Genomic DNA, 54,225 nt, shown 5'->3' on the forward strand with positions numbered 1-54,225 from the left:
CGGCCCTCGCCCAGCTGCCGGTCCAGGCCCAGCCCGACCACGCCAAGCTGCTGGCCAGCAGCGACCCCAAGCTCGCGGCCAACAAGCGTCTGGTCTATAACTTCTGGCGCGAAGTCTTCGAGGGCGGGCACATGGAGCTGGCGGACCGCTACCTGGCCGAGTCCTATATCCAGCACAACCCAGAGGTGCCCACCGGGCGCGCCGGCTTCGTCGACGTGTTCTCCAAGGTCGCCACACCCAAGCCCATCGAGGCCCGCGTCAAGGCGCCGCTGGTTGCCATCGTGGCCGAGCGCGATCTGGTGATCCTCAGCTTCGTCAGCGAGCTGCCCGACCCCAAGGACGCCACCAAGACCTACACGACCACCTGGTTCGACATGTTCCGCATCGAGAACGGCAAGATCGCCGAGCACTGGGACCCCGACACCAAGCACTGACACCCGCCCGGCAGCTGACTGCTCATCTATAGGGGTTTGCGCAGCCCCTGCCTGCCCGACGGCAGGCGACGATAGCCTCGCGACGGCCACCCAGGCCGCACCGAGGAGACATCGAGATGGGCATTCCTATCAAGCTGGCAGTAAACGGGCGGACGGTGAGCCGCGAGGTCGCGCCCGACCAGTTGCTGGTGCAATTTCTGCGCGAAGACCTGGCACTGACCGGCACCCATGTCGGCTGCGACACCGCCCAGTGCGGCGCCTGCACGGTGCACCTCAACGGCCGTGCCGTGAAGGCCTGCAGCATGCTGGCCGTGCAGGCCGATGGCGCCAGCCTCACCACCATCGAGGGCCTGGCGGCCACCGACGGCACGCTGCACCCGATGCAGGCGGCCTTCAAGGAATGCCACGGTCTGCAATGCGGCTTCTGTACGCCGGGCATGGTCATGAGCGCCATCGACCTCGTGCAGCACCACGACTGTTCCAGCGAGACCGCCATCCGTGAGGGGCTGGAGGGCAATCTCTGCCGCTGCACGGGCTATCAGAACATCGTGCGCGCCGTGCAGGTCGGTGCCCAAGCCATGAAGGGAGCCTGACCATGAATGCACCCAAGGAAGGCTTCATCGGCCAGAGCATCAAGCGCCGCGAGGACGCGCGCTTCCTGACCGGCCGCGGCCAGTACACCGACGACATCGTGCTGCCTCGCCAGACGTTCGGCGTGTTTGTGCGCAGCAACTATGCCCATGCGCGGCTCAGGCGCGTGGACACGGCCGCGGCGCTGGCCGCCGAGGGCGTGCTGGGCGTCTACACCGGCGAGCACTTCCGCGATGTCGGCGGCCTGCCCTGCGGCTGGCTCATCAACAGCATCGACGGCACGCCGATGAAGGAGCCCAAGCATCCCATCCTGGCGGACGGCAAGGTGCGCTACGTGGGCGATGCACTGGCCCTGGTCGTGGCCGAGACCCTGGCCGAGGCCAAGGCCGCGGCAGCGCTGGTCGAGGTGGATTACGACGAGTTGCCCGCCGTTGCCGACACGGCCACCGCGGCCGGCCACGCGGGCACGGTGCATGACGAAGCCGCGGACAACCGCTGCTACACCTGGGGCTGCGGCGACAAGGCCGCGACCGACGCGGCTTTTGTCAACGCGCCGCACATCACCAAGCTCCAGTTCCGCAACAACCGCCTCATCCCCAACGCCATCGAGCCACGCGCCGCCAACGCCAGCTACGACCCCAGCAGCGACCACTACACGCTGTACGTCGCCAACCAGAACCCGCATGTCGAGCGCCTCTTGATGTGCGCCTTCGTGCTGGGCATCCCCGAGCACAAGCTGCGCGTCGTGGCGCCCGATGTGGGCGGCGGCTTCGGCTCCAAGATCTTCCTGTACGCCGAGGAGACGGCGCTGGTCTGGGCCAGCAAGCAGCTGGGCCGGCCGATCAAGTGGACGGCCGAGCGCAGCGAAAGCTTTCTGTCCGACGCCCATGGCCGCGACCACGTGACGACGGCCGAGCTGGCGACCGACAGCAACGGCCGCTTCCTGGCCATGCGCGTGCACACGACGGCCAACCTCGGCGCCTACCTGTCGACCTTCGCCTCCTGCGTGCCGACCATCCTGTACGCGACGCTGCTGGCCGGCCAGTACACGACGCCGAAGATCTACGCCGAGGTCACCGGCGTGTTCACCAACACCGCGCCGGTGGACGCCTACCGCGGTGCCGGCCGGCCCGAGGCAACCTATGTCGTCGAGCGGCTGGTGGAAACGGCCGCGCACGAGCTCGGCATCGATCCCGCCGAGATCCGCCGCCGCAACTTCATCAAGGAGTTTCCCTACGCGACGCCAGTCGGTCTGACCTATGACATCGGCGACTACGACGCCACGCTCACACAAGTGCAGCAGCTCGCCGACGTGGCGGGCTTCGCGGCCCGCAAGGCCGTCAGCGAGGCCAAGGGGCTGAAGCGCGGCATCGGTTACTCGACCTATATCGAAGCCTGTGGTCTGGCGCCGTCCAACGTCGCCGGGGCGCTCGGCGCGCGCGCCGGCCTGTTCGAGGCCGCCGAGGTGCGCGTGCATCCAACCGGCAAGGTCACCGTCTTCACCGGCAGCCACTCGCATGGCCAGGGCCATGAGACGACCTTCGCGCAGGTCGTGGCCGACCGCCTCGGCATTCCGCTGGAAGACATCGACATCCAGCACGGCGACACCGGCAAGGTGCTGTTCGGCATGGGCACCTATGGCAGCCGGTCCCTCGCCGTGGGCGGCGCAGCCATCGTCAAGGCGGTGGACAAGGTCATCGCCAAGGGCAGGAAGATCGCCGCCCATCTGCTGGAGGCGGGCGAGGGCGACATCGAGTTCAAGGACGGCGAGTACCGCATCGCCGGCACCGACCGCGCCATCCCCTTCGCCCAGGTGTCGCTGACGGCCTACGTGCCGCACAACTACCCGCTCGACAAGCTGGAACCCGGCCTCAACGAGAACGCCTTCTACGACCCGAGCAACTTCACCTATCCGGCTGGCAGCTATGTCTGCGAGGTCGAGGTGGACCCGGCCACCGGCGTCGTGCGCATAGCCCGCTTCAGCGCGGTGGACGACTTCGGCAACATCGTCAATCCGATGATCGTCGAGGGTCAGGTCCATGGCGGCCTCGCGCAGGGCATCGGCCAGGCGCTGCTGGAGCATGGCGTCTACGACCCGGAATCGGGTCAGCTGCTCACCGGCAGCTACATGGACTACGCGATGCCGCGCGCCGACGACCTGCCGAGCTTCACCGTGCAGACAGCCAAGGGCACGCCCTGCACGCACAACCCGCTGGGCGTGAAAGGCTGCGGCGAGGCCGGCGCCATCGGCTCGCCGGCCGCCGTGATGAACGCGATCTGCGACGCCATCGGCGTCAAGGACCTGGCCATGCCGGCGACGCCGTGCACGGTCTGGACGGCGCTGCAATCGGCCAAGGCCTGAGGAGACAAAAGCGATGAACTACCAAGCTGCATCCTCCGTCGCCGCCGCCCGCCTGGGCGCGGAAGACAAATTCCTGGCCGGTGGCCAGTCCCTGCTCGGTGCCATCAAGCTGGGCCTGGCCGCGCCCGAGGGCCTGGTCGATGTGCGCCGCCTGCCCGAGTTGCAGGGCATCACGGTCGATGCCAAGACCGTGCGCATCGGCGCCGCGACGACGCACGCGACGGTCGCCGCCTCAAGCGACGTGCAGCGCGCCATCCCCGCGCTGGCCGACCTGGCCGGCCGCATCGGCGACCGCCAGGTGCGCAACGTCGGCACGCTGGGCGGCAGCCTGGCCAACAACGACCCCGCCGCCTGCTACCCCGCTGCCGTGCTGGCCTTAAGCGCCACCATCCACACCAGCAGCCGCCAGATCGCGGCCGACGACTTCTTCCAGGGCCTGTTCACGACGGCGCTGCAGGACGGCGAGCTGATCACCGCGGTCAGCTTCCCCATCCCGAAGGCGGCCGCCTGGCAGAAGTTCAAGCAGCCGGCCTCGCGCTTCTCGCTGGTGGGCGTGTTCGTGGCGCGCCTGGACGGCGGCGTGCGCGTGGCGGTCACCGGCGCTGGGCCGGGTGTGTTCCGCTGCAGCGAGCTGGAGACGGCGCTCGGCCGCGACTGGAGCGCGGCCGCGGCACGTGCGGTCAAGGTCAGCGCCGATGGGCTGAACAGCGATCTGCACGGCACGGCGGCCTATCGTGCGGCGCTGATCCCGGAGCTGGCCGCGCGGGCCATCGCAGCGGCTTAGCTCGCGGTCTTTTCGCTCTCCTGCGCCGCCACCACCGCCTCGCGCCACAGCCGCGAGGGAATGAAGGTGCGCAACTGCTCCATGGCCTTGTCGATCAGGGCCGGGTGCAGGCCATGGTCGAGATGGGGCAGCAGATCGGCCGTCACATCGGCACCGAGGTCGACCAGGGACTGGGCTGCGTCCACCAGGTGGCGGTAGGGGAAGCGCTGGTCCGCCAGCCCATGCAGCAGGTGCACGCAGACGTCCTGCGGCGCATGCTCCGGCCGGGCCAGGTAGCCGCCGGCAAAGGCCAGCACGCGGCCGACGAGTTCGGGTTCGGCCTGCACGGCCTCCAGCGCCAGCAACGCGCCGTCGCCAACACCGGCCAGCGCAACGCGCTGCCAGGGAAGATCCAGTTTGCGGGCCTCCAGGCGCAGGCGCTCGATCAGATGGGGCAGCGCGGCGCTGACGCCCTCGGCGCCGGGCGCAGCGTCCAGCCACCAGCGGCAGCGGCCCTCGGCGTCGCGCAGGGGCGGGTGCAGATTGAGCGTCAGCGCGTTGGGATATTGGGCATGCAGGGCCGCGGCCAGCGGTGCGAGGGTGTCGGGGCCATCGGGGGCGATGCCGCTGTCAGGGAGCAGGGCGAACAGCAGGCCGGGCGCTGTTGCATCTTGAGGGAGGCTCATGACGCCATTTTCGGTCCTGCCCGCTATCCTGCGCTGCTGTTTTGATGTTTCGCCCCACCCGGGCCCGCCTTGATGGAACTGAAAGTAAACGGCCAGGCCATGACGCTGCCAGGCATCGCCAGCGACCCGGCGATGCCGCTGCTGTGGGCGCTACGCGACGGCCTGAACCTGACCGGCACCAAGTTCGGCTGCGGCATCGCCGCCTGCGGCGCCTGCACGGTGCATGTCGACGGCGCAGCAACGCGTTCCTGCGTGACGCCGGTGGGCGCTGTGGCGGGCAAGTCCATCACGACCATCGAAGGGCTCATGGCCCCCACGCCTGCGGGTACGCAGGCTGCCCCCCGAGGGGGCGCCGCCGGCCTTGGGAGCGGCCCGGCGCCCGGCGAGGGAAGCAAGGACCGCCCTCACGCGCTGCAACTCGCCTGGCTGGCCGAGCAGGTGCCGCAATGCGGCTACTGCCAGAGCGGCATGCTGATGGCCGCCGCGGCGCTGCTGGCCAAGAACCAGGCCCCCAGCGACGCCGACATCGACGCGGCGATGACCAACCTCTGCCGCTGCGGCACCTACCCGCGCGTGCGCGCCGCGATCAAGCAAGCGGCCAGACAGATGAAGGCCAAGCCATGAGGCGGGCCGAGCGCTGGGCCGCTCCCGAGCCGGCCCGCATCCCCTCGGGGGCTGAGGCCCGACTTCGCCAGCCCGGTGGGCTGGCGATGCCTGCCGAAGAGCTGCGGCACCGACCGCAGCGCGGCCTGCAAGGCCGACCGATGTACCCATCGGGCGAGGGGCCGACATGAAGCGACGGACGCTGCTCTTGACCGGGGCTGGCGCGTTGGGGGCGCTGATCGTCGGCTGGGGCTTCATGCCGCCACGCTCACGCCTGGGCAACGCCCACACGCTGCCGCCGGTCGAAGGCGAGGTCGGGCTGAATGGCTGGATCAAGATCGCCGCCGATGGCACGGTGCTGCTGGCCATGAACCGCAGCGAGATGGGCCAGGGCGTGCATACCGCACTGGCGCAACTGGTGGCGGAAGAGCTCGACGTGCCGCTGCACACGGTGCGCCTGACGCCAGCCGGCCATGACGCCATCTACGGCAATATCGCCACCTCCCTGGGCAATATCCCTTTCGGCCCACGCGACCACGAGCGCCGCGCCTTCAGGTTCTCGTCCTGGGTCACGGCCAAGGTCGCACGCGAGCTCGGGTTGAACCTGACGGGTGGCTCCTCGACCGTCGCCGACGCCTGGGATGCACTGCGCCTGGCCGCCGCCACGGCGCGCGCCCAGTTGCTGGGCGCCGCGGCGCTGAAGCACAAGCTGCCGGTGGCCGAGCTGTCGGTCAAGGCCGGCGTCATCCACCATGCCAGCGGCGCGCTCAGCCACTATGGCGAGCTCGCCACCCAGGCGGCGCTGACGCCGCCTGGCGACGTGGCGCTGAAGCCGCGCAGCCAGTGGACGCAGATCGGCCAGGCCCTGCCGCGCCTGGACCTGGCCGCCAAGGTGGACGGCAGTGCGCGCTTCGGCCTGGACGTGCGCGAGCATGGCCAGGTCTTCGCCGCCATTCGCCACTGCCCCATGCTGGGCGGCGGCCTGGGGCCGGCCAACGTCGACGCGGTGCGTGCGCGGCCCGGCGTGCTGCGCGTCGTGGCCCTCGGCCCCATCGCGGGCTCCACGGCGGCCTATGCCGTCGTCGCCCGCACGACCTGGCATGCCCTGGAGGCCGCCAAGGCGCTTGACGTTCAATGGCAGCCGCCACCGAACGGCAGGCTGGATTCCAGGGCCATCCTCGCGTCGCTGGAGAGTGAGGCGCGCCGCGCTCACGAAGCCGGCGATGGCTTCGCCTTCCTGAAGCAGGGCGACGTGAAAGCCGCGCTGGCCGGGGCAACGACGAAGGTGGAGGCCGTCTACAGCGCGCCTCATCTCGCTCACGCCACCATGGAGCCGATGAACTGCACCGCCCAGGTGCTGGACGGCCACGTCAGCGTCTGGGCGCCGACCCAGGTGCCGGGCTTTGCGCGCGACGTCGCCGCGCGCGTGGCCGGCGTGGCGCCGGAAGCGGTGACGGTGCACGTGACCTATCTCGGCGGCGGTTTCGGCCGGCGGCTGGAGGTGGACTTCATAGCCCAGGCAGTGCGCGTCGCGCTGGAGATGGGCGGGCTGCCGGTGCAGCTGGTCTGGTCGCGCGAGGAGGACATGACGCACGACTTCTATCGCCCCGCCGAGGTGGCCGTGCTGCAGGGCGGGCTGGACGCCCAAGGCCGCCCTGTGGCGCTGGCCATCACCAATGCCGCGGACGCCCTGCTGCCGCGCTGGGCCGAGCGCGTCATGCCCGGGCTGGCGCCGACGCTGGACGTGCTGAACCGCAACGCCTTCCCCGATGGCCGCGCGCCGGCCGCCCTCTTCAAGCGCGGCGACGCGCCCGACAAGACGGCCTCCGAAGGATTCTTCGACCTGGCCTATGCCATCGCCAACACGCGCGTCGCCCACCAGGCCACGCACAGCGGCGTGCCGGTCGGCATGTGGCGCGCCGTGGGCCATTCCCACCACGCCTTCTTCAAGGAAAGCTTCATCGACGAGATGGCCCACGCCGCCAAGGCCGATCCGGTGGCCTTTCGCCTGGCGCTGCTGGAGGGCCTGCCGCGCCACCAGGCCGTGCTCCGGCGCGCGGCCGAGGCGGCCGGCTGGGGGCAGCCACTGCCAACGGGCGTGGCGCGTGGTGTGGCCGTGCACGAGAGCTTTGGCAGCGTCGTGGCCCAGGTCGTGGAAGTGACGCGGAACCAGGGGCCCAGCGTGAAGCGGGTCGTCTGCGCCGTCGACTGCGGCACTGTCGTCAACCCCAGCATCGTCGTGCGCCAGATGGAGAGCTGCATCGTCTTCGGGCTTACAGCCGCGCTGTGGGGACGCATCGACATCGTGGGCGGCGAGGTGCAGCAGAAGAGCTTCCCCGACCACCCGCTGATGACGCTGGCCCAATGCGCTGTCATCGAGACCCATCTGATGCCCAGCGACGGCCTGCCCAGCGGCGTCGGCGAGCCTGGCTTGCCGCCGGTTGCGCCAGCCCTGGCCAATGCCTGGTTCGCGCTGACGGGCGAGCGCCGGCGCAGCCTGCCGCTGCGGGCCTGAGGGCAGCCGACCCCTTGTTCACGGGGTGTCGACGCAGCTGACAGTCGTGCTCTCCGTCGCGCGAAGCGGCCGCTTGCCGCCCAGGAAGAATGGGCAATGGCGCGAAGTTTGCGTGCCATAGATCATTTCTTCTTTCGAGGGCGGCGCCATGAGAACTCTTCAGCATCTGCTTGCCACCGCCCTCCTCGCAGGCACCGCGTTTGCCCAGGCCGCACCCGTCTACTGGACCGACTGGCAAAGCAGCAATCCCAACGCCGCCGGCTTCGAGGGCTATGGCGTCATCACGACGACCACCGCCACGGTCAACGTGACCTATACCAACCGCCAGGGCATCGGTTTCTACGACACCGGCAGCGGTTTCGACTATTGGGCCTACGGCACGTCCTACACCAGCAGCGCCGTCGACAACCGGCCTACCGGCTCTGACCAGATCGCACTGGCGGCTGCCGGCTCACAGACGCTGCACTTCTCCCAGGCCATCGCCAATCCGGTGTTTGCCTTCATCAGCCTGAACGGCAACGGCTACGGCTTCGACCAGGACTTCGACATCCTCAGCGTCGGCTGCGGCTACTGGGGTTGCGGCAATGTCACCAAGAACGTCATCGACCACGGCGGCGGCGTGTTCGAGTACCAGCTTATCGGCAGCGGCGAGCCCCACGGCGCCATCCGCTTCAAGGGCAGCTTCGACACCGTCACCTGGAACAGCCTGACCAACGAGTACTGGAATGGCTTCACGGTTGGCGTGCAGGGTACGGCGGTCGAGGTCTTCGGCCTGCCCGAGCCCACGGGCCTGGCGCTGACCAGCCTGGCACTGGTCGTCGCGGTCGGCGTGCGCCGTCGCCGCAGCTGAACCCACAGTCCTCCATGAAAAACGGCGGCCCGCGGGCCGCCGTTTTGCTTTGGGCCCGCGGTATTCCGGGCAGAGCGCCGGGCCTGCCATTGGCCAGAGGCCAATGGCCTTCCGTAGGCACAAGCAGTCCGCAGGGACTGCTTGTGTCCGGCTCCAGTTCACCAAGCCGGCCCGTCTGACGATGTGCTTGCCGGTCGATCCGGCAAGCATCGCCGTCCTCCAGGGGGACCGGGCGAGGGGCTCACACTTTTATCGAGAACGGGTTGAAGTTGGTGCCGCGGTCGTAATGGTCTTCACCTTCGGCGCGCTTCAGGAAGGCGACGACCTTGGCCGTCAACGGGTACATGACGGCCTCCCAGATGGTCTTGAACAGGTACTGCGTGACGATGACGGCGAAAAGCTGGTCGTTGGGCCAGATGCCGTAGAAGGCGATCAGGAAGAAGACACCCGTGTCGACCAGTTGGCCCACCACCGTGGAGCCGACGATGCGTGCCCACAGCATGCGGCCCTGCGTCGCGATCTTCATCTTGGCCAGCACGAAGCTGTTGGCAAAGCTGCCGCAGGCAAAGGCGATCATCGAACCCGCGACGATGCGCCAGGTGTTGCCGAACACGGCGTCAAGATGCGGCTGGTAGGCCGCCATGAAGTCGTTCTGCGCCGGCGGCAGGTTGACGACGACAAAGGCCATGAAGGCCGAGAACACCAGGGCGCCAAAGCCGGCCCAGACGACGCGGCGGTCGCGGCCGTAGCCGTAGACCTCGGTCAGGATGTCGCCAAAGATATAGCTGATCGGGAAGAAGAACAGGTCGGCGCCGAAGGTGACCGTGCCGATGACCGGCAAGGTCAGCTGGGCCGCCTTGGCCGCACCGATCAGGTTGGAGCACAGCAGCACGCAGACAAAGGCCGCCATGATCAAGTCGTAGTACTTGAAGCTGCGGGGCGCTGATGGGGTCATGGGGCTCCTCCTGTTGGAGCCGGCATTGTCAGTGCGATAGGGCCTGTTAACGCTATGGCAAGGGGTGGCGAAGGCCATCCGCCAGGGGCCAATCAAGGCGCAGCGCGCCGCCCGCATTGATATGCGGGCCAGCGGTGCAACGCGGAGTGGCCCCTGGCGGATGGCCTTCCCTTTGGGTTGTGGCCAGCAAAGCCGCGCGCGGCGTTGCAAATCCTCGCCGGGCACCCGGCCCGGCTGCGGTTTGCGCCTTGCCCGTGGCTTCGCTGGTCACAACGCGACCCCTTGCCATAGCGTTAGCAGGCCCTCGTGAGACGCAGCAAGGTCTGATGCAGCTTGGGCGTGTCGATCGGCTTGGTCAGGAAGTCGTTCATGCCGGCGGCGAAGGCATCGTCGCGCTCCGAGATCAGGGCCGCCGCCGTCAGCGCAACGATGGGCAGCTCGGCGGCCGAGAAGTGCTTGCGCAGTTCGCGGGTGGCGTCGTGGCCGCCCATGACGGGCATCTGCACGTCCATCAGCACGATGTCGAAGGGCTTGCCGACGCTGGCCGCGGCCAGCACGGCCTCGATGGCCTGGCGGCCGTCGCTGGCCTGGGCGACCTCCATGCCCCATTGCTCCAGCTGAGCCACGGCGATCAGCATGTTGACCGGGTGGTCCTCGGCGATCAGCACGCGCCGGCCATGCAGGGCCTCATGGGTCGCGCTCTGCGCACGCGTCTCGCGCGGCTGGTGGGCCATGGGCGCCGGCGCGGCGGGCAGGGGCAGTTCGGCCCAGAAGGCCGAGCCCTCGCCCGGGGCGCTGTTGACGCCGACTTCGCCGCCCATCAGCATGGCGAGTTCGCGGCAGATGGACAGGCCCAGACCCGTGCCACCGAAGCGCCGCGTCGTCGACTCGTCGGCCTGGGTGAAGGGCTGGAAGAGCCGGCCCTGCTGTTCGTTCGCGATGCCGGGGCCGGTGTCGCGCACCTCGATGTGCACCCACTCGCCGGCGCTGCCGCGCGCGTTGGCGGGCAGGGCCTTGACGCTGACCGTGACGCCGCCGGTCTCGGTGAACTTCAGTGCATTGGTCAGGTAGTTGGACAGGATCTGGCGCGTGCGCAGCGGGTCGCCGAAGACCCAGCTCGGCAGGGCTGGGTCGATCTCGACGGCGAAGGTCAGGCCGCGCGCCTGGGCCAGCGTGAGGTAGGCCAGGCGGATGGAGGCGAGCAGCTCGCGCAGCGAGAACGGCTGGCTCTCCAGCGTCAGCCGCCCGGCCTCGATCTTGGACAGGTCCAGGATGTCGGAGATCAGCCCGGACAGGCTTTCGGCGCTGTCCATCATCTGGTTGAGGTAGTCGCGCCGCTGCTGGTCGGAGAGGTCGGGCTGCTGGGCCAGGCGGCCCAGGCCGAGCAGGCCGTTGAGCGGCGTGCGGATCTCATGGCTGGTGTTGGCCAGGAAGGCGCTCTTGGCGCGGCTGGCGGCCTGGGCCTCGTCCTTGGCGTGGGCGAGCTGCTGCTCGACGCGGCGGCGCTCGGTGACGTCCTCGATGATCCAGATCGTGCCGCCGCGGCTCGGGTGGGCCGGGTCGACGGCCTGGGCGAGCAGGCGGGCGAGGAAGGTGGAGCCATCGCGGCGGCGCATGATGCGCTCGGCCTCGACCTGCTGGCCGCCCGCGAGCTGCGGCCCGAGGTCGCGGCCAACGGCCTGCCACTCCTCGACGCCGGGCCAGACGACGCTGCCATGCTGGCCGATCAACGCGCCGCGCTCCCAGCCGAACATGGCCTCCACGCGCGGGTTGGCCAGCACGAACTGCTGGTCGCGCGTGAGGGCAATGCCGATGGAGGCGTTCTCCAGGATGGCGCCATGCACGAGGCGGGTGCGCTCGCTCTCGCTCACGTCGCGCGCATACAGCACGAGGTAGTTCTGGCCGTCCATCTCGAAAGGCGCGACCGACACCAGCATGGAGACGGCGCTGCCGTCCTTGCGGCGGAAGCTGATGGGCACGTTGTTGGCGAGGCCGTCGCGGCGGATGGCCTCGCGGATGGCGGTGCGGTCGGCGGCGTTGTGCCAGATGCCGATGTCCTCGGCCGTGCGGCCCAGCACCTCGGAATTGCTCCAGCCAGTCAGGCTTTCGAAGGCCTTGTTGACCATCGCATAGCGGCCGCTCTCGGCCTCGGTCAACGTGATGACGTCGGGGCTGGTGGCCACCAGGTGCGACAGCAGGCCCTCCGAGCGGCGCAGCGCGTCCTGGGCGCGGCTCTGCTCGGTCTGGTCGGTGAAGAAGGTCAGCGTGGCCGGGCCCGAGGCGGTCTCGACACGCACGCTGGTGGCCTGCACCAGGCGGCGGCGCCGCGACAGCGTGCGCAGCCGGTACTCGGCCATGGGCTGCATTGCGCCTGGGGCCATGCCCTCCAGCCGTGCGGCCTGCTGGCGGGCGGTCTCGTCGTCACCAGGCTCGTAATGGCTGAACAGGTCCTGCCCGATCATGCTGGAGCGCTGCGCGTAGCCGAACATCGCCATGGCCGCCGGATTGGCGTCGACGACGCGACCCCAGCGGTGCAGCACCAGCGGGCTGGGCGAGCGGCGAAACAACTCGCGGTAGCGCGTCTCGGTCGCCTGCACGGTCTGCTCGGCGGCCACTTCGCCCGTCACGTCACGGCCCACGCCCCAGTAGCCGCGGAAGTTGCCCTGCGCGTCAAAGCGCGGCTCGCCACTGATGGAGACCCAGCGCGCGCTGCCGTCGACACCGACGCGTCGCGCCACCATGCCATGGAAGGGCCGGTGCGATTCGAGATCGGCGCGGTGAGCGTCGAGCTCGTCATCGGACAGGCCCATGCCGTCGATTTCCCACGGGGTCTTGCCCAGGCGGGAATTGAGGTCCAGGCCCGAGGTGCCGGGCCTTTCCTCGGCGACATGGGTGAAGCGGAACTCGCGGTCCATCTCCCAGTACCAGTCCACGGCCATGCCCAGCAGGCCGCGGAAACGCGCCGTGCGCTCGTCGGCCTCGGCCAGCGAGCGCTTGACCATCCTCAACAGGCCCAGGCCGGCCACCAGGCCCGAGCCCAGCAGGCCGAACTGCACGATGACACGCAGCACGAGGCTGGACGCCCCCATGGGATGCGTGACCCAGCCCAGTGCCTCGCCGACGCCAAGGCCCGCCAGCGCGACGGCGCCCAGCAACGTCAGCACGGCGCCGGCAAAAAGGCCCAGCAATCCCGTGGCGAAGGCGACGACCAGACTCATCAGCGGCAGGCACAGCGACCACAGGCCCAGGTCGCGCGACACGGCAGCGGCCACCGGCAGGGCCAGTACCAGCGCCATCATGCCCAGCGTGATGAGAGGCTGTTCCTTGCGGCGCGGCGCGCGCGAGAGCACGACCAGGCGCAGCAGGGCCAGCACCGAAATCAGCAGCGCCAGCGCCACCGGCGGCCAGCCGTCCAGCCATTCACCGCGCTGGCGCGTGAGCCACAGCAGCGCGGCCACCGGCACGAAGACCGGGCCGCAAGCCATCAGGAACACCAGCGAGGCCTGCCAGCGCATGCTGGTTTGCAATCGTTCCCGCTGCTGCTCGGGCGGTTCGGCGTGCCCGACGAGGCTGCTGAGTTCTTCGCCGGTCCGCACCATGTTCAGACGAGCGACAGTCTGGTGGCTTCGGCCACGGCACGGGCGCGCTCGGCGAAATCGGCACCGCTGCTGGCGTAGAGGATGGCACGCGAAGAGTTCACGGCCAGCGGCGCACTGCGGCCCGCGGCCTGCACGACGGCCGCCGCATCGCCACCCTGTGCGCCAACGCCCGGCACCAGCAGCGGCAGGGTCGGCGCGAGCTCGCGCACACGGGCGATCTCGCCAGGGTAGGTGGCGCCCACGACCAGGCCGAGCTGGCCATTGCGGTTCCACTGCGTCTCGGCCAGATGGGCCAGATGCTCGAACAGGCGCGGCTGGCCGGGCACGTCGGCCAGCCGCTGCATCTGCCAGTCGTCGCCGCCCTTGTTGGAGGTGCGGCACAGCAGGATGGCGCCCTTGCCTTCATAGGCGAGGTAGGGTTCGACGGAATCGAAGCCCATGAAGGGCGACAGCGTGACGGCGTCGGCCCGGTAGCGCACGAAGGCCTCGCGGGCGTACTGCTCGGCGGTGGAGCCGATGTCGCCTCGCTTGGCGTCGAGGATGACAGGCACGCCGGGCGCGACCTCGTGGATATGCGAGATGAGGCGCTCGAGCTGCCCTTCGGCACCGTGGGCGGCGAAGTAGGCGATCTGCGGCTTGAAGGCACAGACGAGGTCCTTGGTCGCGTCGACGATTGCCGCGCAGAAGTCATAGAACTTCGACGCGTCGCCGGCCCAGGCGCCCGGCAGCTTGGACGGCTCGGGATCAAGGCCGACGCACAGGCGCGATTGGGGAGTCAGGGCTTGGAGCTGGGCGACGAAGGTCATCAGTAGGCTGAAATGGGGGTGGTGCGGGCAATGACGAATTCTGCAAAAGCTTCGGCCGGCAGCGGCCGGCTGAACAGATAGCCCTGCACGGCATGGCAGCCCTGGCGGCGCAGGAAGGCGAGCTGGCCTTCGGTCTCGACACCCTCGGCCAGGGTCTGCAGGCCCAGGGCGCCGGCCATGCGGATGACGGCGTCGACGATGGCGCGGTCTTCGGCGTCGTCGGTCAGGTCGCGCACGAAGGACTGGTCGATCTTGAGCTTGCTGACGCGGAACTTCTTCAGATAGCTCAGCGATGAGTAGCCGGTGCCGAAGTCGTCGATGGACAGATGCACGCCGCGGGCATGCAGTTCGTTCATGACGGTGATGGCGACGGTCGGGTTGTCCATGGCGGCGCCCTCCGTCAGCTCCAGCTCCAGGCGCCCGGCCGGCATGCCGACCTCGTCCAGCACGCGGCCAACGAGTTCGGGCAGGTCGTCATGGCGGAACTGCACGGCCGACAGGTTGACGGCCATCGTCAGCCCGGGCAGGCCGGCTGCATCCCAGCGGCGCAGCTGCGACAGCGCTTCGCGCAGCACCCATTCGCCGATCGGCAGGATCAGGCCTGAGGTCTCGGCCACGGGGATGAACTCGGCCGGCGAGACCCAGCCCAGCTCGGGATGGTTCCAGCGCAGCAGGGCTTCGGCGCCGACGATGGTGCTGTCGCCATCGGCATCCAGCGAGAACTGCGGCTGGTAATGCAGGCTAAGCTGGTTGCGTTCCTGGGCGCGGCGCAGCGCGTTCTCCAACTGCAGGGCACGGGCCGACTGGGCCTGCATTTCGCTGGTGAAGAAGCGGTAGGCGTTGCGGCCGTCCTTCTTGGCGCGGTACATGGCCGCGTCGGCGCATTTGCACAGCGTGTCGAAGTCGTCGCCGTCGGTCGGGAACATCGCGATGCCCATGGACGGCGTGACGGTCAGCTCCTGCTGCTCGACGTGAAAGGGCGCGCTGGCCAGCGCCATCAGCTTGGTGGCCAGGTGGGCGGCGCCAGCGATGTCGGTCAGCGGCAGCACCAGCACGAACTCATCGCCACCCATGCGGGCCACGGTGTCCTGCTCGCGCACCGCGCCACGCAGCCGTGAGGCGAGCTGGGTCAGCAGGCTGTCGCCGACGCGGTGGCCGAGGGAGTCGTTGACGTTCTTGAAGTGGTCCAGGTCCAGGAAAAGCACGGCCAGCGGCTCGTCGCCGCGGCGCGCGATGTCGATGGCCTGGCTGGCGCGGTCGGCCAGCAGGTGGCGGTTGGGCAGGCCGGTCAGGCCGTCGAACAGGGCCAGGCGCTCGGCGCGTGCCTCCGCCGCCTGCTGCTCGGCAATCTTGAGCTCCAGGGCTGCGACGGTCTGGCTGAGCTGCTCGGTGCGCTGCACCACCAGGGCCTCAAGCTGGGCCTTGGCCTGCACCAGCTCCAGCTCGGCCTGCTTGCGGGCGGTGATGTCCTGGGTGATCCAGATCGAGCCGCGCGACAGGTCGCTGCGGTCAATGGCCTTGCTGCGCACCTCGCAGTAGATGGAGGTACCGTCCTTGCGGGCGAGCAGCATCTCGGCGTGGAAGGCGTCGCCGCGCGCCAGCGGCGCGTAGCAGGCGTCGCCAGCGGCCTTCCAGTCCTCGTCGGTCAGGTACCAGGCGCGCGACAACTGGCCGTCGAGCTCGCCCGGCGCATAGCCGAACAGTTGCTCGAAGGCGCGGTTGCAGCGCGTCACGCGGCGGCCGCGCAGGAAGACGATGCCGACCATGGCGTGGTCGAAGATGAGCTGCTGCTCGGCGTGAAGGTCCTGCAGCGTGGCATCGGCCAGCTTGCGCTCGTGGATGTCATCGACGATCCAGATCGAGCCATCGGCCGGATCGTCGGCATGGATGAGGCGGCCCGTCAGATGGGCCCAGAACAGCTCGCCGTTCTGGCGCCGCATCAACTGCTCGTCGCGGAAGGTTTCGCCGGCGGCCAGCACCGGGTAGGCCCGGGCGCCCAGGCTGCGGGCGTCCTGCTCGCTCTCGTACAACTCCAGGCTGCTGGTGCCAACGGCCGCATCCGGGCTGTCAAAACCGAAGATCTCGGCGTAGCGCTGGTTGCAGCGCACCAGGGTGCGCGCCTTCACGAAGACGACGCCGACGCCTGCGTTGGCCAGGATGACATCCAGTTCGCGCAAAGCCTGGCTGAGCGCGGGGTTGTCGCTGGAGTCGGGCGCGAAGCTCATGAACGGGCTATACGGCGGCAGGGGTCCGGTGGGCGGGCAGGAATTGGAGCATGACCGGTTATTGTCTGACCTCATGCATATCCTGGATACCGAACGCCTGTCGCTGCGTGAATTCACACCGCTAGACGCGCCCTTCCTGCTCCGCCTGGTCAACGAACCGGGCTGGATCCGCAACATCAACAACCCCGGCGTGCGCACCGTCGATGACGCCCTGGCCTGGGCCGAGGGGCGGCTGTTCAAGGCCTACCGGGAGCTCGGCCACGGCTTCTGGGCCCTGGAGCGGCGCACCGACGGCGTGCTTGTGGGCATGTGCGGCCTGTTCAAGCGCCCCGCCCTGCCCGAGCCCGACCTCGGCTATGCGCTGCTGGCCGAGCATGAAGGCAATGGCTACGCGCTGGAGGCGGCGCAGGCCTGCGTGGCGCATGCGAAGGCGGCGCTGGGCTGGCCGGTGCTGATGGCCATCACGGCCGTTGACAACACGCCCAGCGTGGCCCTGCTGGGCAAGCTGGGCTTCATCGAGCAGGGCCAGGAACAGCTCGAGGGCTACAACGATCTCTCGAGGGTGTTCCGCTTGGCTCTCTAGTCAGTTGGGGACAGAGCTACTCGCTTGCGCTCGCTCGGTCTGTCCCGCAAAGCTTCCCTAATCAGTTGGGGACAGAGCTACTCGCTTGCGCTCGCTCGGTCTGTCCCGCAAAGCCATTAGATTCGCTTCGCCAGGTCTTGCGCCAGGCCGGTGTAGCTGCCCGGCGTCATCTTCAGCAGCCGCGCCTTCTCGGCCTTGGGCAGGTCCAGGCCTTCGATGAAGGCGCGGATGGATTCCTGCGTGATGGCCTTGCCGCGCGTCAGCTCCTTGAGCTGCTCGTAGGGGTTGGGCAGGCCGAAGCGGCGCATGACAGTCTGGATGGGCTCGGCCAGCACTTCCCAGGCGGCGTCGAGATCGTCGGCCAGGGCTGCCTCGTTCACTTCCAGCTTGCCCAGTCCCTTGGCCAGCGAGTCATAGCCCAGCAGTGCATAGCCCAGGCCGACGCCCATGTTGCGCAGCACGGTGGAGTCGGTCAGGTCGCGCTGCCAGCGGCTCACCGGCAGCTTCTGGCTCAGGTGCGTCAGCACCGCGCTGGCCAGGCCGAAGTTGCCTTCCGCATTCTCGAAGTCGATGGGGTTGACCTTGTGCGGCATCGTCGAGCTGCCGATCTCGCCGGCCTTGGTGCGCTGCTTGAAGTAGCCCAGAGAGATATAGCCCCACACATCGCGCGACCAGTCGATCAGGATGGTGTTGGCGCGCGTGAACGCGTCGAACAGCTCGGCCATGTAGTCGTGCGGCTCGATCTGGATCGTGTACGGGTTGAAGCTCAGCTTGAGCTGCTTCTCGATGACGCCCTTGCTGAAGGCTTCCCAGTCGTGCTTGGGCCAGGCCGACAGGTGGGCGTTGAAGTTGCCGACAGCGCCGTTCATCTTGGCCAGCGGCTTGACCGCGGCGATGCGGGCGCGCGCCGTGACCAGACGCGCCACCACGTTGGCGATCTCCTTGCCAACCGTCGTCGGGCTGGCCGTCTGGCCGTGCGTGCGGCTCAGCATCGGCACGGCCGCGAACTGGTGGGCCATGCCACGCAGCTTCTCGATGATGCCGTCCAGCGCAGGTAGCATGACCTCATCGCGCGCCGCCTTCAGCATCAGCGCGTGGCTGGTGTTGTTGATGTCCTCGCTGGTGCAGGCGAAGTGCACGAACTCGCCGGCCGCCTGCAACTCAGGCTGGCCTTCGAAGCTGCGCTTGATCCAGTACTCGACCGCCTTGACGTCGTGATTCGTCGTGCGCTCGATGGCCTTGATCTCTTCCGCATCGGCCTCGCTGAACTTCTTCACCAGCCGGCGCAGGCGCGAGCGGGCGCTGCTGGACAGCGGCTTGAACTCCTTGAAGCCGGCGTCCGACAGGGCGATGAACCACTCCACCTCGACCTGCACGCGGCGGTGCATCAGGCCGTACTCGGACAGCAGCGGGCGCAGGGCGGCCACCTTGGCGGCATAGCGGCCATCCAGCGGCGAGAGGGCGCTGATGGCGGAGTATTCGGACGTTGTCATGGCGGGCCGGCGGATCGTGGAAAACCCGCGATTCTAGTTTTTGGGGGCTGCGGGGCCTTCGGCCTTGAAGAAGGCGATGCGCTCGCTGTCGCCAGGGTGCGAGCTGAAGGCGATGGCCAGAGGGCTCTCGGCACCGCCATACTTTTCGCGGATGCGTTCGAAGAAGACAGCGATGCGCGCCGGGTCGACGCCGCCCCGGCGGGCCAGTTCGCGGGCAAAGGCGTCGGCCTCGCGCTCGTAGTCGCGTGAGTAGCCTTTGGTGACCAACGCGAGGGGCAGACCATTGAGCAGGCTGGAATAGTCGCCCAGCCACAGCGCCGTGACGGCGGCCGTGACGCCCGCGCGCAAGCCCATGCGCAGGCCGTGGCGGTGCCTGACATGGCCGGCCTCGTGGGCGAGGATGCTCAGCACCGCGTCGGGCTCGTCCTTCAGCAGTTCGAGGAGTTCGTCGGTCACGCACATTTGCTCGCCGGGCAGCGCAAAGGCATTGGGTCCCAGCGCAGGGGTGGTGCGCCGGAAATGCAGCTGCCAGTGCTCAGGCAGGTCGCGCATGCCGGTGGCGCGCGCCGTGGTCAGCATGCGCTCGAAGCGCTGGCGCCAGGCCTGCTGCTCTGCCTCGCTGAGCTGGGTGGGTCGCACCATCTGCCTGTCGATCAGCGCCATGGCCTGCTCGCCGATTGGCTGCTCGGCGCTGAGGGGCACGCGCTCGACGAGGCGGTCGCTGGCCCAGGGCAGGCCCCAGCGCCAACCAGCAGCGAGCAGCACCGTGAGCAAGCCCAGAGACATCAGCGCCAGATGCCAGCTGAGTTGCCAGCGCGCGACGAGGCCCGGCAGTTGGCCGACGCTGTCGGCCCAGGCGTCGAAGGCGGCGGCATCGGGGAAGCTGATCACACCCGCGCCGCGCAGCAGGATCTGCCTTTGGCCATGGCGCATCCGCTCGGGCCATTGCACCTGATCCAGCGGGGTGGCGCGGTCGCCGAAGCGCAGCGCGCCGTTGTGGAGGCTCACCTCGACGGGCTGGGCCATGCCGCATTGGCCGTCGAACCAACGACCGGTGATGAAAGTCGATGCGCTCATGTCAGAGCCCCACGTCCATGCCGAAGAAATCTCCCGCCACCTCGCCGCTGGCGTCGGTGCGCTCAGTCCCGGCAGGCGCCACCCATGCGGCCGGGTCCGTGCTGCTCTCGATGCTCACGGACTCCAGCCGTAGCCGCATGGTGGCGATGACGGCGAAGGGCCGGTACAGGCCCAGCGTGGCGACGATCAGCAGCCAGTTCTTCAGCGTCAGCCCCCTCAGGCCGGAGAGTTCGCTGCGAAAGCGCAGGGACGCGCTGTGGGTATTGCCCCAGACGAGGTTCTGGATGCGCGAGGCGTAGTAGGGCAGCACGACGCTGCCGACGAACAGGTAGAGCATCCCCGCCCAGGCAAGCCCGAAATAGGTGCTGCTACCCTTGGCGTCGATCTTGCCGGTGGTGGCCAGCCCCAGCAGGCTGCCCAGGACGAAAGTGCATATCGAGACGACCACCAGCATCAGCACCGCCAGCATGACGGACTTCAAGCCGACGAAGTAGACCGAGCGCGTGTGCAGCCGGATGCCACTGTGCTCGCCGGCGATGCGGTAGCCGCTGTTCTGGTAGCGCTTGATCAGCGCCGTGGACCAGGGCGCCGCCAGCAGGGCGGCCAACTGCAACGCCTGCCCGAGCCAGGCCAGGACGCCGCCGCCTGGGCCCTCACCCTTCAGGCTCCAGGCCAGCGCCAGCGCGGCAGGCAGGAACACCGGCAGGTAGGCGAGATAGGCTGCGCCCAGCGACCCCTCAAAGCCCATCCGCAAGCCACGCCAGCTGGTGTTGCCGAGGCGGAACTGCATCGATGCCCGCCACAGCGCCGGCCAGGCGGCACCCCCCAGCACGAAGGCCAGCAGCGCCGCGATGGGCGAGAACTCTCCGGCAAACGTGTAGACGAGCATCAGCACGGCCATCAGCACAAAGCCGCGGAACATCTTCCATGCGTCGCCGTGGAAGGCCAGCGCCTCGCCGTCGATCAAGGTGTTGGCGTAGAGGTAGCGGATGCGCCGCATCTTGGCGAACGGCAGGTAGAGCCCGCAGCTCAGCAGGATGAACAGCAGGTTGACGGCCCAGATGCGGAAGTACTCGCTGCCGGAGCCGGTGAAGCGGATCTCGAGAACACGCGGCGCGGGCTCGGTGTTGGGCGGGGGCAGATCGGCCGTCGTCGGGACGGCTGCGGCGGTGTGCATGGAAACTCCCTGGGTGAAGGCGCCGCCGTCTGCTGCAGCGGGCTGCCCGTGACTGTGGCATTGCCGGCGCGCGTCACGAGCTCCGCTCGCGACGTGATTGTTCACCGCTGACTGAAGAAGGCGATGCGCTCCTCGTCTGCGGGGTGGGACGAGATCGCGATGGCCAACGGGTTGTTGTCCACCGTTGCATGCTTCTTGGCCAGACGCTCGAAAAACACGGCCATGCGCGAGGTGTCCACGCCGCCGGCCCGGGCCAGCGTGCGGCCGTAGAGGTCAGCCTCGCGCTCGTTGTCGCGCGAGTAGGCGTTGCTCGCCAGCAAGGCCGGTGCCGCGGCAAGCAGCGTGGAGAAGTCACCCACGATGACCGAGGCGACGACGCCGACCGCACCCGCCCGCAGCATCAGCCGCAGGCCGTGACGGTGACGCACGTGACCCAGTTCGTGCGCCAGCACGGTCATCACGGCGTCAGGTTCGTCGGCCAGCAGTTCCAGCAACTCGTCGGTGATGACGATGTCGCCGCCGGGCAGCGCAAACGCATTCGGTCCCAGCGCCTTGCCCCCGTTGCGGAAATGGATCTCGAAGCGCTCCGGCACCGCCGGCCCACCGTCGACGCGGGCTCGCGCGATGGCCTTGGTCCAACGGTCTTGCCAGACCTGTTGCTGGGCCGTGCTGAGGGCGCTCGGCTTGAGCCAATCGCCGTCCAGACCGTTCAACAAATGCTCGCCCAGGGTCCGCTCAGCGGATTGGGGCAGCGCGTCGACGGCGGTGTCGACCGCCCACGGCAGTCCCCAGCGCCAACCCGCTGCCAGGCCCGCCGCCAGCAACACCAGCGCCAGCAGCGCCAGCAGCCAGCTCTGCTGCCACTGCACGATGGCGCTGTCACTGCGACCGGACGCGCTCGCCCAGGCATCAAAGGCCGCGGCATCGGCAAAGCTCAGCAGGCCGCCGCCAGGCAGCAGGATCTGGCGCTGGCCATGGCGCTGGCGTTCGGGCCAGGTCAGGCCTGACAGCGGCGCGCTCTGCTCACCGAAGTGCAGCGTCGCACCGTCCATCCAGACCTCAATGGGCCGCGCGCGGGCGCTGCGCCCATCAAACCAGTCCGCGGCGAGGCGGGGCGAAGCATCCATCACAGGCCCATGTCGATGCCGAAGAAGTCGCCGGCGATGTCGCCCGTCGCGTCGGCGTGGCCGGCATGGGCCGCGGCCACCCAGTCGGCCGGGTCTTCGTCGCAGCCGATGCTGACGGCCTCCAGGCGCAGCCGCGCCGTGGCGATCGCCGCGAAGGGCCGGTACAGGCCCAGGGTCAGTCCGGTCAGCAGCCAGTTCTTCAGCGTCAGGCCGAACAGGGACGAGAAGCTCAGCGTGCTGCGAAAGCGCAAGGCTTCGCTGCGCGTGCCGCTCCAGGCCAGGTTCTGCATGCGTGCGGCGCTGTAGGGCATGACGACCGCGAAATACAGCAGGTAAGCGAGCAGCACCCCAAAGCCCAGCGCGGCCATGCTGACGACACGACCCATGCTCTGCTGCATGGTGCTGCCCAGCGCGACGAACAACGCGATCAGCACGCCGGAACCGATCATGGGCAGCAACGAGACGCCGATGGTCTTCAGCCCGAGCAGATAGACCTTGGCCACCGACAGCTTGAGCCGGGCATGCTGTCCGGCGATGCGGTAGCCGTTGTGCTGGTAGCGCTTGAACAGGGTCAATGACCAAGGCATCAGGACCATCATGCCCAGCAGGCCGACGACGTTCAGCCACAGCGCGGGCGTCATCTCCTTGGCCGTGCCTGCGTCTGCGGAGGCCATCAGTGCGGTGCCGGCGACCATGGCGATGGCCGGCAGATAGCTGGGTGCGCAGGCCAGATAGGCCCCTTGCAGCGACCCCTCGAAGCGCAGGCGCAGGCCGCGCCAGCTGGTGTTGCCCAGGCGAAACTGCATCGAGGCCCGCCACAGGGCCGGCCAGACGGCGCACAGGATCAGGAAGGCGATGAAGGCCGCCAGCTGCGACAGCCGGCCCGCGCCGCTGTAGACACCCATCAACACGACCAGCAGCACGAAGCCGCGGAACATCTTCCACGGGTCGCCATGAAAGCTCAGCGCCTGGCCATCGACCAGGGTGTTGGCATAGAAGTAGCGGATGCGCCTGGCCTTGGCGAAGGGCAGGTACAGGCCCAGCGTGACGAGGATGAGCAGCAGGTTGACCGACCAGATGCGGAAATACTCGCTGCCCGAGCCGGTGAAGCGGATGTCGAGCACCCGCGGCGCAGCGGGCGGCGTGGCGACGGGGGCCGCATCGGCCGCGGCGTCGAGGTCTTGCATGGAATCTCCCTGTTAGCGGGCCGCTGTTCAGCGCGGCGTGCCGGCCGAGACTTTGGCGGTGGCCAGCGTGCCTGGCAACTCTGGTTTGTCAGGCCCCGTGATGTGATTTTTTACGGCTGCCTGAAGAAGGCGATGCGCTCTTCGTCGCCCGGGTGGCTTGAGAACGAAGCCGAAAAAGACCTGGACCGAGTCGTCGCGGTCGTGTCGGAATCAAGCATTCATCCTCCCTCGGATGTCCTTTGTCCCGGCTTCCGGGGACGGCGCCGGTGTCTGAGCGGCAGCACTGTGCAGGGCGCCCTCCCTGCTGGCAACCCCTGCTTGCGGTGGCTGTCGGCCCCAGCCGACAGGCCTTTTTCACGGGCAGTCCGCCAAGAAGCGCTCGCTAGAATCGTTTCGACTTGTGATCCCCTTGCCTGCCCTATGACGATGAAGTTGATCGGTTCTCTCGCCAGCCCTTACGTGCGCAAGGTTCGCATCGTGATGGCCGAGAAGAAGCTCGATTACCAGTTGGTGCTTGAAGACGTCTGGGGCAGCGACGCCATCCTGAAGATGAACCCGCTGGGCAAGGTGCCTTGCCTGGTCATGGAAGGCCAGGATTCGATCACCGGTGCCGTCTTCGACTCGCGCGTCATCGTCGAGTACGTGGACACGCTGTCACCCGTGGGCAAGCTGATCCCCGAGCGCGGCCGCGAGCGCTGTGAGGTGCGCACCTGGGAGGCCCTGGCCGACGGCATCGTCGATGCCGGCATCCTCGTGCGCCTGGAGCGCACCTGGGCGCACCGCCCCGCGGAGCAGCGCAGCCCGGCCTGGATTGACCGTCAGCTGACCAAGGTCAACGCCGCGTTGGCCGCGATGAGCCAGGGCCTGGGCGAGAAGGCCTGGTGCTCGGGCAACCATTTCTCGCTCGCCGACATCTCCGTCGGTTGCGCCCTGGGCTGGCTGGAATTCCGCTTCCCGGAGATCAACTGGCGCGAGGACTACCCCAATCTGGCTCGCCACATGGACAAGCTGTCCCAGCGCCAGAGCTTTGCGGACACCGTGCCTGCCTAGGCGATCAGCAGTTCCCGCGAACGCACATGCAGCAGACGCACCAGGCGCCAGATGCGGCGCTCGATTTCGGCAACGTCCAGCTTCCACAGCGTCGCGATCTCGGCCAGTAGCAGGCCTTGCGCCAGCAGCGTCAGCAGATGACGGCTGGCCTGGTCGATCTGGCGGCCGGCGGGGCTGGCATCCAGCGGCGCTGCGGCCTGGCGGGCCGTGACGATGGGGCTGCGCTCGATGCCGAAGGCCGCCAGGGCCTGGCGGGCCAGCTGAGGGTTGAACATGGAGCGGCGTTCATGCAGGCGAGTCAGCGCCTGGACGAGGCCGGCACCGCTGCCGTCGTCCACGTGATAGGCATTGGCGCCGGCACTCAGCGCGGCGAACAGCTGCAGGTCATCGGCCGTCGGCGTCAGCAGCAGCAGCTGGGGCCGCACCGGCAGGCGGCCGAGTTCATGGGCGACACGCATCGCATGGCTGTCGACCAGGCGCAGGTCGCTAGCGACGATGTCGGGCGCCAGCGCGGCGAGTTCGTCCAGCGCGTCGGCCAGCAGGGTGCTGCTGCCGGCCAGCTCCACGCCGTCGGCCTGCAGCAGCAGCGAGCGCGTGCGCTGCAGCGTGGGCTCGCTGAGACGGAGGAGATAGACGGTGGGCATGATGCGCGGATGTAACCGCTGCGCATTGTGCGCGTTTTGGTCGCCATCCCCCTAACTTGTAGGCGCCATCCCCCGCGGGCGCGGGCCCCTCGTCCAAGGAGGGGATCGCCAGGCGCCCGGCCCGAGATTCACGCGGCAGCGGTACGTTCGATGGCGCCCTGGGGCGCAAAGCTGTGGGCGCTGGCCAGCGGCCAGTAGATCCTGAAGGTGTTGTGCCTCATGTCGCCGCGCAGCAGCGAACCCGGCTCCACGAAAGGCAGCAGGTTGGCCAGCAACCTGACCTCGTGCTTGTCCAGGCGGTGCACGATGTGCTGGGCCGTGATTTCCTGCGGGTGGCACAGGCCGGCGGCCTCGACGAGTTCCTTCAGCGCCTTCAGCGTGCCCTGGTGAAAGTTGGCGACGCGCTGGGCCTTGTCGGGCACGACGATGGCGCGCTGGCGCACCGGGTCCTGCGTGGTCACGCCCGTCGGGCAATGGCCGGTGTGGCAGGCCTGGGCCTGGATGCAGCCCAGAGCGAACATGAAGCCGCGCCCGGCGTTGCACCAGTCGGCGCCCAGCGCCATCAGGCGCACCAGGTCGAAGGCGGTCGTGACCTTGCCGGCGCAGCCGATCTTGATCTTGTCGCGCAGGTTCAATCCGACCAGCGAGTTGTGCACGAGCAGCAGGCCCTCCTGAACCGGCGCGCCGACATGGTTGGTGAACTCCAGCGGCGCGGCGCCCGTGCCGCCTTCGGCGCCATCGACGACGATGAAGTCGGGCGTGATGCCGGTCTCCAGCATGGCCTTGCACACAGCGAACCACTCCCAGGGGTGGCCGATGCAAAGCTTGAAGCCGGTGGGCTTGCCGCCCGACAGCGTGCGCAGCCTGTCGATGAACTGCATCATCTCGATGGGTGTCGAGAAGGCGCTGTGCCGAGCCGGCGAGATACAGGCCACGCCCTCGGGAACGCCACGTGCGGCCGCAATCTCCGCCGTCACCTTCGGGCCGGGCAGCACGCCGCCGTGGCCGGGCTTGGCGCCCTGGCTGAGCTTGAGCTCGATCATCTTGACCTGCGGATCGCGGGCAGCGGCCTCGAAGCGCTCGGGGCTGAAGCTGCCATCGTCATTGCGGCAGCCGAAATAACCCGAACCAATCTCCCAGATCAGGTCGCCGCCATGCACGCGGTGGTGGGCGCTGATCGAGCCTTCGCCCGTGTCGTGGGCGAAGCCGCCGAGCTTCGCGCCCTTGTTCAGCGCCAGGATGGCGTTGGCGCTGAGCGCGCCGAAGCTCATCGCCGAGATGTTGAAGACGCTGGCCGAATAGGGCTGGGCCCGGCCCGCGCCAATGGTGATGCGGAAGTCGTGGCTGGTGAGATGGGTCGGCGCCAGGGAATGGTTGATCCATTCATAGCCGCGCGCGCTGACGTCCAGCTGGGTGCCGAAAGGGCGCTGGTCGGCCTCGCCCTTGGCGCGCTGGTAGACGATGGAGCGCTGGGCACGCGAGAACGGCGCGGCATCGTTGTCGCCCTCCAGGAAATACTGGCGGATCTCCGGGCGGATGAACTCCAGCAGGAAGCGCAGATGGCCGATGACGGGATAGTTGCGCAGAATGGAATGACGCGTCTGGCGGGTATCGCGCAGGCCGAGCAACGTCAGGCCCAGGAAGACGACGACCAGCACGCCGTCGACGAGCCCGCCCATCCAACCGATGGCGAAGAACAGCGCGAGCAGGCCGCACAACATCCACGTCAGATAGCGCAGCGGGAAATACTCGTTGATGCGTCGTGTCCAGCTGGGCCAGGCAAGCATGAGGGGTCCTTAAACCGTGACCGACGGATGCTAAGGCCGGAGGAGCCTGAGCGGCAGCGGGCGTGGCCCGCGTTGTGACTGGCAAGGGCGCAGGCTAGGCGCGAGGAGGCAGCGGGTGCGTACCCGCAACGACGAGCAACAACGCCTGCGCCCTTGCCAGTCACAACCCGGAGGGCCGAGCGATTTGCGGGGCCATGCGGCGTTACCGGCTCGTTGTGGGTCCCTACCCACGCCTCGCCGGCGCCTGGCCTGGCCCCGCAAATCGCCTCGGCGCGGGCCACGCCCGCTGCCGCTCAGGCTCCTGACCTCACAATTGCCCGCATCAACCCTCAAGGTAGCTGTCGATGAAGTCCTTTTTCTCCACGCTGGGCTGGCTGTTCTCCAAGGCCTGGTGGCTGCTTGACGGCACGCGCCGCGCACTGATGAATCTCTTCGTGCTGCTGCTCCTCGTCATCTTCGTCACCGCCGTGATGACGCGCGGTCCCAAGCCGCTGGCCGACAAGACGACGCTGGTGCTCAAGCTCGACGGCAGCCTCGTCGAACAGTTTTCCGGCAGCCCCCGCGAGCAGCTGGCCGCCCAGGCCCGCGGCCAGAGCGTGCCGCACCAGACACGGTTGCGCGACGTGCTCGCCGTGCTCGACCAGGCCGCCAAGGACGACAAGATCAGCGCCCTGCTGCTGGACGTCGAGGAGCTGCAAGGCGCAGGTCTGGCCGGCCTGCACGAGGTCGTCGGCGCGCTGCAGCGCTTCAAGCAAAGCGGCAAGCCGGTGCTGGCCTATGCCGACAGCTACAGCCAACGCGGCTACTTCCTCGCCGCCCAGGCCGGCGAGGTCTATCTGCATCCCATGGGCATGGTCGGCATCGAAGGCTTTGGCCGCTACCGCACCTACTACAAGGACGCGCTGGACCGCATCGGCGTGACGCCGCACGTCATCAAGGTCGGCACCTACAAGAACTTTGCCGAGACCTACACGGCCAATGGCCCCAGCCCCGCGACGCTGGAGTCCGAGGGCCTGGTCTATGGCGAGCTGTGGAGCGGCTTCACCGGCAGCATTGAGGCCGCACGCAAACTGGAGGCGGGCAGCATCGCCAAGGGCATCGCCGGACTGCCGCAACTGCTTGCCGCCACGCAGGGCGACACGGCCAGGCTGGCCCTGCAGGCCAAGCTGGTCGACGGCTTGAAGACGCGCGACGAGATGCGCGAACTGCTCATCGCCAAGGGCGCCAAGGACGAGGACAGCAAGAGCTTCCGCCAGATCTCGCTGAACCAGTACCTGGCCTATGTGAAGGACGCCGGCACGCCCAACAAGTTGCAGCCCGGCATTGGCATCGTCGTGGCCGAGGGCGAGATCGTCGATGGCGATGCCGGCCCGGGCCGCATCGGCGGCGACTCCACCGCCCGCCTGATCCGCAAGGCCCGCGAGGACGAGGCCATCAAGGCCATCGTGCTGCGCGTGAACTCGCCGGGCGGCAGCGCCTTCGCCTCCGAGATCCTGCGCCGCGAGCTGGAGCTGACCCGCAAGGCCGGCAAACCAGTCGTCGTGTCGATGGGCGACGTGGCGGCCTCGGGCGGCTACTGGATCTCCATGGCCAGCGACACCGTCATCGCCGACGCCGGCACCATCACCGGCAGCATCGGCGTGTTCGGCATGCTGCCCACGGCCGAAGGGCTGATGGACAAGCTGTCGCTGCACACCGGCGGCGTCACGACCACCTGGCTGGCCGGCGGCTACGACCCGCGCCGCCCGCTGGACCCGCGCCTGCAGGCCACCGTGCAGGCCAGCATCGACAACATCTATGGCCGCTTCACCAGCCTCGCGGCCCAGGCGCGCAAGAGCACGCCGGAGAAAATTGATGCCGTCGCGCAGGGCCGTATCTGGACGGGCTCGCAAGCCAAGGAGCGCGGCCTCGTCGACCGCCTGGGCAGCTTTGACGATGCCGTGCAGACGGCCGTCCAGTTGGCCAAGCTTGAGGTCAAGGAGGGCGAGAAGCCGCGCCTGGCTTATGTGGAGCGCGACCTCAGCCGCAGCGAGCGGCTGCTGGCGTCGCTGACCGACACACTGGCGCCGTCCATCGCCGCGGCCATCGGCAACTCGCTGGGCCTGGACGCCCTGCCCGCGCCGGTGCGCGAGGAGCTGGCGATGCTGAAGGATCTGTCGCAGTTCGCCGCCCGCGGCCAGTGGGACAAGGCCGCCGCCGTGCACTGCCTGTGCGGTGCTCCCTGACCTGCGAACCGATTAACTGGCCGGCGTCTGCCAGCCCCCGCTTCATGGCCAGTGGCGTTGGAACACTGCGGCGACCTCGGGATGCTGCTCCACGCGCAGCAACTGGGCGAAGAAGCTCGGCCGCTCGGCCTGCAGGAAGGGCCGCGACCCCGACCACTTGGACACCACCGTGGCCAGCAGCTCCAGCGCGCCGGGCACGCCGGCCTCGAAGCCGATCTCGAACTGGTCGGCAAACAGCCGCCAGTGCTCGTGCAGGCGGGCCCGCGTGCCGGCGCGGATCTGCGCCTTCATTGCGTCGTCGCAGGGCTCGCACCAGCGCTCGGGGTAGTCGATGACGCTGATGGCCGCATAGCAGTTGGCCGCCACATAGACCAGGCCTCGGATGGCGCGCGCCCGCGCGCTGGCGTCGGCGGGCAGCAGCAACCCCGGCGGCACCGTCAGGCCCAGGTGGATGAGGATGGCGGCGCTCTCCGTCAGCACCGTGCCGTCGGCCAGCACCAGCGTCGGAATCTGCCCCAGCGGATTCACGCGCAGCAGCTCATCGCGCCCGGGCCCGGGGTTCCACGAGGCTGCGTCCACGGTCGTGTAAGCCAGGCCGGCGCGCGCCAGCGCCGCCTCGATGACCGCCGAACCCGAACCCTTGGTGCCGTACAAGGTCAACATTGCCATGACTCCTTCATCGAGCGTGCTCTCGAGCATGCAAAATCGTCTCACATCATGAGCCCCGGCCCCTCACTTCCCCCTTCCCGGCATCCGGTCGTCAAGCCCAGCTTCGGCCGCGTCAGCGTCGGCGTGCATGGCCGCGTCATGGTGTCGATCGCCGAAGGACCTTTCGACGCACCGCTGATGGCAGCCGTCAAGCGCGCCGTCGCGCTGGCCGGCAAGCGCCTGCCGGCCGACCGCCGCTTCGGTGACCTGCTCGAGATCCGCGGCAGCCTGCAGATGGACGCCGATGCGCTGCAGGAGCTGCGCGCCAGCATCGATGCCTTCGGTTCGCGCGGCATCGTCTCCCTGTCCACCGTCTTCCTGGTGCGCCCCGGCATCCCCGGCATCGAGCGCCTGCCGGCGCTGATGGACATCTGGCGCGCCAGCCGCCCGGTGCGCCGCGCCGACAACTTCGAGTCCGCCTGGGCCCTGGTCAACGCCGACCTGGCCGCAGCCGGCCTGCCGACGCAAGAGCCGCCAGTGCGCCGATGACAGACGCGCCCGGCCTGCAATGGCCCCTCGACGCCAAAGGCAAGCGTGCCACCGGCGCGCCGGGCCAGCGCATCATCGCGGCCGCCCTGCGTGGGCTGGACGCAACCGCGGCCGATGCCGTCGCCGCCGAACACGACTGGCGCCACGCCTACCCCGCCCATTGGTGCGCCCTGGTGCAAGCTCAAGCGGCCCGGCCCGGGGGTGTCGTCGCCTCGGCACGCGCCGGCCTCGCCGCGGCCTGGCGCGAACTGCCCTTCATGCGCGCCGGCCAAGCCCACGCTCTGGCCGACGCAATGAACACGCCCCAGCGCCGCCTGCAAACGCTGCAACTGCGCGGCAGCGGCGATGCGGCACCCGCCCGCTGGACCGTGCCCCACCAGGGCCGCGAGCTGCATGGCGATACCCTCGCCCGCCAGATCGACCGCTGGGAGAAGGGCGGCATCTGCGAGGCCGCCCACGCGGGCGCGCTGCGCGACTGCCTGGCCCACCCCGAATGGTTCGACCTGTCCGACCAGCACCTCGTGCTGCTCGGTGCCGGCAGCGAGGCCGGGCCGCTGGCCTGGCTGGCGAAATGGCGCGCCAATCTCGTCGGCATCGACCTCGCCCGCGCCGCGACCTGGAAGCGCATCGCCGCCATCGTCGCCGCCGGCAATGCCACGCTGATCGCGCCCGTCGCGCCGGACCAGCCGCTGGACGCTGCCCACGCGGGTGCCGACCTGCTGGCCGACACGCCGGATATCGCCGCCTGGCTGGTGTCTCGGCAACAGCCGCTGTCCATTGCCAACCTCGCCTATCTGGACGGCGAGCGCCATGTGCGCGTGTCCCTGGCGATGGACGCCATCAGCGCAACGCTGTGCGCCGCCGACGCCCGCACCCAGCTCGCCTACATGGCCACGCCGACCGACGTCTTCGCCGTGCCTGAAGAACTCGCCACCTCCGTGATGCGCCGTTATGCCGAGCGTGGCCTCGTCAAGAAACTGGCCCAGTTCAGCGCACGGCTGTCCAGCGGCGGCCGCGGCTTTGCACCGCATATCGAGGGCCTGATCGACGCCGGCGACTTTGGTCATTGGGGCCTCGTCGATGCCCTCGTCGTCGAACAGGGCCCGAACTACGCGCTGGCCAAGCGGCTGCAGCAGTGGCGCGCCCTGGTGGCCCGCGCCGATGGGCATCGCGTCGCCTTCAATGTCGCGCCCAGCACCACGACGGCCTCGGTCGTCTCCAACCCCTTGCTCGCCGCGGGCTTTCGCGGCGCCAAGGCTTTTGGGGTCGAGGTCTTTGCGCCGGCGACGACGAATGCGCTGATGGCCGCGATGTGGGTGCACCAGCTGCGCACGGCGCCGCGCGACTTCGCCCACCCGCTCAAGCTGCTCGTGCACACCGCCAACCACGGCGGCCTGTGGCGCCTGCCCTACCGGCCGCGCTCGGTGCTGCCGATGGCGGCACTGCTGGGGTTCGTCAAGCGGCGTTAGCCGCTGCCCTGGGGTTCGTACGGCCCCTCATCTTCGGGGCCGGGTCGCCCCTGTCTGCGCCTAAAGTGGCATCGCCCCGGAGGCGCACCCGCGCACCCCGGCACCAGGGAGAAAAAATGCACACCATTGCCGCGATCGCCTGCGTCGTGGCCTGTCTGCCGAGCCAGCAGGCCCAGGCCAAGACCTACCAGCTCACCTTTACTGCAACGCATTTCACGTCGGTGCTGGCACCCGCCCCTGCGCCGCAGGATCCGGTGTCGGGCTCGATCATCTTCCAGGCTGATGCGCTGGGCCAACCGGTCACCAGCATCGGCGCCATCGACCTGAGCATCGCAGGTCACAGCTACAGCTTGGCAGACCTTGCCTTCGAGAACTGGCAAGGTGCGCCGTTTCCGCCGTCCTACACCTTTGGCGGCAAGGGCAACGGCGCCGGCGGCGTGGCGCCCGGCGTGAATGACTTCTTCATCACGTTGAGCGGAGTCAGCGGCTACCACGACATCAGCTTCCTCTACTCGGTCGCAGGCACTGCCCAAAGCTCCTGGATCGCTTACAACTACTCAGACCGTTTTGCCAGCGACATCATTTCGAGCATCGTCGAGATTCCCACCGCTGTACCTGAGCCGTCACAAGCGCTGCTGCTCGTCGCCGGCATGGCGCTGTTTGCCGGCCGGCTGCGAGCCCATCGCAAAACCTGATCGATTGCGCGAAGCGCGTCAGCCGCCTGCGCTGATCACGTTCGCATCGAACAACTCCAGCTCCGGCGGCTCGGACGCCATCGTTGCCAGCGCCCTGCCGAACTCGCGCGAGGCCGACACACGGAAGTGGGCTTGCAGGGCCGCCATGTCGCTCCACTGCTCGACGAAGACGAGGCGCAACGGGTTTTCGGTGTCGCGATGCACCGCGTGCGCAATGCAACCGGGTTCGGCGCGCGAGCGCTCGACGTGTTGATGGCTGAGCTTCAGCACCTCGTCGAAATGCTCGGGGCGGGCGGTGACATGGCCAAGGACGAGGATCATGGTGGGCTCTCCCGGAAGGGCCAGGGGCGTTGCTCGGGTCGCAACCGCTCCCACGCTGCGCCCAAGGCCAGCACGCCAGCGTCGTCGAAGCGCCGGCCGATGATCTGCAACCCGATCGGCAAGCCGGTCGACGTGAAGCCCGCATTGATGGACAGCGCCGGCTGCTCGCTCATGTTGTAGGGCAGCGTGAAGGCGATGTGCTCGAAGGGCCGCGCCGGGTCGTGCAGCGGGCTGGCCAGGTGGGCCGGGTAGGCCGGCATGGGCGCGACGGGCGACAGCACGAAGTCGAACGGCTCGCAGGCTGCATTGGCCGCCTCGCGCAAGGCCTGCATCTGGCTGTAGCCGCGGAACACCGTGCCACCGTCATAGCCGGCCGCGGGCGCGACCCAGCCGAGGATGTAGGGCAGCACCTTGGCACGCTGCTCGGGGGCGAGGGCGGAGATGTCCAGCCAGGAGCGCATGCGCCAGAAACGGTCGATGCCGTCGGCCATCTCGCGCGTCGTGAAGGGGGCGAGCGGCTCGACGACGGCGCCGGCCTGCTCGAAGACGCGCGCCGCCGCGACCACCGCCGCATCGACCTCCGGCTGCACGGCATCGCCCCAGCCCGCATCGAGCATCAGGCCGATGCGCAGGCCATGCAGTTCCAGCGGCCGCGATGCGACCGAGCCCGGCGGCAGCTGCGTGGGGTCGCGCGCATCCGGCTGCGCGAGCACGGCCAGCATCAGCGCGGCGTCTTCGACGGTGCGCGTCAGCGGCCCGGCGACGCGGCCGGCATAGCCCGGCTTGATGGGCACGCGGCCATGGCTGGGCTTGAGGCCGACCAGGCCGCACCATCCCGCCGGCAGCCGGATGGAGCCGCCGATGTCGGTGCCCAGGTGCAGCGGGCCATAGCCGGCCGCGCCCGCCGCCGCGGCGCCGGCGCTGGAACCACCAGGCGTCATCGCCCTGTCCCACGGGTTGCGCGCCGGCTCGGCATACAGGCTGGACAGGCCCGAGCTCAGCATGCCGTAGTCGGGCATGGTGGTGCGCGCCCAGGCGATGGCACCGGCCTCGCGCAGCCGCGCGGCGGGCGGAGCCTCGAAGTCGGCAGTCGCGTCATCCGCCGTCGCGGCAGTGCCCAGGCGGTAGCTCGCGCCGGGCACGGCGATGTTCTCCTTCAGCGTGACCGGCACGCCGTCCAGCGCCAGCGCAGTGCCGGCACGCCAGCGCGCCTCGCTGGCGCGGGCCGCGGCCAAAGCGCCCTCGGCATCCATGGCGCACAGTGCGTGCAGTTCGCCCTCACGCTTGCCGGCCTGGGACAGCACGGCGCCCATCACCTCGACGGGCGACAGTTCGCCGCTGCGGTAGGCGGCGATCAGCTCGGCCGCCCCCAGCCCGAAAACGGCAGTTGACCGCTCGCTACTCATCGCAGGCCTGACGCTTCGACAAGACCGCTTGCCAGCCTCGCATGCCACTTCGATCACCAGCGCTGCACGTCCGCTGGTCTGGCGCTTCGGGCTGCCGGCTGCGTTGTTCTTCCTTGCGGGCACGAGCCCGCTGCGTCGTCTCGCCTTGCGGGCAACCCGCCTCGCCAGCCCCTCGGACGCGCACAACCGCCGTTTCCGGGCCGGCAATCATTTCTTCAGTTGCTGAGCCGCCTTCAGCATCGCGTCGATGTGGCCGTCGGGGTTCATGCTGGCATGCACGGCAGCGACCTTGCCGTCGGTGCCGATCAGATAGGACACGCGGTCGGCCATGGTGCCGGGCACCATCTTCAGCGTGACGTCGTAGTCCTTGATGACCTTGCCGCCGGCGTCGGCCGCGACGGCGAACTTGTTGCGGCAGGCCTCGACGCTGAACTTCTTCAGCGTCTCGATGTCGTCGTTGGACATGCCGATGACCGTCGTGTGCAGCGCCTTGAACTTGTCGGTCGCCTCGGCGAACTGGTGGGCCTCGACGGTGCAGCCGCTGGTGAAGGCCTTGGGATAGAAGTACAGCACCACCGGGCCTTGCTTGAGGGCCTCGGCCAGCTTGAACTTGAAGGATTGGCCGCCGACGGCGGCGTCAGTGCTGAAGTCGGGGGCCGGGGCGCCGACGCTGAGGGCGGCGTGGCCTGGCAGGGCCAGCAGCAGGGATAGCGAGGCAAACAGGGGAGCAAGGCGCGACGACATAACGACTCCAACAGGTGAACAATCACGGGGCCGGCACCAACAACCAAAGCCGGCTTGCGCCTAGTATCCACTCGCTCGAAATTCAAGGTGTACCGATGACCTTTTCCTCCTGCTGCCGCGTGACGGCGCCCTTGCTGTTCTCCCTGCTCGCCATGGCAGGCTGTGGCGGCGTAGGCCACGACGTCGCTGACGTCGTCGGCGCCATGGCCGACGGCATCGTGTGCGGCCTGCGCAACTGCACCGAATCCTCGACGCTGAACGTCGACGAGATCAGCCCTCGCTTCAGCGCGGCCCAGGCAACGGGCGACAACCGCGTGGTGGTGGACGGCTTCCTCGGCAAGTCCGCCAACGTACTGACGACGGTGCTGATGGCGCCGAACGAGCGCCTGTCGGTCAGCGTCGACGGCGGCCCCGAGGTGACGATGAGCAATCCCGACGGCGAGCGTCTGGGCTACACCGCCAGCTTGGCCGCCGCGAGCGCCCAGCCGGTGGTGCAGCTGGTGTTCACGCGGGCCGGTGTGCGCCATGTGAGCCAGGTCACGCTGCCCGTCGGCTTCACGGTGCTGCAGCCCACTGGCAACCCTTTGCTGACACGCAGCGGCGCCGCCCTGCCGGTGCGGCTGAACCTGTCCGGCGTGAACGACGCCGTCGCCACGGGCAGCGGCAGCTGCAGCCGCAGCGATGGCAGCAGCTTCACGGTCAAGAACGAGAATCTGGGCGCACGCATCGAGGGCAGCGTGGCGGGCGGCTACCGGCTGGAGCCGGCCCTGGTGGACGACAACCTCAACATCGCCAGCCGCAATGCCAACAACAGCGATCCCAAGACCGCGGCCGTCAGCCGTTGCGAGCTCACGGTGACCTGGACCAAATCCTCTCGCGGCACCATCGCGCCGACGATGAACGGCCACGGTACTTTCCTCGGCGAACGCCAGGCCAGCCACCCGCTGGTCTACGACGCGCGCTCCTGAAGCAGACTGTCAGCGAGCCAGCGCTGCAGGGCGCCGACGACGGCGGGCGCTGCGGCGCCTGGATCGCCCAGCGCCTGGGCGGCGCGCTCGCAGAGCTGCGCGAACGGCAAGCCCTCGGCCACCGCGCCCAGCAAAGCGGCCTCCAGCGGCTCCAGCGAGCGCCAGCGGGTCTCGCCGGCCTGGCGCCAGGCCAGCAGCGTGTGTTCATGCGCCACGGGCTCAGGCAACTCGGGTTGGTCGTCGCCGGACTCCGGCTCCCACTCGCGCAGCACGCGCCAGGCGGGCTCGATGGCGTAGGCCAGCACCGCGCGCTGCACGCTGGGCTGCAGGTGCAGCACCAGACCGGCCCAGTCGTCTGCGCCAAGTGCGGCCAGCGAGGCCGGCTCCAGCGGGGGTGCCTGGGCCGCATCGAAGGCGCCACGCAGAGCCCAGTCCATGCGCGCGAAATCGATCAGGCTGGCATGGGGCACGAGTTCATCGTCTGCTGCGGCCATGAAGTCGGCCAGCTCATGGCCGAACCAGCGGATCGACGGGTGCTGGCTGGGCCGCGCGGCGAGATAGGCCTGGCCCAGGGCGTCGAAAGCCTCGTCGCCCAATGCCCGGGCGAGCACGGTGTAGTTGTCGGTCAGCGCCGCCACGAGGCGGGCCCGATAGGCATGGCGATAGACCTCCAGGCCTGTCGCGTGGTCGCCAGCGAGCAGGCCGGTCGCGTCCACGCCGTCGCGGATGGCAGCGGCCAGTCGCTGCTGTTGCTGGATGACGCTCATGAGGTGATCGCCAGGCGGCGGGCCACGGCCAGTTCGGCCAGCAGGCTCTCCAGCGGCGGGATGTGGTCGTCGCGCTCGATCATGGTCGGCACGGCGCCGAAGCGCTTCACGGCATGCTGGTACAGCGCCCAGACCTCGTCGCGCACCGGGTGGTCGTGGGTGTCGATGACGATGTCGCCACGGTCCTCGTGGCCGGCGAGGTGGATCTGTCGCACGGGCTCGACAGGGATGGCGTCCAGGTAGGTGATCGGGTCGAAGCCATGGTTGCGGCCCGAGACATAGACGTTGTTGACGTCCAGCAGCAACTGGGCGCCGGTGGCCTTGAGCAACTGGGCGATGAAGTCCCACTCCGTCATCTCGTCGGCCGCGAAGCGCACATAGCTGGACACGTTCTCCAGCACCAACGACCGGCCGAGGATGTCCTGCACCTGGGCGATGCGGCCGCCCACGTGATCGAGAGCGGCGCGCGTCAGCGGCACGGGCAGCAGGTCATGCAGCTGGCTGTGCGCGTCGGCGCTCCAGCAGAGGTGGTCGGACACCCAGCCGGGTTCAAGCCGGTCCGCCAGCGCTTTCAATTCGCGCAGATAGCCCAGGTCCAGCGGTGCGGGCCCTGCCACGGACAGCGACACGCCGTGCATGACCAGCGGGTAGTCCGCCCGGATGCGCTCCAGATGCGCCATCGGCGGGCCGCCGGGCACCATGTAGTTCTCGGAAATGATCTCCAGCCAGTCGGGCCGCACGGCGGCATCCACGCCCGCCTCGAAGGCCGCGTAATGCTCGACGCGCAAGCCCAGGCCGAAGCCTTCAATCTTGGTCATTCAGTCGATGAAGAGAACACAGCCACAGAGACACCGAGACACAGAGGAAATCACCAGCACATCGCGGCAGCCGAGCCTCTCTGTGCCTCCGTGTCTCTGTGGCTGAATTTCAGAGATGGCGGCGAGGCCGCATGCGACCTCGCCCGTTTCAGGCCGGCTTACTTTTCAACTTTTCCGCCAGCCTTGGTGCACTCGTCAGCGCTCTTCTTGCTGACCCAGCCCTGGCCCTTGCAGCCGTTGTGGCCCTTGCAGTCGCTCTTGGCGGTCTTGCACTCGGAGGTGCCCTTGCAGCCGTTCACGCCGGAGCACTTGACCATGCCGTCGGCGGCCATGGCGGTCGTCGGCACGGCGGTGGCGAACAGGGCGGCAGCGGCGGCGGCGATGCCCAGGCCAGTCTTGAGGGATGCGTTCATATCGAGTCTCCAGGAGATAAAAGTGGATGAATGTGAGAGGTTTCACCACAGGCCGATTCCGGATGCATCCGACATCGACTTGCCAGCTTCTGTCGGGGGCCATGCCCAACTCCTTACAACCGACAGGCAGATTCTGATTACCTGACGTTATGACTGCAATGGCGCGTGGCATTCGTCATGGTCCGGCGCCAGCCGCTAGAGTCCGTCAGCTTCGCTTCCGATCCCCATGCTGAACACCGAAACCCCGAGCACCCGGCATCCCGACCTGGACACTTACGCCACGCCGGCACTGCTGGATGCATTCATCGCCGATCAGGTCGATGCCGTCGCCGCAGTCAAAGCCGCCGCGCCTCAGCTCGCCGCCGCCGTGGACGCCGCACTGCCGCGCATCCGCGCCGGCGGCCGGCTGCTGTATGCCGGCGCCGGCACTTCCGGGCGGCTCGGCGTGCTGGACAGCGTGGAGCTCTACCCCACCTTTTCCTGGCCACGGGAACGGGCCGTTGCCGTCATCGCCGGCGGCCAGGGCGCGATGTTTGTCGCCGTTGAGGGCGCGGAGGACGACCGCGCCCAGGGTGCCGCCGACCTGAACGCGCTCAACCCCGGCCCCAACGACGTGGCCCTGCTGCTTGCAGCGTCCGGCGGCACGCCCTATGTGCTGGGTGCCATTGAGGCCGCCCGCGCGGCCGGCGCGCTGACCATCGGCTTTGCCAACAACCCCGGCGCGCCGGTCACCCAGCAGGCAGAGATCGGCATCACGCTGGACACCGGCGCCGAGGTCATCTCCGGCAGCACGCGCCTCAAGGCCGGCACCTCGCAGAAGATCGCGCTGAATACCTTCTCGTCGGCCCTGATGGTGCGGCTCAACAAGGTCTACGGCAACCTGATGGTGGACCTGAAGGCGACCAACGTGAAGCTCGTGAAGCGGGCGGTGGCGCTGACCGTGCGCGCTTCGGGCGCGAGTGAGGCCGATGCGCAGGCTGCGCTGGCGCAATGCGACCACCATGTGAAGACGGCGCTGGTGATGCTCAAGCGCGGTGTCGGTGCGCGCGAGGCGCAGGCCTTGCTGGACAAGGTCGATGGCAGCGTGAGCCGGGCACTGGCTGCGTGAACACCCAGCAACGCTCGCCCTGGGCGTGGATCCCGACGCTCTACTTCGCCCAGGGGATTCCGTACGTCGTCGTCATGACGCTGTCGGTGGTGCTCTACAAGAACCTCGGCATCTCAAACACCGACATCGCCCTCTACACCAGCTGGCTCTACCTGCCCTGGGTCATCAAACCGCTGTGGTCGCCGTTGGCCGAGTTGTTCGGCACCAAGCGGCTCTGGGTCACGGTGCTGCAGTTCTTCGTCGGCGCGGCGCTGGCCGGCGTGGCGCTGACGATCCCGACCGACAAGGTCTTCCAGCTGTCGCTCGCGGTCTTCTGGCTGATGGCGTTCGCGTCCGCCTCGCACGACATCGCGGCCGACGGCTACTACATGCTGGCCCTGCCGCAGCACCAGCAGGCCGCCTTCGTGGGCGTGCGCTCGACCTTCTATCGCCTCGCCAACATCGGCGGCCAGGGCGGCCTGGTCTACCTGGCCGGTGAGCTGACCGAGCGCAGCGGCAGCGTCGTGCAAGCCTGGACCTGGGTGTTCTGGCTGCTGGGCGGGCTGTTCGTGCTGCTGGCGGCCTGGCATGCGCTCGTGTTGCCCCGGCCTGCGGCCGACGTGCAAGGCCCCGGCCGCAGTGCCGCGCGCGGGCTGGCGGCCGAATTCATGGCCGTGTTCGCCAGCTTCTTCAAAAAGCCCGGCATCGCCATCACGCTGGGCTTCCTGCTGCTCTACCGCTTTCCCGAGGCGCAGCTGCTCAAGCTCGCCAGCCCCTTCCTGCTCGACCCGGTCGACAAGGGTGGCCTGGGCCTGTCCACCAAGGCCGTTGGCATCGCCTATGGCACGGTCGGCCTGACGGCACTGACACTGGGTGGCCTGGCCGGCGGCTGGGTCATCTCCCGCATCGGCCTGAAGCGCGCGCTGTGGCCGCTGGTGCTGGCCATGCATGTGCCCAACGTCGCCTTCCTGCTGCTGGCCATCACGCATCCAACCAGCCTCGCCGTCATCAGCAGCGCCCTGGCCGTCGAGCAGTTCGGCTACGGCCTCGGGTTCACGGCCTATCTGATGTACATGATCCACGTCGCCGACGGGACCCAGAAGACAGCGCATTACGCGATCTGCACCGGCTTCATGGCGCTTGGGATGATGATCCCCGGCATGTGGAGCGGCTGGCTGCAGGACCACATCGGCTATGTGCCCTTCTTCGCCTGGGTGCTGGTGGCCACGCTGCCGAGCTTTGTCATGGCGGCGCTGATCAAGGTGCCGGAAGGCTTCGGCAAGAAGGCCGAGGCATGAAGGACCGCGCGCGCCCGCCGCCGGGCCGCCCCAAGGCGGGCGACATCCCCTCGGGGGATCGGACGCCGTACCCGGCGACCGAGGGGCGCATCCTTTCACTGGACGCCTTCCGCGGCTTCGCGATCGCGGCGATGCTGCTGGTCAACAACCCCGGCGACTGGGGCAACGTCTACGCGCCGCTGCTGCACGCGCACTGGAACGGCTGGACCTTCACGGACTGGGTCTTCCCCTTCTTCGTCTTCATCTCCGGCATGGCGATGACGCTCAGCCTCGCGCGCCGCGCGCAGGCCGGCGCCAACAAGACGGCGCTGCTGCTGAGCACGTCACGCCGGGCGCTGGTCATCATCGGCATCGGCCTGCTGCTCAACCTGATTCCCAGCTTCAATTTCGAGACCCTGCGCATCCCCGGCGTGCTGCAGCGCCTGGGCCTGTGCACGCTGGCCGCGGCGCCCATCGTCATCTGGTGCGGCGCACGCGGCGTGGCGCTGTGGGCCGTGCTGCTGATGGCCATCTACTCGGCAATACAGCTCTGCTTGCCGGTGCCCGACGCAGACGGCATCGTCCACGTCGGCCTGCTGGATCCGGGCAAGGATGCCGGTTCCTGGCTGGACCGCCTGTTGCTGGACGGCCACCTGTGGAAGCAGGCCAAGGTCTGGGACCCCGAGGGCCTGCTGTCGACGTTGCCTGCCGTGTCGACCCAACTGCTGGGCGTGCTCGCCGGCTATGTGCTGGCCTCCAAGAGGCAGCCCGCCGACAAGGCCATGACCTGGGTGCTCTATGGCCTGGCCTCGCTGTGGCTGGGCCAGGTGCTCGACTCGCTGCTGATGCCCATCAACAAGTCGCTGTGGACGCCGTCCTTCGTCTTCGCCATGGCCGGCTGGGCCTTGCTCGTCTTCGCCGTCTTCTACTGGCTGCTGGACGCCATGCCGCAGCCGCTGGCCCGCCAGCGCTGGGCGCGCGTGTTCCACCCGCTGGTCGTCTTCGGCATGAACGCCCTCTTCCTGTTCGCGCTGTCGGGCCTCGTTGCCAAGACGCTCTACACCGTCAAGTTTGCCGACGGCGCCAGCCTCGGTCGCGCGCTGTACGCACCACTGCGCGACTCGGGCCTCGCACCGAAGAACGCCTCGCTGCTGCACGCCTTCGCCTTCGTGCTCTGCATGTACGCCATCGCCTGGCTCATGCATCGCAAGCGCTGGTTTATGAAAGTCTGATGCCATGAAACGCCGCGACCTGCTCAGCCTCGCCTCCGTTCCGCTGCTTTCCGCCTGCGCCACGGCGCCCGCCCCCGTGCCGCCGGGCGAGGCAGCGCTGGCGGCCACGCCGCCAGCGCCCGCAGCATCGGCCGCCACCGTGCTGACCCCGCCGCCGCGCGAATGGCGCGCCGCCTGGATCGCCACCGTCGCCAACATCGACTGGCCCAGCAAGCCTGGCCTGAGCGCTGAAGCGCAGCAGGCCGAGATCAAGTCCTTGTGCGACACCGCCGTGCGCATCGGCCTTAACGCGCTGATCCTGCAGGTGCGCACCAGCGCCGATGCCCTCTACGAATCCAAGCTGGAACCCTGGAGCGAATACCTCACCGGCACCCAGGGCCAGCACCCCGGCTACGACCCGCTGGCCGTCTGGCTGGCTGAGGCTCGCGCCCGCGGCCTGGAGCTGCATGCCTGGATCAACCCCTACCGCGCCCGGCACAGCACGGCCAAATCCGCGCTGGCCGAGACGCACATCGGCCGCAGCCGCGACTGGGTCAAGCGCTATGGCGACCAGCTCTGGATGGACCCGGGCGAGCCCGCCGCCGCCGAGCAGACCCTGGCCGTGGCGCGCGACATCCTGAGCCGCTATGCCGTCGACGGCATCCACATCGACGACTACTTCTACCCCTACCCCATCAACGATCCGGCCACCAAGCAGGAGGTCGACTTCCCGGACGAACCGAGCTGGCAGCGCTACACGGCCAAGGGCGGGTCCCTGAGCCGCCACGACTGGCGCCGCTACAACGTCAACACGCTGGTGCAGCGCCTGTACGCGCTGGCCCATGAAGTGCGCCCCGGCACGCGCGTCGGCGTCAGCCCCTTCGGCATCCCCAAGCCCGACGCACGCCCGGCCGGCATCAGTGGCTTCAGCCAGTACGACAAGCTCTATGCCGACGTGGAGCTGTGGCTGCGCGAGGGCTGGATGGACTATCTCGCGCCCCAGCTCTACTGGCCGCGCTCGCAGACGGCCCAGTCCTTCGAGCCGCTGCTGCAGGCCTGGCGCGCGTCCAACCCCCTGGGCCGGCCCATCCATCCGGGCCTGTTCACCAGCCGCATCAACGACACCGACAAGAGCTGGCAGCCCGACGAGGTGCTGGCCCAGATCGACATCATCCGGCGCGCTTCGCCGGGCAGCGGCCACATCCACTTCAGCATGGCGGCGCTGTCGCAGAACCGCAAGGGCATTGCGGACGCGCTGCGCAGTGGGCCCTACGCGGCGCCCTGACGGCCTGGCTCAGTACGCGTAAGTGATCTTGCGCAGCTGCACCTCATAGCCGCGGTCACTGGTGCTCAGCGACGACGAGGTGCTCTTCACGCGCAGGTAGACGGCCATCGTCTTGCCCGTCGCGTTGAAGTAGTTGACCTCGGTCTTGCCGTTGATGATGGCGCCGGCCTTGATCAGCTTGCCGCTGGCGTCCAGCAGCTCCATCGTCGCGTTGAAGGAGAAGATATCCAGCAGCGTCGGCGGGTCCAGCGTCAGCGTGGTCTGCAGCGTCGTCGAAGCGGCCAGGTTGACCGAGTAGATGTCGACGAACTGCGGGTAGGCCGGCTGCAGCGTGCCGCGCACCCGCGCCGGGAACACGTTCAGGTATTGGGCCTGGGCCAGCGTGTCGTTGGGCTCCTTCTCCAGGCGCAAGCCGCGCGCCGCGATGATGGCCTGCTCGGCGTCGACGATGCCGGCACCACAGCCTGTACAGCTGCCCGGGAAGGCGCGCGCGGTAGAGCGCATCAAGGAGGCCATGTCCGACGGCAACACCGTCGAGTTGACGGCCGCCATCAGCGCGGCCACGCCGGCGACATGGGGCGCCGCCATGGACGTGCCGCGCAGCCAGCTGTAGGCGTCGGCCACCGGGCCGCTCATGCCGGTGTTGGACAGCGACAGCACGTTGCCGTAGGTCGCGTCGCCGCCGGGCGCCGCGATGTCCACCATGTCGCCGTAGTTGGAATAGCTGGAGCGCGCGCCGACCTTGTTCGTCGCGGCCACGGCCATCACATGCTTGCAGTTGGCCGGCGTCTGCTTGGCGACGTCCTGGTTGTCGTTGCCGGCCGCGACAACGATCACCGCCCCCTTGTTGTAGGCGTAGTTGATGGCCGACTGCGTGATGCTGGCACAGGCCGCTTCGCCGCCCAGCGACAGGTTCATGATCAGCGCCGGGTTGGCGTTGGCCGGCACGCCGGCCACCGAGCCGCCGGCGGCCCAGACGATGCCATCGGCGATGTCCGACGTGGCGCCGCCGCACTTGCCCAGCACGCGCACCGGCACGATCTTGGCCTTGGGCGCCACGCCGGTCACGCCCAGCGCGTTGTTGCCCACGGCGGCGATGGTGCCGGCAACATGGGTGCCGTGCCAGCTGCTGTTCTGGGCTGGTTTGTCGGCGCCGCACTGGTTGGCTGTGACGTTGTCGCCGGGGTCGCCGGCATTGCTGTCGCGCCCGCCACCGTCGCCGGCGCGGGTGCTGTCGGTGATGAAGTCATAGCCCGGCAGCAGGTTGGCCGCGATGTCGGCATGCGGCAGTACGCCGGTGTCCAGCACCGCCACGCGCACGCCGGAGCCCATGCCGATGTCCCAGGCCTTGGGCGCGTTGATGCCACCGGTCGGGTCGCTCATGTCCCACTGGTTGGCCCAGTTCGTGTCGTTGGGCGTGAAGGTGGGCTGCATGACGTGGTCGATCTCGACGGACTCGATGCTCGGGTCCGACAGCTGGATGTCGCGTGCCAGTTGGGCCAGTGCGCTGGCCGGCACGCGCTGGGCGAGGCGGATGACGCGATGGCCCAGTGCGCTCTCCCGATCGAAAGCCACGCGCTGGCCGCGCGCCTCGCTCATGGCCCGAAAGCCCTGCAGCGCCGCCTTGGCGGCCACCGGCGTGCGCGCGCCGTCGCGGAACTTGATGATGAGGCCGGCGGCCTGGGGCTCTGTGCGGGCCTGGGTCTGGCTGGAGGCGGGGTTCATCACGCTCAACAGTGCGGCGGCGATGAAGCTGAGGGCGAAAGGCTTGTAGGTCGGGTGCATGGAAGGCTCCGTGTCAAAGAACCCTCATGCTCGACAGCGCCCGTTGCAGCCCCGCTTCAGCGGCGCACGCGGTTGGTTTCGTTTGTTGCGCGCGCCCCCTAGCTTGCGCGCCCGGGCGCCGTTGTCATGCCGGCTTCACGGCGGCTGCCTAGCCTGCCGTGCTTGAACCAACGGAGACATCCATGCGCCGCACCTTCACCCGCCTCGCACTGCTGCTGCTTGCCGCCGCCAGCCTGCCCGCCTGGGCCCACGATGCCGATGGCGACCGCCGCGGCGGCAACACCGGCATCGCCAGCGTGCAACTGGGCCCGCGCCCCTTCTTCCTCGTCAACGAGATGAACGACAGCCCGCTGAAGAAGCGCCTGCAGCATTGCGCCGCCTCGCGCGAAAGCTACAGGCCCACGCTGTTCTCCATCGGCCACCGCGGCGCGCCGCTGCAGTTCCCCGAGCACACCAAGGAGAGCTATGAGGCCGCCGCACGCATGGGCGCCGGCATCGTCGAGTGCGACGTGACCTTCACCAAGGACAAGGAGCTGGTCTGCCGCCATGCGCAGAACGACCTGCACACGACCACCAACATCCTCACCACGCCGCTGGCGAGCAAATGCATCAAGCCCTTCACGCCGGCCGCCTTCGACGCCGCCGGCACCCTCATCGCACCCGCTGCGGCCGAATGCCGCACCAGTGAGCTGACGCTGGCCGAGTTCAAGACGCTGCGCGGCAAGATGGACGCCTTCAACCCGCGCGGCCGCACGGTGGCCGAGTACATGGCCGGCACGCCGAACTTCCGCACCGACCTCTACGCCGGCCCCACCAGCGGCACGCTGCTGACGCTGAAGGAAGCCATCGCCTTGTTCAAGCAGCTCGGCGTGAAGATGACGCCCGAGCTGAAGGCACCCAGCGTCGTCATGCCCTTTGACGGCTTCACGCAGGCCGCCTATGCGCAGAAGATGCTCGACGAGCACAAGGCGGCTGGCGTGCCGGCGCGAGACGTCTGGGCGCAGAGCTTCGACCTCAACGACATCCTGTACTGGGTCAAGAACGAGCCGGCTTTCGGGCGCCAGGCCGTCTACCTCGATGACGCCAACGTGCCCGCCGACGTGCCCACCGCCGAGCAGCTCAAGGCCTACCGTGCCCAGGGCGTGCGCATCGTCGCGCCGCCGCTGTGGATGCTGCTGGCCGCCGATACCAGCGGCAACCTGCTGCCCTCGCAATACGCACGCAACGCCAAGGCCGCCGGCCTGGACATCATCACCTGGTCGCTGGAGCGCAGCGGCATCCTGGCCGACGGCAACAACGGCTCCTACTACCAGACCTATGACAGCGCCATCACCCGCGAGGGCGACATGTTCCGCATGCTGGACGTGCTGGCCGAGCAGGTCGGCGTGATCGGCGTGTTCTCGGACTGGCCGGCCACCGTCAGTTTCTACGCCAACTGCACTGGGCAAAAATAGCCCACCCCCTACCGGCTTCGCCGGCCCCCTCAAGGGGGCACCACCAGTGGCCCGGCGAAGCCGGTTCCACGGTGGTCGCTGGGTGGCCCGCGCGCTTCGCCGCGGGGATCAAACGACATCAGCTTGTCTGGCGCGCCACCATCAGGTGGTAGCTGCCACGCAGCCCCGCCTCCTCGAAGCCGCAGCTGGCGTACATGCGCCGCGCCGGGTTCTCGGGGTGGACGGTCAGCGCGACCTGGGCATGGCCCGCCCGCCAGGCGGCGTCCAGCGCCGCCAACATCAGCGCCTTGCCGATGCCCTGGCGCTGAAAGGCCGGCCACAGGCCGATGCCCAGCTGCGGCGTGCTCGCATCCACCGACGCCAGGCCCACGCCCTCGGGCAGCACGCGCATCCAGCAGGCGCCCGCGTCCGCACCTTCTTGCACGGCGACAAGGCCGATGTCGGTGGGCCGTCCCCAGTCCTCGGCATAGATACGCACGCCAGGGTTGTCCAGCACCTCGCGCGGGCGCAGCGGCGCGGGCGGCGGGTCCCACAGCGCGATGTGCAGCCAGTCCCACAGCGTGGACTGGTCCTGCGGGAACAGCGGGCGAAAGTGCAGCATAGGCCCGAGCCTAACGGATCGGTCAGTCGCCAGTCTGAGGTCATGGCGATCACGCCGCCAGCAGCTTCGCCGCAGCGGCCATCGCGGCCTCGTCCTTCAGCACGTCGCCGGGCCGCGTGCCGTCGCCCAGCACGGCGCCGCCCCAGCGCATTTTCATGTAGCCGGCGCTGAAGCGCAGGCTGTCCACCAGGGGCGCAGCCAGGTGGGGCTCGTCACCGCTGCTGGTGGCGCACAGCACATACATCGCCTTGCCGGCCATCTGCGGCTTGAAGTCCAGGCCCGGCACGCGCATGAAGGCGCTCCAGTGGTCGAGGTAGAGCTTGAGCGGTGCCGGCAGGCTGTACCAGTACAGCGGTGAGGCGACGAGGAGGTCCGTCGCCCACAAGGTGTCGTCCAGCAGGCGGGCGAGGTCGCCAGTGGGGGCCGGGTACTGGCCAACGCTGTGCCGGATGTCCTCGAAGGGCGGCAGGGCCAATTCAGCCATGCGCTGCCAGCGCACCTCGGTGCCGGCGGGCAACGCCGCCACCGCGGCGCGGGCCATCAGTTCGGCGTTGCCATCGGCGCGGGTGCTGGCGAGGAGGATGAGGACGCGGCGTGCAGCGGTTTCGGTCATGGCGGCAGGGGTTGCTGGGGCAGGGCCAAATGATGGCGCCAAGCCCATGCCCTTTGCCCGCCGCGGGGCACGCCTGCGGCCTGCCGGCTGCCCCCTCCATCTGCGGGGCGCCCCCCAGGGTTTGGGGTGGGCGCCGGCAGGGCTTCGGTCGCCCAATGGTGCAACACCCCTCGGGAGACCCACCATGCGCCGTGCCCTCCTTGCTCTTGCCCTGTCCACCCTGAGCGTGGCCCAGGCCGCCAGCGTGTCCGTCTACAACAGCCTCGCGGCATGGCAGGGCGCCATCAGCGGGGCGGCGCAGACGCAGGACTTCTCCGGTTATTCGTCCGGCACCAACCTGACAGGCGTGGCGGTGCTGCCCGGCGTCACCCTGACCAGCAACCTCGGCCCGGTGCAGGCCTTCGCGCAGACGGCCACGGCCTTTGGCGCGCGCAACCTCGGCAATGCCTACTTCGAAGGCCATTACGCGCTGCCCTTCCTCGCCGCCGCGCTGGACATCACCGCCTTCGAATCCAGCCCCGGCGTGCCCAGCACCGCGGTCGACCAGGGCCTGCTGTCATTCCTCTTCAGCGACGGCACGACGCAGGACCTCGCCATCTCGGGCGGCAGCGGCGCGCCGATCTTCGTCGGCGTGATCTCGACCAGTGCCATCGCGGCCTTCCGCTGGACCGAGGCGCATGAAGGCAACGGCGGCAACGAAGAGACGGGGCTGGACAACCTGCGCGTCGCGATGCGCACCGTCAACCAGCTGCCGCTGCCGGGCACGCTGCCACTGGCGTTGCTGGCCTTGCTGACGTCAGGTGTGCTGCCGCTGGTGCGAGGCCGCCCGCGCTGATCGGCGCGAGCCGCTTCGCTCAGAAGAACCCGAGCGCGTTCGGCGAATAGCTGACCAGCAGGTTCTTCGTCTGCTGGTAGTGGTCGAGCATGGCCTTGTGGGTCTCGCGGCCGATGCCGGACTCCTTGTAGCCACCAAACGCCGCATGCGCCGGATAGGCGTGATAGCAGTTCGTCCACACGCGACCGGCCTGGATGGCGCGGCCCATGCGGTAGGCGCGGCTGCCATCGCGGCTCCATACACCGGCGCCCAGGCCGTAAGGCGTGTCGTTGGCGATCTGCAGCGCCTCGGCCTCGGTCTTGAAGGTGGTCACGGCCAGCACCGGGCCGAAGATCTCCTCGCGGAAGATGCGCATGTTGTTGTTGCCCTGGAAGAGCGTCGGCTGGATGTAGTAGCCGCCCGCCAGGTCGCCGCCGAGATGGGCGCGGTCGCCACCGATCAGCACCTTGGCGCCTTCCTCCTTGCCCAGCGCGAGGTAGGTCTGGATCTTGTCCATCTGCATGGCCGAAGCCTGCGCGCCCATCATCGTGTCGGTGTCGAGAGGATTGCCCTGCTTGATGGCGGCCACGCGCTTGAGCGCCCGCGCCATGAACTTGTCGTAGATGCTCTCCTGGATCAGCGCGCGGCTGGGGCAGGTGCAGACCTCACCCTGGTTGAACGCGAACAGCACCAGGCCCTCGATGGCCTTGTCCAGGAAGGCGTCGTCCTCGGCCATCACATCCTCGAAGAAGATGTTGGGGCTCTTGCCGCCCAGCTCCAGCGTGGCGGGGATCAGGTTGCTGGCCGCCGCCTGGGCAATGACCTTCCCGGTGGCGGTCGACCCGGTGAAGGCGATCTTGGCGATACGCTTGCTGGTGGCCAGCGGCATGCCGGCCTCGCGGCCGAAGCCGTTGACGATGTTCAGCACGCCCGGCGGCAGCAGGTCGGCGATCAGCTCGGCCATCACGAGGATGCTGACCGGCGTGCTCTCGGCGGGCTTGAGCACCACGCAATTGCCCGCGCCGAGTGCCGGGGCCAGCTTCCAGGCCGCCATCAGGATGGGGAAGTTCCACGGAATGATCTGGCCCACCACGCCCAGCGGCTCCTGGAAGTGGTACGCGATGGTGTTGCCGTCGATCTGGGAGAGAGCGCCTTCCTGCGCACGCACGCAGCCGGCGAAGTAGCGGAAGTGATCCACTGTCAGCGGGATATCGGCGTTCAACGTCTCGCGGATGGGCTTGCCGTTGTCCACGGTCTCGGCGTAGGCCAGCAGCTCCAGGTTCTGCTCGATGCGGTCGGCAATCTTCAGCAGCAGGTTGGCGCGGTCGGCCGGCGGCACAGCGGCCCAGCTCGCGGCAGCGGCGTGGGCGGCGTCCAGCGCCAGCTCGATGTCTGCGGCGCTCGATCGCGCGGCCTGCGTGTAGACCTTGCCGCTGATGGGCGTGATGACGTCGAAGTACTGGCCCTCCACGGGCGGCACGAACTTGCCGCCGATGAAGTTGTCGTAACGCGCCTTGTAGGCGATCTTGGCGCCGGCAGCACCGGGGGCGGCGTAAACAGTCATGGCTTGTCTCCTGCGAATGGGTTGAGGCATGTCCATCAACGCAGAACCCGTGCCAGCACACGGCGGGCACGCCAGAGCCCGCTGCACGGGTCGTAGCCAAGGGAAATCACCCTTGGGCTGTTGCAGGCTGGAGCAGTCCGGCACAGAACGGCACAGCGCTGCGCAAACACAGGCCGCGGCACCTGCCGGCAGTGCTCCAGGCGCCCGCTGTCACAGCGCGGCGCAGCCTGTTCACGGGGCTGACACCGGCCCCGGAGCAACCCTGCCCGCGCGCCGCCGCATTGCTCCATCGCGCCGCGAAAACTGCGCGAATTCAACTGGCATGGAGCTTGCGCCTTGACCGGCCATCCGCACGCCGCCTCGGCCTGGCGGTGCATATCCATCAACAAAGGAGACAACGCCATGCAACTCAACCCTCTCGCCGCACTGCTGTCCGTGAGCTTCGGCCTGGTGGCCGCCGGCAGTGCCGCCGCCGCCGTGACCGACCAGATGATCGAGGCCTCGGCCAAGTCGGGCCAGGAAGTGCTGTCCTGGGGCCTGGGCACGCAGGGCCAGCGCCACTCGACGCTCAAGCAGGTCAACGTTGGCAACGTGGCCAAGCTGGCGCCGGTCTGGGCCTTCTCCTTCGGCGGCGAGAAGCAGCGCGGCCAGGAGTCGCAGCCGCTGATCCACAACGGCAAGATGTTCGTGACGGCCTCCTACTCGCGCATCTTTGCGCTGGACGCCGCCACCGGCGCCAAGCTGTGGAAGTACGAGCACCGCCTGCCCGACGGCATCATGCCCTGTTGCGACGTCGTCAACCGCGGCGCGGCGCTGTTCGACAACCTCGTCATCTTCGCCACGCTGGACGCCCAGCTCGTGGCGCTGGACCAGGCCACCGGCGACGTGGTGTGGAAGGAAAAGATCGATGACTACGCCGCCGGCTACTCCGCCACGGCCGCACCCATCATTGCCCAGGGCCTGTTGCTGACGGGCGTGTCGGGCGGCGAGTTCGGCGTGGTCGGCCGTGTGGAAGCGCGCGACCCCAGGACCGGCAAGATGGTCTGGACCCGCCCGACGGTCGAAGGCCACATGGGCTACACCTGGGACAAGGCCGGCGTGAAGCACGAGAACGGCATCTCCGGCACGCAGGGCAAGAGCTGGCCCGGCGACCTGTGGAAGACCGGCGGCGCGGCCACCTGGCTGGGCGGCACCTACGACCCCAAGACCGGCCTGGCCTACTTCGGCACCGGCAACCCCGCACCGTGGAACAGCCATCTGCGCCAGGGCGACAACCTGTTCAGCTGCTCCACCGTCGCCATCGACGTGAAGACCGGCCTGATCAAGTGGCACTACCAGGGCACGCCCAACGACGGCTGGGACTTCGACGGCGTCAACGAGTTCATCACCTTCGACCAGGATGGCAAGCGCATGGGCGCCAAGGCCGACCGCAACGGCTTCTTCTACGTGCTCGACGCCACCAACGGCCAGCTCGCCAACGCCTTTCCCTTCGTCAAGAAGATCAGCTGGGCCACCGGCATCGATTTGAAGACCGGCCGGCCCAACTTCGTGCCCGAGAACCGCCCCGGCGACCCGACCGCCGGCGCCGATGGCAAGAAGGGCAACTCGGTGTTCTCGTCGCCCTCCTTCCTGGGCGGCAAGAACCAGATGCCCATGGCCTACAGCCCCGACACCAAGCTCTTCTACGTACCCGCCAACGAATGGGGCATGGAGATCTGGAACGAGCCCATCGCCTACAAGAAGGGCGCGGCCTACCTGGGCGCCGGCTTCACGATCAAGACGCTCAACGACGACTACATCGGCGCCCTGCGCGCAGTGGACCCCAAGACCGGCAAGATCGTCTGGGAGGTCAAGAACAACGCGCCGCTGTGGGGTGGTGTGCTGACCACCGCCGGCAACCTGGTGTTCTGGGGCACGCCGGAAGGCTGGCTCAAGGCCGCGGACGCCAAGACCGGCAAGGTCGTCTGGCAGTTCCAGACCGGCTCGGGCGTCGTCGCACCGCCGGTGTCCTGGCAGCAGAACGGCGAGCAGTTCATCAGCGTCGTGTCGGGCTGGGGCGGTGCCGTGCCGCTGTGGGGCGGCGACGTGGCCAAGAAGGTCAGCTTCCTGGAGCAGGGCGGCATGGTTTGGGTGTTCAAGCTGCCGAAATAGGCCCACCCCCTACTCGCTTCGCGAGCCCCCTCGAGGGGCGCCGTCAGTGGCCCGGCAAAGCGCTTGCGCTTCGGTGAAGGCTCATATCGCGCAGCGATGTGATGCCGAAGCCAAAGCCGGTTCCACGACGACCGCTTGAGGGGCTCGTCTTGCATCCTCGCCTGGAGTTCCTGATGTCCCACCCCACCCGCCGCATCTTCATGATGCAAGCCACCTTGGCCACCCTCGCCTGCCCAGCCATCGCGCAGACGTCGCCGGTCGACGAAGCCAGCGAGACCGCTGTCGCCCTGGGCTACCGGCACGACACCACCAAGGTCGACGCCGCCAAGTTCCCCAAGCACCAGGCCAGCCAGCACTGCGCCAACTGCCAGTTCTGGCAGGCCAAACCCACCGACGCGTGGAGCGGCTGCGCGATGTTCGGCCGCAAGGCGCAGGTCGCGAAGAGCGGCTGGTGCAACGCCTGGGCGAAGGCGCCGGGCTGAGCCCAAGCCGGGCTCGCGGAACAGGAGCCCACTTGGTCGATCACACGGAAAAGCGGCTGTCGGCTTCAGGCTGGCTGCTGTCACCCAGACTTTGCGATCCAATGGCAGCTGTCCGCGGCAACGGTCATTGAACGGTTCGCAGCCTGAGCGAATGCTGGACCACCGGGACCGGCCACCCACCGATGCCCGCGCTTGGCGAGTCACCGGGCCGGTCAACGACAGCTATCGCGGCCGCAGGCCCGAACGACGCGGGCGTCAGCAAAGTGACCAAAGCGGAAGTACCGATGTCCAGTTCAGCCCGGCGCCGCCATGAGTATTCGCGCAGCGACCAGCGGTGGCCGGCGGTGGTCGCGTACGACTGAATCACAGTCCGCCAAGGGCCGCCGCATCGATCCGCTGAGCCAGGGCATGTGTAGGTTGCCAGCGCCCGCCCTGCGCTACGAAGCGATCCGCGGCGTCCAACACCTCGCGAGGCCGTCGCGCTTGAGTAAACACGGCGTCAATCGCCAAGCCTGCCAGGGCACGCTGCTGCCGATGCATCCGGTCGGTATCGACACGACCCTGAGGGTCGAACGTCAGCACGAAATACACCCTGCGGACAATGTGAAGCACGGTGCGGCCGCTGACCTCGACGATCAACTCGGCCACCCGCACGCGTTGACCCGCCAGCGCGGGCATGGTGTGCAAATCCGGATCCCGCATGAGGCCGTCGAACGTCGTGTTCTTCATGCGAACCACACGTTCATCAAGATCGACCAGATATCGGCGGCAGGACAGGCCCATGGCAAAGAGGGGGCGATGGCGTCAGTGCAACGGTATCCGAAACGGTCGTTCCCGACATCCTGGCGCTCGTGGACTACCCAGGGCCTATCCGGGTCTTACCCCGGGCTGAACCGGTCGAGGGGGCTGCGCACCGCGCCGCCTCCGAGCTTGAGCACGTGGGTGTAGATCATGGTAGTGGCGACATCTGAATGACCGAGCAGCTCCTGGACCGTGCGAATGTCATAGCCATCCTGCAGCAAATGAGTGGCAAAGCAGTGGCGCAGGGTGTGGGGTGTGGCCGGCTTGGCGACGCCCGCCTGCTCGACCGCCCGCTTGAACGCCCGTTGGAAGGTCTGGTCATACAGATGGTGGCGGCGCACCACCCCGCTGCGCGGATCGGTCGAATGGTGGTCCTGCGGGAAAACCCAGAACCAGGGCCAGGAGGCGCCCATACGCGGGTACTTGCGATCCAGGGCGTGCGGCATCTCCACGCCAGTGGTGCCCGCCTCCACATCGCCCGCCCACACCAGGCGGGCCTGGGCCAACTGCTCTCGCATGGCCGCTGTGAGGGATTGCGGCAACATCACCACCCGGTCCTTGGCCCCCTTGCCCTCGCGCACCGTCAGCGCGCGCAGGCCAAAGTCCACGTCCTTGACCCGAAGCTGCAGGGCCTCCGCGATGCGCAAGCCGGTGCCATAGAGCAGCCGGGCCAGCAGCAGATGTTCACCCGTCAGCCCCGCAAGCACACGACCCACCTCGTCCACCGTGAGCACGACCGGCAAGCGCCGATGCCGGCGGGGGTGCCCGATTTCCTTCAGCCAAGGCAAGTCCTGCCCCAGGACCTTGATGTAGAAGAACAGCAGCGCCGACAGTGCCTGGCTGTGCGTGGAGGGCGAGACATTGCGGTCATTGGCCAGGTACGTCAGGAAGGCCTCGACCTCCGGGCCGCCCATTTGCGCGGGGTGGCGAATGCCATGAAACCGGATGAAGGCCTTGAGCCAATAGGCATAGACCTCCTCGGTCCGCAGGCTGTAGTGCATCAGGCGCAGCCGCTCTCGCAACTGGTCAAGCACCCGCACCGAGCGAAGCGGCGGCAGCGCCGCCGATGGCGCAGGCCGCAGGTTTCCCCGAGCTGGCGAACTGAGTGAGCTGACTGGCATCATGGCCACTCCAGCGGCGCCGAACAGGCCCGGCGAGAACTTGTAACAACGTGCCGCTTTTGCCGGAAATTTAATGCTGTATAAAACAACAGTCAACTGGGAAATTCTGAAGGTGAGTCAAGCACTTGCCACGATTCATCACGGCGATGTTGTGGCGCAGCTTGCCTGCCTAGGCAGCAGCGGCGGTCTCCCGAGAACACGTTAAGCGCACAGCCGTGTTAAAGGTTTGAGTCAATTGGAGCGTCATCCGCCAATGCCTGCCGCTGATGGCCTCGGTTTCGATGCCCAGTGCCCTTGGGAGAGGCGTGACCGCTCCGGCGTTTGCTTGGGCTGTCCGTCCTCCGGCGGCCAGCGCACGGATGGTGGCAACTCCAACAGTCTTCTTGCTGGCTTGGTCACAGGTCGGGCGCCACCTTCTCCTGCCATCCGAGCAAAAGCATCC

47 protein-coding genes (1 of these 47 cut by a window edge) are annotated in these 54,225 nt (G+C 68.6%); 22 read left to right on the top strand and 25 right to left on the bottom strand.

Annotated features, from left to right (window positions below; all coding sequences use genetic code 11):
* From ACXJLH_RS27450 to ACXJLH_RS27465, 4 genes are all read left to right on the top strand, one after another.
* A protein-coding gene (locus tag ACXJLH_RS27450; protein ID WP_457320769.1) for a nuclear transport factor 2 family protein crosses the window boundary here: on the top strand, window positions 1-434 show its 3' portion. Its footprint begins 58 nt before the window's first position; the window shows 434 of its 492 coding nt (coding positions 59-492); its start codon lies off the left edge, out of view; it ends in the stop codon at window positions 432-434.
* 116 nt (window positions 435-550) lie between these two features.
* Window positions 551-1,027: a (2Fe-2S)-binding protein gene (locus ACXJLH_RS27455; RefSeq protein WP_457389242.1), complete on the top strand. Its 477-nt coding sequence runs from the start codon at window positions 551-553 to the stop codon at window positions 1,025-1,027.
* A gap of 2 nt (window positions 1,028-1,029) precedes the next feature.
* Window positions 1,030-3,387, top strand: a complete 2,358-nt coding sequence (locus tag ACXJLH_RS27460) for a xanthine dehydrogenase family protein molybdopterin-binding subunit (protein WP_457447519.1) — start codon at window positions 1,030-1,032, stop codon at window positions 3,385-3,387.
* 13 nt (window positions 3,388-3,400) lie between these two features.
* The gene (locus ACXJLH_RS27465) at window positions 3,401-4,171 is read left to right on the top strand and encodes an FAD binding domain-containing protein (RefSeq protein ID WP_457447521.1); all 771 of its coding nucleotides are present in this window, start codon (window positions 3,401-3,403) and stop codon (window positions 4,169-4,171) included.
* Here ACXJLH_RS27465 and ACXJLH_RS27470 read toward each other — a convergent pair.
* Window positions 4,168-4,836: an alpha/beta hydrolase family protein gene (locus ACXJLH_RS27470; protein ID WP_056200170.1), complete on the bottom strand. Its 669-nt coding sequence runs from the start codon at window positions 4,834-4,836 to the stop codon at window positions 4,168-4,170. The two genes, ACXJLH_RS27465 and ACXJLH_RS27470, sit on opposite strands and share 4 nt — an antisense overlap.
* A 72-nt stretch (window positions 4,837-4,908) precedes the next feature.
* Here ACXJLH_RS27470 and ACXJLH_RS27475 point away from each other — a divergent pair, with 72 nt between their 5' ends.
* The 3 genes from ACXJLH_RS27475 to ACXJLH_RS27485 all read left to right on the top strand — a co-directional run bounded on the left by ACXJLH_RS27475 (window position 4,909) and on the right by ACXJLH_RS27485 (window position 8,804).
* Window positions 4,909-5,460, top strand: coding sequence for a (2Fe-2S)-binding protein (locus ACXJLH_RS27475; protein ID WP_457447523.1), 552 nt, complete (start codon window positions 4,909-4,911; stop codon window positions 5,458-5,460).
* 166 nt (window positions 5,461-5,626) lie between these two features.
* The gene (locus tag ACXJLH_RS27480; protein ID WP_457447525.1) at window positions 5,627-7,954 is read left to right on the top strand and encodes a molybdopterin cofactor-binding domain-containing protein; all 2,328 of its coding nucleotides are present in this window, start codon (window positions 5,627-5,629) and stop codon (window positions 7,952-7,954) included.
* Between the two features lie 148 nt (window positions 7,955-8,102).
* The gene (locus ACXJLH_RS27485) at window positions 8,103-8,804 is read left to right on the top strand and encodes a PEP-CTERM sorting domain-containing protein (RefSeq protein ID WP_457447527.1); all 702 of its coding nucleotides are present in this window, start codon (window positions 8,103-8,105) and stop codon (window positions 8,802-8,804) included.
* Window positions 8,805-9,045: 241 nt separating this feature from the next.
* Here ACXJLH_RS27485 and ACXJLH_RS27490 read toward each other — a convergent pair whose 3' ends face one another.
* The 4 genes from ACXJLH_RS27490 to ACXJLH_RS27505 form a co-directional block, all read right to left on the bottom strand.
* Window positions 9,046-9,759 (bottom strand): queuosine precursor transporter, encoded by a 714-nt coding sequence (locus ACXJLH_RS27490; protein ID WP_056200182.1) that lies wholly within the window; start codon window positions 9,757-9,759, stop codon window positions 9,046-9,048.
* Between the two features lie 293 nt (window positions 9,760-10,052).
* Window positions 10,053-13,358: a PAS domain S-box protein gene (locus ACXJLH_RS27495; protein WP_457447529.1), complete on the bottom strand. Its 3,306-nt coding sequence runs from the start codon at window positions 13,356-13,358 to the stop codon at window positions 10,053-10,055.
* Window positions 13,359-13,360: 2 nt separating this feature from the next.
* Entirely contained in the window at window positions 13,361-14,164 is an 804-nt protein-coding gene (pyrF, locus tag ACXJLH_RS27500) for an orotidine-5'-phosphate decarboxylase (protein WP_457447531.1), read from the bottom strand.
* Complete coding sequence (locus ACXJLH_RS27505; protein ID WP_457447533.1) at window positions 14,164-16,389, bottom strand: putative bifunctional diguanylate cyclase/phosphodiesterase; 2,226 nt, start codon at window positions 16,387-16,389, stop codon at window positions 14,164-14,166. The genes pyrF and ACXJLH_RS27505 overlap by 1 nt, the downstream gene beginning before the upstream one ends.
* 73 nt (window positions 16,390-16,462) lie before the next feature.
* On the opposite strand from ACXJLH_RS27505, the gene ACXJLH_RS27510 reads away from it, so the two are divergent.
* Window positions 16,463-16,972: a GNAT family N-acetyltransferase gene (locus ACXJLH_RS27510; RefSeq protein WP_056200196.1), complete on the top strand. Its 510-nt coding sequence runs from the start codon at window positions 16,463-16,465 to the stop codon at window positions 16,970-16,972.
* A gap of 116 nt (window positions 16,973-17,088) precedes the next feature.
* On the opposite strand, the gene purB is transcribed toward ACXJLH_RS27510, so the two are convergent.
* From purB to ACXJLH_RS27535, 5 genes are all read right to left on the bottom strand, one after another.
* The gene (purB, locus tag ACXJLH_RS27515; protein WP_457447535.1) at window positions 17,089-18,465 is read right to left on the bottom strand and encodes an adenylosuccinate lyase; all 1,377 of its coding nucleotides are present in this window, start codon (window positions 18,463-18,465) and stop codon (window positions 17,089-17,091) included.
* A 33-nt stretch (window positions 18,466-18,498) separates the two neighbouring features.
* Complete coding sequence (locus ACXJLH_RS27520; protein WP_457320792.1) at window positions 18,499-19,542, bottom strand: M48 family metallopeptidase; 1,044 nt, start codon at window positions 19,540-19,542, stop codon at window positions 18,499-18,501.
* A gap of 1 nt (window position 19,543) precedes the next feature.
* Window positions 19,544-20,719: a YjgN family protein gene (locus ACXJLH_RS27525; RefSeq protein WP_457447537.1), complete on the bottom strand. Its 1,176-nt coding sequence runs from the start codon at window positions 20,717-20,719 to the stop codon at window positions 19,544-19,546.
* 101 nt (window positions 20,720-20,820) lie between these two features.
* The gene (locus ACXJLH_RS27530; RefSeq protein ID WP_457324627.1) at window positions 20,821-21,846 is read right to left on the bottom strand and encodes a M48 family metallopeptidase; all 1,026 of its coding nucleotides are present in this window, start codon (window positions 21,844-21,846) and stop codon (window positions 20,821-20,823) included.
* A complete protein-coding gene (locus ACXJLH_RS27535; protein WP_056200210.1) occupies window positions 21,846-23,033 on the bottom strand; it encodes a YjgN family protein in 1,188 nt (395 codons plus the stop codon). The genes ACXJLH_RS27530 and ACXJLH_RS27535 overlap by 1 nt, the downstream gene beginning before the upstream one ends.
* A gap of 426 nt (window positions 23,034-23,459) precedes the next feature.
* On the opposite strand from ACXJLH_RS27535, the gene ACXJLH_RS27540 reads away from it, so the two are divergent.
* On the top strand, window positions 23,460-24,083 hold the full coding sequence (locus ACXJLH_RS27540; protein ID WP_056201274.1) for a glutathione S-transferase family protein: 624 nt from the start codon (window positions 23,460-23,462) through the stop codon (window positions 24,081-24,083).
* Here ACXJLH_RS27540 and ACXJLH_RS27545 read toward each other — a convergent pair.
* Window positions 24,080-24,727, bottom strand: coding sequence for a response regulator (locus ACXJLH_RS27545; RefSeq protein ID WP_056200213.1), 648 nt, complete (start codon window positions 24,725-24,727; stop codon window positions 24,080-24,082). The two genes, ACXJLH_RS27540 and ACXJLH_RS27545, sit on opposite strands and share 4 nt — an antisense overlap.
* 128 nt (window positions 24,728-24,855) lie before the next feature.
* Window positions 24,856-26,514: an FMN-binding glutamate synthase family protein gene (locus ACXJLH_RS27550; RefSeq protein ID WP_056200216.1), complete on the bottom strand. Its 1,659-nt coding sequence runs from the start codon at window positions 26,512-26,514 to the stop codon at window positions 24,856-24,858.
* Window positions 26,515-26,858: 344 nt separating this feature from the next.
* On the opposite strand from ACXJLH_RS27550, the gene sppA reads away from it, so the two are divergent.
* Entirely contained in the window at window positions 26,859-28,739 is a 1,881-nt protein-coding gene (gene sppA / locus ACXJLH_RS27555; RefSeq protein ID WP_457447539.1) for a signal peptide peptidase SppA, read from the top strand.
* Window positions 28,740-28,781: 42 nt separating this feature from the next.
* Here sppA and ACXJLH_RS27560 read toward each other — a convergent pair whose 3' ends face one another.
* The gene (locus tag ACXJLH_RS27560) at window positions 28,782-29,402 is read right to left on the bottom strand and encodes a glutathione S-transferase N-terminal domain-containing protein (protein WP_056201277.1); all 621 of its coding nucleotides are present in this window, start codon (window positions 29,400-29,402) and stop codon (window positions 28,782-28,784) included.
* A 54-nt stretch (window positions 29,403-29,456) separates the two neighbouring features.
* Between ACXJLH_RS27560 and ACXJLH_RS27565 the strand changes: the two genes are divergently transcribed.
* The 3 genes from ACXJLH_RS27565 (at window position 29,457) to ACXJLH_RS27575 (ending at window position 32,100) form a co-directional block, all read left to right on the top strand.
* Window positions 29,457-29,936 carry a hypothetical protein gene (locus ACXJLH_RS27565; protein ID WP_056200222.1) on the top strand — a complete coding sequence of 160 codons (480 nt, stop codon included), beginning with the start codon at window positions 29,457-29,459 and terminating at the stop codon, window positions 29,934-29,936.
* On the top strand, window positions 29,933-31,405 hold the full coding sequence (locus tag ACXJLH_RS27570; RefSeq protein ID WP_457447541.1) for a hypothetical protein: 1,473 nt from the start codon (window positions 29,933-29,935) through the stop codon (window positions 31,403-31,405). The genes ACXJLH_RS27565 and ACXJLH_RS27570 overlap by 4 nt, the downstream gene beginning before the upstream one ends.
* 116 nt (window positions 31,406-31,521) lie before the next feature.
* Window positions 31,522-32,100: a hypothetical protein gene (locus ACXJLH_RS27575; protein ID WP_457447543.1), complete on the top strand. Its 579-nt coding sequence runs from the start codon at window positions 31,522-31,524 to the stop codon at window positions 32,098-32,100.
* A gap of 18 nt (window positions 32,101-32,118) precedes the next feature.
* Here the strand turns inward: ACXJLH_RS27575 and ACXJLH_RS27580 are convergent, their stop codons facing one another.
* The 3 genes from ACXJLH_RS27580 to ACXJLH_RS27590 form a co-directional block, all read right to left on the bottom strand.
* Window positions 32,119-32,421 carry a putative quinol monooxygenase gene (locus tag ACXJLH_RS27580; RefSeq protein ID WP_457447545.1) on the bottom strand — a complete coding sequence of 101 codons (303 nt, stop codon included), beginning with the start codon at window positions 32,419-32,421 and terminating at the stop codon, window positions 32,119-32,121.
* Window positions 32,418-33,827 carry an amidase gene (locus ACXJLH_RS27585; RefSeq protein WP_457447547.1) on the bottom strand — a complete coding sequence of 470 codons (1,410 nt, stop codon included), beginning with the start codon at window positions 33,825-33,827 and terminating at the stop codon, window positions 32,418-32,420. Before ACXJLH_RS27585 ends, ACXJLH_RS27580 begins: the two co-directional genes overlap by 4 nt.
* A gap of 207 nt (window positions 33,828-34,034) precedes the next feature.
* On the bottom strand, window positions 34,035-34,571 hold the full coding sequence (locus ACXJLH_RS27590) for a peroxiredoxin (protein WP_082532814.1): 537 nt from the start codon (window positions 34,569-34,571) through the stop codon (window positions 34,035-34,037).
* 95 nt (window positions 34,572-34,666) lie between these two features.
* Between ACXJLH_RS27590 and ACXJLH_RS27595 the strand changes: the two genes are divergently transcribed.
* Window positions 34,667-35,539: a hypothetical protein gene (locus tag ACXJLH_RS27595; protein ID WP_457447549.1), complete on the top strand. Its 873-nt coding sequence runs from the start codon at window positions 34,667-34,669 to the stop codon at window positions 35,537-35,539.
* On the opposite strand, the gene ACXJLH_RS27600 is transcribed toward ACXJLH_RS27595, so the two are convergent.
* The 3 genes from ACXJLH_RS27600 to bufA2 form a co-directional block, all read right to left on the bottom strand.
* A complete protein-coding gene (locus ACXJLH_RS27600) occupies window positions 35,521-36,306 on the bottom strand; it encodes an HvfC/BufC family peptide modification chaperone (protein ID WP_457447551.1) in 786 nt (261 codons plus the stop codon). The genes ACXJLH_RS27595 and ACXJLH_RS27600 overlap by 19 nt on opposite strands.
* Complete coding sequence (bufB, locus tag ACXJLH_RS27605) at window positions 36,303-37,124, bottom strand: MNIO family bufferin maturase (RefSeq protein WP_457447552.1); 822 nt, start codon at window positions 37,122-37,124, stop codon at window positions 36,303-36,305. The genes ACXJLH_RS27600 and bufB overlap by 4 nt, the downstream gene beginning before the upstream one ends.
* A 158-nt stretch (window positions 37,125-37,282) precedes the next feature.
* Window positions 37,283-37,537 (bottom strand): BufA2 family periplasmic bufferin-type metallophore, encoded by a 255-nt coding sequence (gene bufA2 / locus ACXJLH_RS27610; RefSeq protein WP_056200244.1) that lies wholly within the window; start codon window positions 37,535-37,537, stop codon window positions 37,283-37,285.
* 226 nt (window positions 37,538-37,763) lie between these two features.
* On the opposite strand from bufA2, the gene ACXJLH_RS27615 reads away from it, so the two are divergent.
* The 4 genes from ACXJLH_RS27615 to ACXJLH_RS27630 are packed head-to-tail and all read left to right on the top strand — an operon-like array spanning window position 37,764 to window position 42,397.
* Window positions 37,764-38,645 (top strand): N-acetylmuramic acid 6-phosphate etherase, encoded by an 882-nt coding sequence (locus ACXJLH_RS27615; RefSeq protein ID WP_056200247.1) that lies wholly within the window; start codon window positions 37,764-37,766, stop codon window positions 38,643-38,645.
* Entirely contained in the window at window positions 38,642-39,922 is a 1,281-nt protein-coding gene (locus ACXJLH_RS27620) for an MFS transporter (protein ID WP_457447555.1), read from the top strand. The genes ACXJLH_RS27615 and ACXJLH_RS27620 overlap by 4 nt, the downstream gene beginning before the upstream one ends.
* Entirely contained in the window at window positions 39,919-41,133 is a 1,215-nt protein-coding gene (locus ACXJLH_RS27625; protein ID WP_457447557.1) for an acyltransferase family protein, read from the top strand. Before ACXJLH_RS27620 ends, ACXJLH_RS27625 begins: the two co-directional genes overlap by 4 nt.
* A 4-nt stretch (window positions 41,134-41,137) precedes the next feature.
* Window positions 41,138-42,397: a glycoside hydrolase family 10 protein gene (locus ACXJLH_RS27630; RefSeq protein WP_457447559.1), complete on the top strand. Its 1,260-nt coding sequence runs from the start codon at window positions 41,138-41,140 to the stop codon at window positions 42,395-42,397.
* A gap of 9 nt (window positions 42,398-42,406) precedes the next feature.
* Here the strand turns inward: ACXJLH_RS27630 and ACXJLH_RS27635 are convergent, their stop codons facing one another.
* The gene (locus tag ACXJLH_RS27635; protein WP_457447561.1) at window positions 42,407-44,182 is read right to left on the bottom strand and encodes a S8 family peptidase; all 1,776 of its coding nucleotides are present in this window, start codon (window positions 44,180-44,182) and stop codon (window positions 42,407-42,409) included.
* Between the two features lie 182 nt (window positions 44,183-44,364).
* Between ACXJLH_RS27635 and ACXJLH_RS27640 the strand changes: the two genes are divergently transcribed.
* Window positions 44,365-45,636 (top strand): glycerophosphodiester phosphodiesterase family protein, encoded by a 1,272-nt coding sequence (locus tag ACXJLH_RS27640; RefSeq protein WP_457447563.1) that lies wholly within the window; start codon window positions 44,365-44,367, stop codon window positions 45,634-45,636.
* A 118-nt stretch (window positions 45,637-45,754) separates the two neighbouring features.
* Here the strand turns inward: ACXJLH_RS27640 and ACXJLH_RS27645 are convergent, their stop codons facing one another.
* Window positions 45,755-46,237: a GNAT family N-acetyltransferase gene (locus ACXJLH_RS27645; RefSeq protein WP_457447564.1), complete on the bottom strand. Its 483-nt coding sequence runs from the start codon at window positions 46,235-46,237 to the stop codon at window positions 45,755-45,757.
* A 49-nt stretch (window positions 46,238-46,286) separates the two neighbouring features.
* Window positions 46,287-46,850, bottom strand: a complete 564-nt coding sequence (locus ACXJLH_RS27650; RefSeq protein WP_457394539.1) for a flavodoxin family protein — start codon at window positions 46,848-46,850, stop codon at window positions 46,287-46,289.
* A gap of 184 nt (window positions 46,851-47,034) precedes the next feature.
* On the opposite strand from ACXJLH_RS27650, the gene ACXJLH_RS27655 reads away from it, so the two are divergent.
* The gene (locus ACXJLH_RS27655; RefSeq protein ID WP_457447566.1) at window positions 47,035-47,685 is read left to right on the top strand and encodes a hypothetical protein; all 651 of its coding nucleotides are present in this window, start codon (window positions 47,035-47,037) and stop codon (window positions 47,683-47,685) included.
* A 19-nt stretch (window positions 47,686-47,704) separates the two neighbouring features.
* Here ACXJLH_RS27655 and exaC read toward each other — a convergent pair whose 3' ends face one another.
* Window positions 47,705-49,228: an acetaldehyde dehydrogenase ExaC gene (exaC, locus tag ACXJLH_RS27660; protein ID WP_056200283.1), complete on the bottom strand. Its 1,524-nt coding sequence runs from the start codon at window positions 49,226-49,228 to the stop codon at window positions 47,705-47,707.
* A gap of 402 nt (window positions 49,229-49,630) precedes the next feature.
* Here exaC and ACXJLH_RS27665 point away from each other — a divergent pair, with 402 nt between their 5' ends.
* Window positions 49,631-51,379: a PQQ-dependent methanol/ethanol family dehydrogenase gene (locus ACXJLH_RS27665; protein WP_457447568.1), complete on the top strand. Its 1,749-nt coding sequence runs from the start codon at window positions 49,631-49,633 to the stop codon at window positions 51,377-51,379.
* 173 nt (window positions 51,380-51,552) lie between these two features.
* Window positions 51,553-51,861: a high-potential iron-sulfur protein gene (locus tag ACXJLH_RS27670; protein ID WP_457447570.1), complete on the top strand. Its 309-nt coding sequence runs from the start codon at window positions 51,553-51,555 to the stop codon at window positions 51,859-51,861.
* 363 nt (window positions 51,862-52,224) lie between these two features.
* On the opposite strand, the gene ACXJLH_RS27675 is transcribed toward ACXJLH_RS27670, so the two are convergent.
* Both ACXJLH_RS27675 and ACXJLH_RS27680 read right to left on the bottom strand, forming a co-directional pair.
* Window positions 52,225-52,644 (bottom strand): hypothetical protein, encoded by a 420-nt coding sequence (locus ACXJLH_RS27675; RefSeq protein ID WP_457447572.1) that lies wholly within the window; start codon window positions 52,642-52,644, stop codon window positions 52,225-52,227.
* A gap of 95 nt (window positions 52,645-52,739) precedes the next feature.
* The gene (locus tag ACXJLH_RS27680; RefSeq protein ID WP_457447574.1) at window positions 52,740-53,783 is read right to left on the bottom strand and encodes an integron integrase; all 1,044 of its coding nucleotides are present in this window, start codon (window positions 53,781-53,783) and stop codon (window positions 52,740-52,742) included.
* Between the last annotated feature and the right edge of the window lie 442 nt (window positions 53,784-54,225).

Source organism: Roseateles sp. P5_E4 (assembly GCF_054049255.1).

Excerpts from the sequence above, each read along its gene's own strand:
- ACXJLH_RS27455 (WP_457389242.1), top strand. The coding sequence starts at position 551 with ATGGGCATTCCTATCAAGCTGGCAGTAAACGGGCGGACGGTGAGCCGC.
- ACXJLH_RS27460 (WP_457447519.1), top strand. The coding sequence starts at position 1,030 with ATGAATGCACCCAAGGAAGGCTTCATCGGCCAGAGCATCAAGCGCCGC.
- ACXJLH_RS27465 (WP_457447521.1), top strand. The coding sequence starts at position 3,401 with ATGAACTACCAAGCTGCATCCTCCGTCGCCGCCGCCCGCCTGGGCGCG.
- ACXJLH_RS27470 (WP_056200170.1), bottom strand. The coding sequence starts at position 4,836 with ATGAGCCTCCCTCAAGATGCAACAGCGCCCGGCCTGCTGTTCGCCCTG.
- ACXJLH_RS27475 (WP_457447523.1), top strand. The coding sequence starts at position 4,909 with ATGGAACTGAAAGTAAACGGCCAGGCCATGACGCTGCCAGGCATCGCC.
- ACXJLH_RS27480 (WP_457447525.1), top strand. The coding sequence starts at position 5,627 with ATGAAGCGACGGACGCTGCTCTTGACCGGGGCTGGCGCGTTGGGGGCG.
- ACXJLH_RS27485 (WP_457447527.1), top strand. The coding sequence starts at position 8,103 with ATGAGAACTCTTCAGCATCTGCTTGCCACCGCCCTCCTCGCAGGCACC.
- ACXJLH_RS27490 (WP_056200182.1), bottom strand. The coding sequence starts at position 9,759 with ATGACCCCATCAGCGCCCCGCAGCTTCAAGTACTACGACTTGATCATG.
- ACXJLH_RS27495 (WP_457447529.1), bottom strand. The coding sequence starts at position 13,358 with ATGGTGCGGACCGGCGAAGAACTCAGCAGCCTCGTCGGGCACGCCGAA.
- pyrF (WP_457447531.1), bottom strand. The coding sequence starts at position 14,164 with ATGACCTTCGTCGCCCAGCTCCAAGCCCTGACTCCCCAATCGCGCCTG.
- ACXJLH_RS27505 (WP_457447533.1), bottom strand. The coding sequence starts at position 16,389 with ATGAGCTTCGCGCCCGACTCCAGCGACAACCCCGCGCTCAGCCAGGCT.
- ACXJLH_RS27510 (WP_056200196.1), top strand. The coding sequence starts at position 16,463 with ATGCATATCCTGGATACCGAACGCCTGTCGCTGCGTGAATTCACACCG.
- purB (WP_457447535.1), bottom strand. The coding sequence starts at position 18,465 with ATGACAACGTCCGAATACTCCGCCATCAGCGCCCTCTCGCCGCTGGAT.
- ACXJLH_RS27520 (WP_457320792.1), bottom strand. The coding sequence starts at position 19,542 with ATGAGCGCATCGACTTTCATCACCGGTCGTTGGTTCGACGGCCAATGC.
- ACXJLH_RS27525 (WP_457447537.1), bottom strand. The coding sequence starts at position 20,719 with ATGCACACCGCCGCAGCCGTCCCGACGACGGCCGATCTGCCCCCGCCC.
- ACXJLH_RS27530 (WP_457324627.1), bottom strand. The coding sequence starts at position 21,846 with ATGGATGCTTCGCCCCGCCTCGCCGCGGACTGGTTTGATGGGCGCAGC.
- ACXJLH_RS27535 (WP_056200210.1), bottom strand. The coding sequence starts at position 23,033 with ATGCAAGACCTCGACGCCGCGGCCGATGCGGCCCCCGTCGCCACGCCG.
- ACXJLH_RS27540 (WP_056201274.1), top strand. The coding sequence starts at position 23,460 with ATGAAGTTGATCGGTTCTCTCGCCAGCCCTTACGTGCGCAAGGTTCGC.
- ACXJLH_RS27545 (WP_056200213.1), bottom strand. The coding sequence starts at position 24,727 with ATGCCCACCGTCTATCTCCTCCGTCTCAGCGAGCCCACGCTGCAGCGC.
- ACXJLH_RS27550 (WP_056200216.1), bottom strand. The coding sequence starts at position 26,514 with ATGCTTGCCTGGCCCAGCTGGACACGACGCATCAACGAGTATTTCCCG.
- sppA (WP_457447539.1), top strand. The coding sequence starts at position 26,859 with ATGAAGTCCTTTTTCTCCACGCTGGGCTGGCTGTTCTCCAAGGCCTGG.
- ACXJLH_RS27560 (WP_056201277.1), bottom strand. The coding sequence starts at position 29,402 with ATGTTGACCTTGTACGGCACCAAGGGTTCGGGTTCGGCGGTCATCGAG.
- ACXJLH_RS27565 (WP_056200222.1), top strand. The coding sequence starts at position 29,457 with ATGAGCCCCGGCCCCTCACTTCCCCCTTCCCGGCATCCGGTCGTCAAG.
- ACXJLH_RS27570 (WP_457447541.1), top strand. The coding sequence starts at position 29,933 with ATGACAGACGCGCCCGGCCTGCAATGGCCCCTCGACGCCAAAGGCAAG.
- ACXJLH_RS27575 (WP_457447543.1), top strand. The coding sequence starts at position 31,522 with ATGCACACCATTGCCGCGATCGCCTGCGTCGTGGCCTGTCTGCCGAGC.
- ACXJLH_RS27580 (WP_457447545.1), bottom strand. The coding sequence starts at position 32,421 with ATGATCCTCGTCCTTGGCCATGTCACCGCCCGCCCCGAGCATTTCGAC.
- ACXJLH_RS27585 (WP_457447547.1), bottom strand. The coding sequence starts at position 33,827 with ATGAGTAGCGAGCGGTCAACTGCCGTTTTCGGGCTGGGGGCGGCCGAG.
- ACXJLH_RS27590 (WP_082532814.1), bottom strand. The coding sequence starts at position 34,571 with ATGTCGTCGCGCCTTGCTCCCCTGTTTGCCTCGCTATCCCTGCTGCTG.
- ACXJLH_RS27595 (WP_457447549.1), top strand. The coding sequence starts at position 34,667 with ATGACCTTTTCCTCCTGCTGCCGCGTGACGGCGCCCTTGCTGTTCTCC.
- ACXJLH_RS27600 (WP_457447551.1), bottom strand. The coding sequence starts at position 36,306 with ATGAGCGTCATCCAGCAACAGCAGCGACTGGCCGCTGCCATCCGCGAC.
- bufB (WP_457447552.1), bottom strand. The coding sequence starts at position 37,124 with ATGACCAAGATTGAAGGCTTCGGCCTGGGCTTGCGCGTCGAGCATTAC.
- bufA2 (WP_056200244.1), bottom strand. The coding sequence starts at position 37,537 with ATGAACGCATCCCTCAAGACTGGCCTGGGCATCGCCGCCGCCGCTGCC.
- ACXJLH_RS27615 (WP_056200247.1), top strand. The coding sequence starts at position 37,764 with ATGCTGAACACCGAAACCCCGAGCACCCGGCATCCCGACCTGGACACT.
- ACXJLH_RS27625 (WP_457447557.1), top strand. The coding sequence starts at position 39,919 with ATGAAGGACCGCGCGCGCCCGCCGCCGGGCCGCCCCAAGGCGGGCGAC.
- ACXJLH_RS27630 (WP_457447559.1), top strand. The coding sequence starts at position 41,138 with ATGAAACGCCGCGACCTGCTCAGCCTCGCCTCCGTTCCGCTGCTTTCC.
- ACXJLH_RS27635 (WP_457447561.1), bottom strand. The coding sequence starts at position 44,182 with ATGCACCCGACCTACAAGCCTTTCGCCCTCAGCTTCATCGCCGCCGCA.
- ACXJLH_RS27640 (WP_457447563.1), top strand. The coding sequence starts at position 44,365 with ATGCGCCGCACCTTCACCCGCCTCGCACTGCTGCTGCTTGCCGCCGCC.
- ACXJLH_RS27645 (WP_457447564.1), bottom strand. The coding sequence starts at position 46,237 with ATGCTGCACTTTCGCCCGCTGTTCCCGCAGGACCAGTCCACGCTGTGG.
- ACXJLH_RS27650 (WP_457394539.1), bottom strand. The coding sequence starts at position 46,850 with ATGACCGAAACCGCTGCACGCCGCGTCCTCATCCTCCTCGCCAGCACC.
- ACXJLH_RS27655 (WP_457447566.1), top strand. The coding sequence starts at position 47,035 with ATGCGCCGTGCCCTCCTTGCTCTTGCCCTGTCCACCCTGAGCGTGGCC.
- exaC (WP_056200283.1), bottom strand. The coding sequence starts at position 49,228 with ATGACTGTTTACGCCGCCCCCGGTGCTGCCGGCGCCAAGATCGCCTAC.
- ACXJLH_RS27665 (WP_457447568.1), top strand. The coding sequence starts at position 49,631 with ATGCAACTCAACCCTCTCGCCGCACTGCTGTCCGTGAGCTTCGGCCTG.
- ACXJLH_RS27670 (WP_457447570.1), top strand. The coding sequence starts at position 51,553 with ATGTCCCACCCCACCCGCCGCATCTTCATGATGCAAGCCACCTTGGCC.
- ACXJLH_RS27675 (WP_457447572.1), bottom strand. The coding sequence starts at position 52,644 with ATGGGCCTGTCCTGCCGCCGATATCTGGTCGATCTTGATGAACGTGTG.
- ACXJLH_RS27680 (WP_457447574.1), bottom strand. The coding sequence starts at position 53,783 with ATGCCAGTCAGCTCACTCAGTTCGCCAGCTCGGGGAAACCTGCGGCCT.